Origin of the sequence: Desulfobacula sp., from assembly GCF_030145145.1 — a bacterium.
Taxonomy (GTDB): Bacteria; Desulfobacterota; Desulfobacteria; order Desulfobacterales; family Desulfobacteraceae; genus Desulfobacula.
Map to the genome: position 1 here is coordinate 1 of NZ_JAQYWD010000020.1, position 57,671 is coordinate 57,671.

Consider the following 57,671-nt stretch of genomic DNA (forward strand, 5'->3'; position numbering starts at 1 on the left):
GGCAGCTCAAAACGGCTGAACATTTCATCCGCACCGTACTGCCGGTAACTTCCGGCACGGTGGCCACCATTCTTGACACCTGCGGTGCGGCCGTCGAGATCTCGGATGCGTCTTTTGGTGGAAAGTAGACAGGCGTGAGATTGAACCTCGTTGAATCGAGCATCTAACACACCAAATCCTGCCATTTTATCAGGCATGAACAATCGGGTTGAATAAGGAATTTGAATTGATTTACAATAAATGGAATATTCTAAATTTATATATTAACTATTTTTATCAAAGGTTTCCCACATGGTAAACAAGAAACTAGATTGGGGTGGCTATAAAAGTGACTTGGAGGTTGACGAGAAATTGATGTTGTCTATTGTCAGGACTTCAGAACGTCTCAAAAAGATGATGGGTAGTATATTTAAAAACTATGGTTTAACATTTGCTCAATATAATCTTTTAAGAATATTGGATTCTTCACCAAACATGGAGAATACACTAACAGTTGTCAGCAGGATAATGTTAGTCTCAGGTGCCAACCTGACAGGGGTTGCTAAAAGGCTGGAAAAAAATGGATTTATTATCAAGCGGATCGATACCAATGATGACCGTAGAAAATTCCTGGAACTCACTACCAAAGGAAAGAACACGTTAAAAAATATATACCAGGAAAAAGAGGCGTGTATAAAAAAATACATGAGCACTGTTTCTGGTTATGAAAAAGAAGAGATGTTGACGAGGCTTAAACTGATAAGTGACAAAGTGAAATGATAAGGTTTTATTTTATTATACCGATATTCAAATTGTCACAGACCTTAAGACTGGTTGAGGGATCCGCCAAGCCACTACCCCATGTCTGATTTGATTGGAAAGGACTAAAATCTCTTTTTGCTAAATCTATGATCGGAAAAATTATCAAAGCATATAATGTCACTTTTAAGCTCTTTAGTGCCTTTAATGATTGTTTTCCGATCCCATCCCAGTTCTCGTTCAGCCTTAATTTGCCCGCCATATCCTAAAATGGAAACGACACGTGCCATAAATTGTCGCCGTTCATGGCCTTTTAATTTGTTTCTCGTCTCATTTAAAAAGGATTTGATTTCCGGAGTTAACCTTCCGATATCAGTTAGGTTATTTATATGATTTTCATTCTGGTCAGACATGGTCACCTCTTTTTTTATTTAACTTGCCATGTTGACCATAGACTATACTTGTGGGGTTGTCTATCGATTTATATTTTTCCGGATCAAATAATAAATTGTAATTCTGTGGCGGTCAGCGTTATAATTATAGCCTCGCCAAACATGAAATGCTTACCCTCGAAAATTTGTGGATATATTTTCTTCCAGTAACCTTACAATCAGAAAGAGCAGAACTCCGCTTCACCGTGATTGGTTTTAAGCGGAGTTCTATGATGTCTTATTTTTTTAAGAGCCAAATAATAGGTTCTCCCATTTCGGTAAGCAAGTAAAAACGTATCTTCATTAGGCGGTTTTTTATCCGCTTCCCTAAAATCATCGACAGAGTTTATTACGCGGTTTTTATCTCAATCTGTCTGGGTTTGGCTGCTTCGGACTTGGGCAGATGCAATCTTAACACACCGTTTTTAAGCTCTGCTTCAACTTTTTCAACATCAATGGCCTGGGGAACAGAGAAGCTCCTGACATATTCAACATTCGTAAACTCTTCATATGTTGCTGCCCCTTCTGTCTCAAGTTTCCTGACACCGGATATCGATAATGTGCCGTTATCAATATCAACTGAGATATCTTTTTTTACAACTCCCGGCATGTCTGCCTGGAGTAGTATTTCGTCTTCATTTTCATAAATATCAACGGCGGGTGTTGCTTCGTATACCCCACGTGTTTTCTCAATGCTTTTTTCGTCTTGTTTTGCGATTTCCTGGGCCTTGTCCATGGTAAACCTCCTTTTTCTGAAGTTATCTTGAAGTTTAACTGATGCTGATTTTCTTGGGTTTTGCCACCTCATGCTTGGGAAGAATGAGATAAAGCACACCGTCTTTCAATGTGGCCTCAACTTTTGTGGAGTCCACATCTGCAGGCAGGGTAAAGCTTCGAGAAAAAGAGCCAATCCCTCGCTCTGTTTTGTGGGTCTTATACCCTTCGGGGGCATCCGATTCTCTGGTGCCGCTGATTTCAAGATAGTTCCCTTGAATCTTTACATTAAGATCCTTCTTTTCAAGTCTGGGCACTTCAGCCCTGATTTCAAAACTATCGCCGTTTTCATAGAGGTTCGTTCGGGGAAAGGTTTGTTCTAATTCCCACCTGTAACCGGATGATCTTCCATAATCACTGTAGAGATTGTCCAGCTTTTTTTGGAGAAAATTCATGGTCCCGAACAATCTGTCTATGTCACTGATTCTTGTAAACATACGTCTTCCTCCTGTGATAGGGTGTTGTGAATTGTTGCAGGAACCTTTTAAGGAAATTAGAATCGACGTTTTCATGAAAGGGTTAAGGTGTCGTCTATTCTACCTGTAAGGCCTTTGCTCCCACAAATTCATCTGTATTTGAGCCTAAATTAATTCCGCTTTTTTCCATGTCAATACAGTTTTATTATTTTTTTTTAAATTTTTTTTCAGTAATGAATAATAGACTGCTTTCCATTTTGCTTTCCATTTGTCATCTCCTTTTTTTTGCTTAAGGTGGCTGCCATGAGACTGATTATTATTCCCGCAACCACCTTGCGATTAGAGATGGTGTCCTGACCGGAAATCCTATACCGCTTTTATCTCGATCATCTTGGGTTTGGCCACTTCAGATTTGGGAAGGTGCAGTTTGAGTACACCGTCTTTGAGTTCAGCTTCCACCCGTTCGACATCAATACTCTGGGGAACAGAAAAGCTTCTGACATATTCAACATCCGAAAACTCCTCCCATTTGGAAACCCCTTTATTGTCAAACCGCCGAACACCAGAAAGGGAAAGCGTTCCATTGTCGATATTCACAGAGATATCCTTTTTATTAACACCTGGCATGTCTGCATGCAGCAGGATTTCATTATCATTTTCGTAGATATCAACAGTGGGTATTGCTGATCTCAACTCTCTGGTTTTCTCGATAGATTTTTCTTCTTTTTTGGCAATGTCTTTTCTGTCGCTCATGATAACCTCCTAATCAATTTTATACTCTTACTTCATCGATTAATTGATAGTGATCTGTTTGGGCTTGGCAGTTTCTGATTTCGGCAGTTTAAGATACAGGATGCCGTCTTTCATCATTGCTTCAACCTTTTCCGCATCTACGTCAGCGGGCAGAGTGAAGCTGCGTGAAAATGTACTGCCGCCTCTTTCATTCCTATGGATTTTGTAGCCATCAGGGGTATCCACGATTCGTTTGCCACTGATTTCCAGGTAGTTGCCCTGGATTTTGATATTCAGGTCATGTTTTGAGATTCCAGGCACTTCAGCCTGTACTTCAAAGTTGTCACCATTTTCCAGAAAGTTGGTTCTGGGTGAATTGGACGTCAGCGTGAAAGCAGGAGCATAGAGAGAGGACCCGTCAAAATCATTGAAGAGTCTGTCCATTCTGTTTCGGAGCAGATCCATGGCCCCGAACATTCTGTCGATTTCACTGATTCCTGTAAACATAGTTCCGTCTCCTTTTCTGTTATTGTTTTGTGAGGCTTAGCTTTAAATTCGGCCTCATTTTGAATTTGACGCTAAAATAAACACAAAAAATTGGATGTCAATAAAATTTTCATTATTAATTACATTTTTATCGAAAAAGTAATATGTATAGATTATTTTTCCTTTTATGATATTATGCCAAAAAACTATTACCTTATTTTAGGGATTACTTCAGAGGCAACACTGGATGATATCAAAGACGCTTACCGAAGGCTTGCAAAAGAGTATCATCCAGATCACTACGGGGAAAATCATTCTCCGTTTCTTGCCATCCAGGAGGCCTATTCTATTCTGTCAGATCCGATTAAAAGACAGACCCATGACTTAGCCGTTCTGAATCAAAAAAAGGTGGCACCCCATTATGGGGAAAGCATAAGGCATAACCCAAGGAAGCATGTTGAACTGTTAATTCCAGAACAAGAAATTCCGATAGACCTGGGAACGGCAAATCTTGCAAGGTCTTTTCATTCATACAGACCGTCATTTGACGAATTATTCAACAAAAGATTCAGCAATTTTAACCAGAGGTCAAGACCTAAGAGCCAGCGACTAGAAAATCTCAATGTTGTAATAATATTAACCCCGGAACAGGCGTTTCGCGGTGGACAGGTTAAAGTAGCCCTGCCTGCAGAGCTGACATGTCCATCCTGTTCAGGCAGGGGTTGGGTAGGCGGTTACGAATGCTGGCGCTGCAATGGTGAAGGTATCCTTTCTGGAGAATACCCAGTAATGATCAGCTATCCGTCTGGCATAACAGATAATCATTTGGTTCGATTACCATTACATCACTATGGTATTAAAAAGTTGTATCTGACGGTGCATTTTCGTGTCTTTTATGACATTTGATAAGTTTCTTGAGCTCTCAAAGGCAACCTTGAGCTGCAGAAATATGTAAAAAGCCTGAATTACAAATTTAATCAATCCCTGGAAAACTGGACACCGAATGAAATATATTATAATAAACAGGAGCTGAAGTAAGCAGCATGAAAAATCTTCGGCTTCTGGCCTGGGGTTTTCCCACGCCCTTTGAGCGCGTAAACCGCCCAGGCCGGAAGTTACAGTGACAAGGTTAAACATATTAAGGTGAATATGAATGCAAGGAAAAACGGATTGGGAACCGATCCGCGAAAACAAATTCTAAAAGCCGCTCAAAAAGCCTTTTCGCAAAAAGGCTCAACAGATTCCAGCATATCGAAAATCGCCAGCAGGGCAGGGGTAACGGATTCAATTATTTATCATTATTTCAAAAACAAGGAAGATTTGTTGTTTTATGCGTTGGCGGACAAATTTACAGATTTTGAAAAAGACCTTAGACTTCACATGGAAGGGATAATTGATCCTGTTTCAAAATTAGGGAAGATGATATGGCATCATCTTTACGCCATTGATCTGGATCCCAGTGATTCACAAATTTTGACAAACCTGTTGATTGAATGCCGCTCCAATAAAAATTTTTATACGCATGAAGGATATGCAACACTCAAGAAATATAACAACCGCATGGGCCAGATTATTCAGCAGGGGATTGATGAACATTTATTCAGCCCGGACACTAACGTGAGCCTCACCCTGAATTTAATTTTTGGGTTATTAGATGAAGTCTCTCTGAGCTGTTTTGCTTCCAGGGAGATTGAAGCCACCCTGCCGGATTGGCCCGGCATCATGAATTTAGTGTTTGCCATTATTCCCGGGGACGCTGTTCAATTGCACAACACTACTGGCAACAAAGATAAACGGATACTCAAAGCGGCAGTGCGTGTGTTTGCCAAAAAGGGATACAATGCATCGACAATGAATGAAATTGCCAATGAAGCCAATGTTGGCGAGGGGACGCTCTATCTCTATTTTAAAAATAAAGAAGACATACTTTTCTCCATTCCAAAAAAACAGCTCAGGCGTTTGAAAAACAGTGGCGGGGCGCTCTTCAATATTCAACATCCGATTAAAAAATTGCGCCGGTTCATTCGATTGCTTTTCACGATCTTTATGGAGGACAGGGATTTTGCAAAGGTTTTTCTGCTGGACATCAAACTCAATAAAAAATTTTACAAATCGCCTCTTTATAAAGATTATATTGACTATATGTCAATTTTAGAAAGCATCTTGGAAGAGGGTCAGGAACAAGGCCTTTTCAAAGAGTCCATCGTTCCCCGCTTGTTTAGGAGTCTGGTGCTTGGCGCTTTCACCTATCTTGCCATACAATGGACCATAGTAGAAAAAGAAAAACCCATTGATATGCTGCAGGGGATAGAGGAAGCGGTGGCGATGCTCTGCCGATGCGTTGTAGTGGACGGCTCTATCGTAACGGAACTGGATTCCATATATAAATAAAATTTAAATCAGCTTTTTTTACGCATAAATGATATCAAAGGTTCAGCCAGGAACAATTTGACATAAGGGGGATAACTCAGCCAGGGCCGGGAAAAAAGGGACAGCGTTATTTTTTCATGTCAAGCTTTTTATATTTTTAAATCACTAATGGGGAGGAAAATCATATCACAAGCAAATTAACCTCAACAGGCTTTCAAACAGGGAAAGTCTACCCATGGCATCCCACCTTTTATAAAGATGTGTAAACCAAAGAATTTGAAACATCGTCGTTTCTTTGTTCGGCTATTTTTAACGCAGCCGTAATGGCATATAGACCCTTTTCATTTACCCCGACAGCTACTTGCCTTTTATCTTTAAAAATCATTAATAGATAAACCAGGGGAAGAACTGGAGAAATTTTTTCAGCAATAGTCGGTATTTCTTTCATTGATTCAAGCTGGTTTAAATTAAAACCAACCATTCTTTTTTCAATGAGTCTTTCTCTGAGGTTTGGCTTTACCCAGAACCTATTTTCAGCTTCATCAAAGGTTATCATTCGACACTGATTCTTTTTATTGACATAAACAATTTCCATTTTAAATCTCCTCTTTATTCGATAACCTATAGTGAATATGAAATCCATATACAAGGAGAAAGTGATCCTCTCCCGGGAAATCAAACAAAAGGTTTAACTGATTTTGAAGGAGTTCTTCACTTAAACTCATGTTCGACAGTTGTGGATATGCGAAAATGGAAACGTCATACCAAGCAAGGGATATAGATATACACCCCAAATGGCGTGGTGCATACAAAACAGGGGGTGGATTTGATGGATATTCTCTTTGTGAAAATATTTCAAAAATTAGAAATTTGAAAGATATCATGAGAATACACTACCAGCAATACCCACAAGAAGAGCGAATACCGACATTATGCAAACCCACGGCAGAAGGAATCGACGTTTGAACCGATTGCCTGGTGATTATAGCCTCCTTCAAGAATCGCATATCTTCTTCCACTGCATATTTTCTGTGAGTATTTCTTCATCAGCCGTCCAAGTTCAGTGTAATCTTCGGGATAAAGAAGGTGCCCCCAATCATTGATGCCCTGATCAAAGCCTGCGGATGCTGCAAAGATGTCAACATCGGTAAGGGTTTTCATATAACCTTCAACTTCCTGGATATAGCGCCCTCTTTCTGTTGACTCCGGATTGAGTATTGAAACAGTGATTTCATCATTTTGATCTTGTAAAATGTTGATATTCCCGTCTCCGGTATGAAGGTCAAAATCAAGGATAAATGCTTTTTTAATCTTCTTTTCTGAATATAGCTTCAGCAGGCTTATTGCCATATTGTTGAAATGACAAAAGCCCCAGCAAGATTCTGAAGAGGCATGATGTCCTGGTGGTCTTATCACCGCACGATGCTCTTGGTGATATTTTAGTGCTTGAAAACGTGTTTGAAAGATTATTTTCAGTGGCTATCTGGTAAAGACGACTTGGATGAGGATATGTGGTTTACGGTTGAACATTATTTGGGATAACCGATTCAGAATGTGGTATGATCCCTGTAAAGTTTGAATGTTCGGGATGTCTTAAAACAAAGCTTTATGCTGTTGAAATCTGTAAAAAATAGGAGGCGACAATGCCTGCAATAATAAGTTTTCTTCTTCTTTTAAGTGGTCTAATTGGTATATTCATTGGCCAAAGAATGGTTAAGAGCCGCTATGACTTTTTCTTTCGACAAGTTCAGCCAGAAGATGTTGTGGTTTGTAGAACGGTTTTTGTTTGTTTGGATGATGGTTCCTACCACAAAAAGGCCATTTCTAATATTTTGACCTTCGGCAATGATTGGAAAGCATTTGAAACTGATGATGGGTGTCAATATGTCCTGGGAGAATGCTTTGTAAAAGAAGATGGCCAAAGATCTTCGATTAGCAAGGAAACAAAGGAAAAATGGGTCAGCAGGGAAGAATTGAATCAATACGAAAAAAATTTTGGAAAGCCAATCAAACTATTGGAAAATAACACCAAGGAAGAATTATGAACGATGGAAATAAATCAATTCATGAATTTGATGTAGATTTAGTATATGGCATGTGCTGATGGACTCTGGGTATTGTATTTATTTATGCCGGCCTCACCAAATTGTTCACCCCAACGGTATTTGCTGTTCTCATCGATGCTTACGGCATTGTCCCGGATATCATGCTTATGCCGGTTGCTGTTTTTTTACCGACTCTGGAGGTAGCTGCAGGGATTGGTATTCTGTTCGATATCAAGGGCAGTCTGACAATAATCCTGGGGCTGGTAGTCCTGTTTTTGCTCATACTGGGATACGGCATTCATATGGGGCTGGACGTGGACTGCGGCTGTTTCGGTCCAGAAGACCCAGAGGTTAAAGCTTTTCACGGATTGAGGACCGCATTTAACAGGGATCTGATCATGCTGGCCGGTATCTGCTTTACCTTTGGCTGGCGAAAATTTCGGGGGATTTCCCCCAAAACATTTACCTATTATTTTAGCATATACAGAGTGGTTAAAAAGGAGAACATGACATGAAAAAAATTATTTGGATACTGAAGCTCGCACTGGTTGGAACTCTGATCATGGGATTTGTGTCACCAGCATTTGCATTCCTGGACAACAAATTTAAAAAGGAATTGGAAAAGGAAAATGCAGCGGTCAAGCTGGTACATGAGGTTCAGCGCGGTGGTTATGACGTGGTTAAGACGGATGAACTGAAAGCTTGGATAGATCAAGGCAAAGATATGGTTATTGTGGATACCATGCCCTATGAAGCCAGTTATAAGAAAAATCATGTCCCCGGTGCTGTCCAGTTTCTTTTTCCCATTCCGGATATGAACGAATGGGATACCAGGGAAACCGATGGTAAATCCCAGGCAGAGTTTGAAAAACTGCTGGGGCCGGATAAAAATAAAACCATTGTGGTGTATTGCAGATTTGTAAAATGCACCCGGAGTCACAATGGGGCGACCTGGGTGAAAAAAATGGGATATAAAAATATCTACCGGTACACAGGTGGCATTTTTGCATGGAAGGGCGCAGAATACCGTATTGAGAAAACGCAATAGGGCAGACGTTAGGAAAATTGATGTTTTATCCTGAGTTTAAAAATAAAACCGATTCGGAAACCGAAAATCTGGTCATCCGGTTGAAAGATCATGCCAGAAATCTGTATGAAACCCGGCAATTTCTCTGTACGGAAGCTGTTCTGGTCGCTCTTAACCAGGGGTTGGACGGCGGTCTGACTGAAGATCAGGCTGTTACCATGGGTGCACCCTTCTGTGTGGCTATGGGGGACAGCGGGTGTCTATGCGGAGCCCTGAGTGGAGCAGTGCTGGCTACAGGTCTGCTCATGGGTAAAAACCGGCCTTATACACACCGTAAAGAAATGAGAGAGAGTGGCATGATCCTGCACAACACGTTTAAGGCGGTTAATGGAGCTACTTGCTGCCGGGTGCTTTCAAAAAAGGTAAAACATGATAAGAAGGCCCATTTCAAACAATGCGCAAATCTCACGGCAGAGGCTGCGGAAATGGCCGTAAGATTAATCCTGGAAAAACGGCCGGATCTGATTCCGGTTGCCTGCTCTCGGCCCCGCCCCCGTCATCACTGCCAGTTAAGCGGCCTTGCGGTAAAACTTTTCAAGCGAATATTTTAAATCCTTTTCAGGTGGTCCCAATATAGCCAGGACCTGATCCTATGATAGCTTAATTTGCTCTCCTTTTTTTGAGAGAGGATGACATATTATTCCAATTGTTCCTCAATAGTTTGTAAAAGATAAATGCCTTCTATCAGACCAATTTTGCGATCATTATTGATGTCGGTGGCGGTACCCAATTTTTCCGGTGTGATCCCAACGACAACCTTAAGAGCATAAATAGCATCGGAAATATCCATTGATCCATATCGAAGGACAGCCAACATGGCATATGAATTATCATCTGATTGCCTACCCGCACTTACCAGGATTTTATTATCCCGCTGCAATACCACATTCGCGCTGTAGTCATATTGACTAAGATTTGCTGTTATCTTGCCATCCCCTGAATCAAATGTTGTATCCAGAGAACCGTCAGTATTGTAGCGGGCAATTTCTAAATCGTAGTTGTAATCAGAAGAGCGTCCACTACCGTAAGCAATAATTTTTCCGTCTATTTGCAGCGCAATTCCGCTTACACTTGATGTTAGACCTGCAAAAACAGTTGAAACACAACCATCAATATCAAATGTTGTGTCCAGAGAACCGTTACTATTGAAACGAATCAAAAGAAATTCTCTATCGTTAGGGCTTGTTGAAACGCCGGATGTCCAACCCCCAACTATAATTTTACCATTAGCATCAATGACTACATCACTTCCTCGACTGTGGTGGCCTGAAAGCATAACCAACTTACCGTCATTACTGAAAGTGGTATCCAGTGCTCCACTCGATGTAAGTCGAAGGATACTGATTTTATGCCTGCCATCAGCCCCCTGTCCATAGCCGGCAACAACAATATTTCCATCATCCTGGATAGCAACGGCACTTGCAGTTTCTAATGTGTTCTCTGTGAAATGTTCACGCACATATCCGCTGTTGCCAAATGTAGTATCCAGACGACCATCAACATTAAAACGCATGATAAGAAATCGATTGTTATATCCTACCATATAATATCCAGCAGCAATAATTTTACCATCCGGCTGCAAGACGATATCAAAAATACCATCAGCTGACCCTATGTTGGCGTTTATCTCGACCTTGCCATCTGTGCTAAAGCTTGTATCTAAAGAACCATCCTTGTTGTAGCGAACTAAAGCACAGTTCCACCAAGTCCAATCAAAACCGCTGTTATCTCTAACATTGGGGTCGGTTCGTGTTGTGCCGCCCACAATAATTTTCCCATCTGTCTGGATTGCTATGGCCCCGGCGGTTTCATCCGAGTACTGTGGTTCCGAAGAAAAAAAATCAGTGGTTACCTTACCATCACCATCAAAACTGGTATCTAAAACACCGGAACTGGTATAGCGAGCAATAATGATGTCACTTCCATAAGTAGTGGAACCAGATCTATTACTACCAACCTGAACGATTTTGCCATCATTTTGCAGGACAATTTTGCCGTTATTAAGTGATTTGGTTGGGGTCCAGATGGCTTCCGCGATGCCTTTAGTGCCGAAACTATTATCAGGTTCGTTGAGCTCGGCACCACATATACTGGTCATTAATAATAAAATAGCGATGGCAGACAGCGTTTGATTTTTCAAATTATTTATTCCCCTTAATCGATAGCCCGGATAGAATCTAAAGTGCCGTTAACGGTTGTATCGTAATGAAGACATGTCAGCTTTATAAGAACAATACTGTTGGAAGTCAAGGATTTGAATCCTTTATCTGAAAGGAACGCAGACTTACCGTATGATAAACAGCTGAAGTTTCGTATTGGGGTTAATATCGGCGATGCAGTGCAGAACGGTTACAGCCTGTAAGGTGAAGGGGTCAATATCGCTGCCCGTATCGAAGGCTTAGCTGATCCTGGAGGCGGGAAAAAGACTTTTTTGTCTTCGGTATCAGGATAGTCAGGGGTAGGATTTTTTTATTTAAAAATAGGGATTTTTAACTATTGACGGACCAAATTTAACTTGCTAAGCAATCCTAACCGATTGATAAAACATGATCATTCTAACTTGTTTAGAAACAGGGTACGAATTTCTTGTTTCTTTTTCTGAGACAAAAATGATCACAGTAAACGCTAATTTAATTACACCGTTTTTAACGGGCAAAAATTGAATACCAATTAGAGGGAGGGACTATCCCCATATTTCTATCAATCTTCTATGGAATCAGGGCTTCAAGATCCATAACCAAAAATTTATTATTAAGGAATTATTAATTATGGCGACCCAAATAGTGCAAAGGTATTTGCTGAATTTGTTTTTTTTCTCAGTCTTGTGCATTTTGATCTATGGCACAGCCCATGCATTTACCCTTGGAGATGTTGACAAAGATAGCAGTATACAGTTATCCGAGGCAGTTTATGCTTTACAAGTTACTTCGGGTGCAAGAACGATACTGTCCACAGGTATAATTGATGTTCCAGACAACTTTGCCACTATACAGGAAGCCATTGATGCAGCAGTTGAAGGTGACACCATTAAAGTGGCATCCGGGACTTACAATGAAAATATTTTCATTAGAAAAGATCATATCATCATAGAATGCTGATGAATTCAATTTGAAAATGACCACTGGAAAATGAAGTCAAGGGGGTATTTTAAAAGATTTTTTTTTGTCCCAGGACAAGAAAAACGTTTCTTTTAAAAAAAAGATCATTTTTTTTATAATGAAAGTAATTTTTGATTATATCGTCCTTTAGCCCTGTTTCTATTCGCTGTATGAGACGGACGGTATCTTTATCACTACGAACCGCATGGTTTAGATAATCGTTCAGGTTCAAATCAATCGCAACCTCCATAGTGGATAAAATTTCAACATCATGTTGTTGATACAGGTCAAGAATAAAGTCTCTGGAGCATGTGACCATGTGAGCGGCATCCACCAGCTGTTCAAAAGATTCAAAAAAATCGTTAACATACTTGTCATCATAGGCAACGATATCCTGGATTGAGATCCTTCCCTGTTGACGGCAACACCGCTTCATCTCCTTGAAGATTGAATCATGCTCCGAATAATGATGAAACGCAGATTTTGATATCACAATAGAAAATATCCCGGATTCATCTGGCAGACTTACTGCGTCGCCACATCGAAAGGTGGTGTTTGTGATCCCGAATGCCTGAGACTGCTGCTTTGCCAGGGCAATCATTTTATCAGACAAATCAACACCGGTTGCATGAGTGATATTTTGTGCACAAAAAAGGCAGAATTCGCCACTGCCGCATGAGACATCCAGGAGCCTGTCTTCATGCATCATTCTGCAGAAATCATAATAGTAACCCGCATAGTCCTCATTTTTTGTTACTGACCATCTGCTGAATTTTTCAGCCTGCCGGTCAAACTGGAGACGAACGACCTTTTTAGAATTGTTCTGTTTCATTAGAAGCGTCCTTTTCATACTCCTCAATCAAGCCATCCGACCAGTTGATCATGGTGGTGAACAACTGGTCATATTGTTCCATTATGGCCTTTCCTCCCATCGGGGGATCTTTGATGACTTCCTGATCTTTTTTCAGATTGGCATAACTGCTTTGGAAGTATTGCTTCAGGTTTTTGAGCATGGCAATACCCCTGTCTTTGTCAACCAAATCCAGGTTGATCAAAAATGCATTAAAATCAAAATAAATCGGACTTGGCGTTTTGGAAAACCTGCCCATCAGTTCATCAAAGTATTCATTGCCGGAAGCCGTAATGGTGTATATCACTTTTTCAGGCATGTTGCCGGTTTTAGCTTTTCCGGTAGAAAGATAGCCTTTTTCAGCCAACTTCTTCAAATTTTGATAGACCGTCGGAGCTCCGATTTTCATCCAGTTTTTGAGCCGGATATACGCAATGTGCTTATTCATTTCATATGCATTCATGCTTTGCTTTTTCAATATCCCAAGGATGACCAGATTGACAGCAGACATACAGACTCCTTTTGATCATAGGTTTAAATTATGCACAATGACTGGATTTTTGAGATGGTAATCCAGGGTTCTTAATAAATTGATCCGGACGGTTCATAAATGTTTTATAGATTTTGTAATACTCAGTGTCTTCATAGTTTATTGGTTCAATTACCGGATTATCAAAATTGTAGATACGAGAACTCGGACACGCCAGCAACAATGGAGAATGGGTCACAATAATGAACTGGGCATGACCCTGATGGCTTATTTTAATTAATAGATTTAAAAGTTCTATTAAAGACGATGGAGACAAAGCAGTTTCCGGTTCATCCAAAAAGTAGATTCCTTTGATGCTGTATCGAGATTGGAAATAAGACATAAGGGATTGGCCATGAGATTGGGTAACCAGTGATTTCCCTCCAAAATAATTTAGCATTTTGACATCATTAACCGCCCATTCTTCAAGGATTTTTGAAAAATGTGAAAAAATTTGGGATCCAAAAAAAGAACCCGGTACCGGGTCGTCTGCCCACTGAACGGTAATGGTTTTATATAAATCCTCTTCATAAGGGTTGGGTTCGTGTCTCAACCCAGTATCATCCTGCCAGATATGGATACCGCATCTAATAGCAATAGCTTTGAGCAAAGTGGATTTTCCTGTTCCATTCTCACCGCAGAAAAGTGTAATGGGCGTGTCAAACTGAATTTTATCCGTATTCTGAAATATTTTCAGGTCAAACGGGTAATAATCAAACACAGGAAATTTTTCTTGATGGATATTCACCTGTTTCAAATAAATCAATTTGATTCTCCTTTATATTTCTATTTTCCGGTTAAATCAAATCGGCCTGATGGTTGCAGCAGCCAATCAAAAAAAATAGTAGTATGTATCATACTACTATGTCAATAAAATTTATTTAAAACACTATGCAGTATGCCTCCTCGGACAAAGGGAAAGTCATTTGTTTTATTTTAAGTCCTTTGGAATTTTATAAAATTTTCAGAAAGGAGTGTACAAAAAATGCGTGTCATTATTGCCGATTTCCGGTTAAATTGCACCTAAATCTTTCCCCCAAAGGATACACCCTAAAAACGGGGATGAAGCGTTGTAAATACAGAGACATTTTAGAAAAAATAAACATAAAAAAAACAGATTTAACATATCCTTTGAAAAAGATTGAATATAAAAAATATTGATGAAGGATCTTGCTCAAAAAATACGTAACATGCTGGATGAAAAAGATTCGTGGATATATTAATATTCGGAAGTTAAAAAGCAAACCCGGATAAGGACTTGATCCGGGAGCGGTTTGTCCATCCGATGGCATGGTATCGGAAGAATTAAATATAGAAATAATAAGGGAAATTTAGTATATCATTTTCTGGGTTTGTGAAGTTGCTGTTTATAACTGCGCGATTAAGCAAGTGAAGGAAAAGGATAATGATAAATTCACAGAGACTGGCTCAAAGATTTAAAGCCCTTGTTGAAATTGATTCTCTTTCCCGCCAGGAGAGAGCGGTTGCGCTGGAACTTGAAAAAATACTGACCACAATGGGTGCAACGGTCTGTTATGACACTGCAAAAGAAGCGGTGGAGGGCAATTGCTCAAACCTTGTGGCCAAATTTAAAGGGACGGTTGATGCAGACCCTATCTTTTTATCCGGTCACATGGATACGGTTGGTCCTGGAAAAGGAATAAAAGTCCGGTATGAGGAGGGGATTTTTAAAAGCGACGGCACCACCATTTTAGGGGCAGATGACAAATCCGCCATTGCCATTATTCTGGAGGTCATGGACGTAATCCTGGAAAACAATATTGATCATTCACCTGTTGAAATTGTTTTTACGGTTTGTGAAGAAATCGGCCTGTTAGGGGCAAAAAATTTTGATTACGCTTTAATGGATTCAAAATTCGGGTACATACTGGATTCAACCGATACCGAAGGGATTGTCACAAAGGCGCCGGCGGCCAACAAGATTAACATTAAAATTCATGGCAAGGCCGCCCATGCCGGAGCAGAACCGGAAAATGGGATAAATGCGATTGCGGTTGCCTCAAAAGCCATTTCAGGACTTCAGTTGGGTCGCATTGATGAAGAGACCACCTGTAACCTTGGCATTATAATGGGGGGGGTTGCCACCAATATTGTCCCAGCGCTTGTTGAAATTCATGGGGAAGCCCGAAGCCATGATGTACAAAAATTAAAACAGGTGACAGACAGTATTGTGACCGCATTTTATACTGCGGCCGATAGGATCAGAAACGATTCAGATCTTCCCAGGATAGAGGCCCTTGTTGAAAATGATTTTCCCCCTACAGATATTCCCGAAGACCACAAGGCCATTCAACTTGCCAGGAAAGCGGCAGAGAATATCGGTATCACTCTGGCAAGCAGGACCATTGGTGGTGGGGCAGATGCAAATATTTTTTTTAGCAGGGGGATTGTTGCCGGTGTTCTGGGAACCGGTATGACCGACGTCCACACCTTGAATGAATCCATTGATATCAAGGATATGGAAAATTCAGCAAGGCTGGTATTAGAAATTTTAAAGGTCCATGCCGCAGGAGACCTGTCCTAAGTGATTGCGTATTTTGACATGTTTTCCGGTATCAGCGGGGATATGACCCTTGGGGCGCTGATGGATCTGGGTGTACCGGCGGACTGGTTAAGGGGAGAATTGTCCCGTGTTTTAACCGGTTTTCGATTAAAGACAAGCCAGGTGTATCAACACCATCTGAAAGCAACAGACGTTGTGGTTGATGGTGTTGAAGAAGACCCAGTATCAAGGAATTACAAAGAGATTAAAACCTTGATTGAAAACAGTTCCCTACCTGAAAAGGTCAAGGTAAACAGCCTTTCCGCCTTTAAAAAGATAGCAGAAGCAGAGTCGATCATTCATGGCAAAGACATTGAAACAATTCATTTCCATGAAATCGGTGGGATTGATTCCCTTGTGGATATTATCGGTTCTTTTCTGTGTGTGGGGTATCTGGGTATACATGAGACGTATGCCTCCTGTATTCCTTTGGGATCAGGGGTTGTTTCATGTGCCCACGGAACCATACCGGTTCCGGTTCCGGCAACGATGGCCATTTTAAAAGGGATTCCGGTAATATCGTCTGATGCAACGACAGAGATTGTTACGCCGACCGGGGCCGCCATTATTGCCACGCTTGCCACATCCTTCGGGAACATGCCGGAAATGATCCTGAAACAGGTGGGGTATGGTTCCGGTAAAAGAGAGACCGGTTCAAACCTGCCCAATTTACTGCGCATCGTACTGGGGGAGGCGACAAAAAATCAAAAAAAGCATGGCATTGCCGTTCAAAAAGAAACCATTTGTGTGGTAAAAACAAATGTGGATGACATGAACCCGGAGGTGTCAGGGTTCTTGATGGAAATCTTGTTTGAACATAAGGCATTGGATGTTTGTTATAGTCCGGTTCAGATGAAGAAAAACAGGCCCGGACTCCAGATCGAAGTGATGTGTCAAAAAGCGGATGTGGACAAGATAGTCCATATTATCCTCACCCAGACCCCGTCCATCGGGGTAAGATATCATGAATGTGAGCGGGCCTTTCTTTTAAGGGAAACGGTTGAGGTTGAAACGGTATTTGGAAAACTGCAGGTGAAAAAAATAACCAATCCGGACAATAGTATCCGCTTTGTTCCGGAGTATGAGGTGGCAAAAAAAGTGGCAAAGGAAAAAAAAATGCCATTAAAAGATGTGTATCAGCAAATTTCATGTGATGCCAATCTCCTTGACCCAATCTCCTTGACAGGGATTGATACAGAATATAGAACTGCACAATGACCTTGACTCATAAATTCATATTGTTTGTTGCCACTGGTTTTTTTTCCGGTAAAATACCTTTTGCACCCGGCACATTTGGAACCCTTGCTGCGATTCCTTTTGGGCTTGTGTTTTTAATTATTTCACCGCCATTTCATGGCGTTTATATTGTCAGTTTGATCCTGATTGCCACTTATATTGCAGATGAGGCTGAAAAAATTTTGGGCGAGAAAGATCCCGGCTGTATTGTGATAGATGAGATTGCAGGGTATGTAGTGACCCTGTCAATGGTTCCCGTTCAAATATCTACGCTGGCAGCCGGTTTTTTTATATTCCGGCTTTTTGATATTGTGAAACCCGGACCTGTGAAATATTTTGAAAATAATTTTTCAGGGGGAGCAGGGGTGGTGTTGGACGATGTTATGGCAGGCATGTTATCTGCAGTTTTACTAAGAATTCTATATATATCAGGCTTATTTTAGGAGAAAACGGGATGGAGAAAGATTTGGAAAGAGATAAAGCAGTCAATACGGCAATAAGCCAGATTGAACGGCAGTTTGGCAAAGGATCTATCATGAAACTGGGGGGCCGGGCAATTGAAGCCGTTCCGGTCATCCGAACCGGTTCCCTGGCACTGGATAAAGCGCTTGGGGTTGGCGGATATCCCCGGGGCAGGGTGATCGAGATCTATGGCCCTGAATCTTCGGGAAAGACAACCCTGGCACTTCATGCGGTGGCCCAGGCACAGAAAACAGGCGGGATTGCCGTGTTTATCGATGCTGAGCATGCCCTGGATGTGGCCTATGCCAAACGCCTGGGAGTAGACTGTGATGAACTGCTGGTATCTCAACCCGATACCGGGGAGCAGGCCCTTGAAATAGCCGACATGCTGGTGAGGAGCGGTGGTGTTGACATCATGGTCGTTGACTCTGTGGCTGCCCTTGTGCCCCGATCGGAAATTGAGGGGGACATGGGGGATTCCCACATGGGGCTTCAGGCCCGTCTCATGTCCCAGGCCTTAAGAAAGCTCACCGCCACCATTGGCAAAACCAATACCACCCTTATTTTTATCAACCAGATCAGGATGAAAATTGGTGTGGTCTATGGCAATCCCGAAACCACCACCGGTGGTAATGCTTTGAAGTTTTATGCCTCCATGCGGCTTGAAATTCGAAGGGCGGCGCCCATCAAAGAGGGCCAGGACATTATCGGCAACCGCACCAAGGTAAAGGTGGTGAAGAATAAACTGGCCCCTCCTTTTAAAGATATCGAGTTTGATCTCATGTATGGTGAGGGCATTTCAAAAACAGGGGACCTGCTGGATATGGGGGTTGACCTTCAGATTGTCGACAAGAGCGGATCATGGTATTCCTTTGAAGGCGAGCGAATTGGCCAGGGAAGGGAGAATGTTAAACTCTTTTTAGTGGACAACACGGACATATTTGAAAAGATTGAACAAAAGGTTCGTGAGCAGCTGGGCATTGCAACACCGGATAAAAATGATAAGAACGGTGACACCAAAACCAAAGCCAAAGCCAAAGCATAACAGACTAGTGAATTAGGAGTTGGAATATGACAGGCAATGATGCCAGAAAGATTTTTATAGACTATTTTAAACGACACAATCATCAACCGGTAAGATCTTCCTCTCTTATACCACAGGATGATCCAACGCTTTTGTTTGTGAACGCCGGAATGGTTCAGTTCAAACGGGTGTTCACAGGAGATGAAAAAAGAGATTATACGACTGCGGTAACCGCACAGAAATGTGTCCGGGCCGGTGGAAAACATAATGATCTTGAAAATGTCGGGTATACCGCAAGGCATCATACCTTTTTTGAAATGCTGGGTAATTTTTCCTTTGGTGATTATTTCAAAGAAAAAGCCATTGATTTTGGCTGGGACCTTTTGACCAATGGTTATGGGTTTGACAAGGAAAAACTATGGGTTTCCGTTTTTCATGAAGATGATGAAGCCTATAATATCTGGCGGGATCAGGTGGGGGTGCCGGAAGAAAGAATCGTCCGGCTGGGAGAGGAAGACAATTTCTGGGCCATGGGCGATACCGGGCCTTGCGGACCCTGCAGTGAAATCCACATTGACCGGGGTATAGAATTTGGCTGTGACAGCAAAGACTGCGCGGTGGGGTGTGACTGTGACCGGTGGCTGGAATTATGGAATCTTGTGTTCATGCAGTTTGAACGAGACGATCAAGGGAACCTGACACCCTTGCCAAAACCCAGTATCGATACCGGATTGGGCCTTGAACGGGTCATTTCCGTTCTCCAGGGTGTTCCCACAAATTATGACACAGACCTGTTTGTTCCCATTATGGAAAAGGTCGGGGAACTCTCCGGTAAGAAGCGGCATGAATCAGACCAGGTTGAAGTGGCCATGAAAGTCATTGCCGATCATTCCCGGGCGACTGCCTTTTTGATCAGTGACGGCGTGCTGCCTGCCAATGAAGGCCGCGGGTATGTGCTGCGCCGCATCATGCGGCGGGCCATCCGGTATGGCAGGAGTATCGGGCTGGTCAAGCCCTTTCTGCACGATACAGTACAGACGGTGTTTACGATCATGGATGAGGCCTATCCCGAGCTGAAAGATGCGTCGGCCTTTATTTTGAACGTGGTGAAAAATGAAGAAGAAAAGTTTCTTGAAACCCTGGATATTGGGATGAAACTCTTGGAAACGGTAATCCAAGATCTTCCGGACCGAGAGAGTACCGTCACTTTAGTGAAAGACGGTAAAGAATATCCCAGCAAAAGAGAAATCCCCGGAACGGTTATTTTTCAACTCTATGACACCTTTGGATTTCCCGTGGACATTATTATGGATCATGTCAAAGAGATGGACATCGATCTTGACATGGACGGGTTTGATCAGGCCATGGCAGAACAAAAGGCAAGGTCCCGGTCCACGAAAAAATTCACAGGTGTGGGAGACGCTTATAAGGCGTTGACCTCCCAGGGCGTGAAAACTTCCTTTGACGGCTATGACAGCATTGAAGCAAGATCCCAGACCCTTATCATTGTCAAAGCGGACAAAGAAATTCAGACGGCAAAGACAGGCGATGCCATAGAAATTGTCACCGCGTCCACTGTTTTTTATGCAGAATCAGGGGGTCAGGCCGGCGATTGCGGAACCTTTGAAAATGAAACCGGCATCATCACCATCACGGATACAGTGAAAGACCCCACCGGTATCGTCATCCATAAAGGGGTGGTGGAAAAAGGGGAGGTCAAAAAAGGAGATTTTTTCACCCTTAAAGTGGATGCTGAACAACGACAGAAGACCGCTGTGAACCATACCGCCACCCATATCCTGCACGCGGCGTTGAGAAAGGTCCTGGGCGACCATGTTAAACAATCGGGTTCCCTTGTGACCGCCACCCGGTTGCGGTTTGATTTTACCCATTTTTCATCTATTTCCACCCAAGACCTCCGGGCCATTGAAAATGAGGTCAATATGCGGATTCGTGAAAATCTTCCGGTGAAAACCCGAGAGATGGATATGGATGAGGCGGTTAAATCTGGTGCCACCGCGCTCTTTGAAGAAAAATACGGGGATGTGGTAAGGGTTGTGTCCCAGGGGGATTTTTCCCAGGAGCTTTGTGGGGGAACCCATACAAAACAGTCCGGTGATATCGGGTTGTTTAAAATTTTGTCAGAAGGCGGAATTGCATCGGGTGTTCGAAGAATTGAGGCGGCAACCGGTCAAACAGCCCTGGATTATATTCATCGGGAACAAGCCCTTGTCGAATCCGCTGCAACCCTGTTAAAAGGGGCCAAAGAAGATGTGGCAGTAAAGGTTGAAGCGTTGTTGACGGACAAGAAAAATCTTGAAAAAGAACTGGAGTCCCTGAAAGCAAAAATGGCGTCAAAGTCTGTTGAGAATATGGATGATACCATCAGGAAAATCAATGGTGTTCGAGTGATTTCCAAGCGGGTGGATATTGAAAATCCCTCCCAGTTAAGGGATCTGGCTGATAAATTCAAGAACAAAATTGGATCTGGGGTCATCCTTCTGGGTGCGGAATCCAATGGAAAAGCCTTGTTGATTTCCATTGTAACCAATGATTTGATTCAAAAATTTAAGGCCGGCGATATTGTAAAAGCAGCAGCTAAAATAGTGGGTGGCGGTGGCGGTGGCCGACCCGATATGGCCCAGGCCGGTGGTACAAAACCTGAAAACCTTGACCAGGCGCTTGAATCTGTTTATCAAACAATGTCATGACCGCTTATTTCATAAGACGATTGCTGTTGGTGATACCGACCTTCATCGGTATCACCATCATGGTTTTTGCCATCACTCGTTTTGTGCCAGGAGGCCCCATTGAACGGATTATTTCCGATACCCGGGCCCTGCAGACAGGCCATGCCTCCTCCAATACAACCGGTTCCGGCGGTGGACAGCCCCTGTCTGAAGAACAACTTCAAAAATTAAAAGCGTATTATGGATTTGATAAGCCCGTGCTGACCAGCTATCTGATCTGGCTGGGTAAAGTGTTAAAAGGGGACCTGGGCCAGTCTACACGATATTATGATCCGGTCTGGGACATGATAAGCGAACGAATCCCCATTTCCCTTTATTTCGGTATCTTAAGCCTGATCATGATTTACGGGGTCTGCATTCCCCTGGGCATGGCAAAGGCCGTCCGGCATAAAACAGGGTTTGATAATATCACCTCCATCATTATCTTTATGGGATATGCCATTCCAGGCTGGGTGGCAGGCGTTCTGATGCTGGTTCTGTTTGCATCGAAATATGATGTATTCCCTTTGGGCGGACTTGTATCTGAATTGTTTGAACAGATGAATCCGGTTGAAAAAATAATGGACATTGCCTGGCATACCCTTCTGCCCCTTTTTTCCTATGTGATTGGGTCTTTTACCGTGATGACGCTTTTGATGAAAAATACCCTCATGGACAGCCTGTCGTCTGATTATATCAGAACCGCCATTGCCAAAGGGCTTCCCTTTAAAAAAGCCATTTGGCATCATGCCATGCAAAACAGCCTGATTCCCATTGCCACCAGTTTCGGCAATAATATCTCCATCCTTTTAATGGGATCTTTTTTGATCGAAAAAGTATTTAATATCAATGGGATGGGACTTTTGGGGTATGAATCCATTCTTGACAGGGATTACCCGGTGGTCATGGGTATCCTGGTTATCTCCTCCCTGTTGTTCATGATCGGAAATATCCTGTCCGATGTCTGCGTTGCCATTGTGGACCCCCGGGTGAGGTTTAAATGATATCGTTGAATCCTGTCACCCAAAAAAAGATCAGGCGGTTTAGATCCATTCGAAGAGGGTTCTGGTCACTGGTCATTCTTCTGATCATGATGTTTATCTCTTTTTTTGCCGAGGTCTTTATCAACTCCAAGGCATTGCTGGTATATTATGACGGCAAATTTTATTTTCCAACGTATACCCAGATGATCCCGGGCGCTGAATTTAACATGGGCTATGCATATGAAACCAATTACCGGGAGTTGAAAAAAAGATGTCAGCAAGAGACGTCATCCAATTTTGTGATTCTGCCGCCGGTGCCCTATAATCCCTATGAAAATGATTTGAAGTTTACCGCTTATCCCCCGTTTCCCCCCTCCTTCGGGGAAAAGCATTTTCTGGGTACGGACAATGTGGGCCGGGATATCCTGGCAAGACTGGTATATGGGTTTCGCACCGCCATTGTATTCTCTTTTTTTCTCCTGATCCTGAATTATACCATCGGCATTACCATTGGCTGCTCCATGGGATATTTTGGTGGTAAATTTGATTTGATCGTCCAGCGGATCATTGAGATATGGAATAATGTTCCGTTTTTATATGTGATCATCATTATTGCATCCATTGTGATTCCCAGCTTCATGATTTTGATTTTGATCATGTCATTTTTTGGATGGATCGGTATCACCTGGGTCATGAGAACCATGACCTATAAAGAAAAAGAAAGAGAATATATTCTGGCCGTCCGCTCTCTTGGGGCATCCCACGCCAGAATTATATTTAAGCATATTATCCCCAATACCCTGTCCGTCATCGTGACCTATGCCCCGTTTGCCATTTCAGGGGGGATTGTCTCGTTAACCTCCCTGGACTATCTGGGATTCGGGTTGCCGGCCCCCACACCGTCCTGGGGGGAATTATTATCCCAGGGCTGGCAGAACATGGAAGCCTGGTGGATTGTCTCTTCTGTGGTGGCAGCCCTTGTAACAACCCTTATGACGGTGACCTTTATCGGTGAGGGTATCCGGGAAGCCTTTGACCCCAAGCTGCACACCACCTATGAATAAAATGTATCACTCCATTTTCGGTCTTCAGCATAACTGCCCAACCCCGAAAGTTGAGTTAATAAACCTTTCGTTTGGAAAACCCCTTTCCAAGCACATTAAAAGTGTTTTCCGTAATTAAGAAAGCATCCGGATCAATGGTAAATGCCACTTCTTCGATTCGTTTGATCTGGTAATTATTGACAACCGCCAGGATGATGTCTTTTTTATTACCGGTATAGGCCCCTTCCCCTTTAAGGAACGTTACCCCCCGATTCAGTTTTTTCAGGATCTCATCTGCAATTTTCCGGGGATTATTCGAGATGATAAAGATCATTTTTCTCTCGTTGAACAGGGTGATGAAATATTCAATCACCTGGGAGGAGATATAACTCATGGCCATGGAGTATAGAATTATATCGGTGTCGAGCAAACCGAAACTGAAAGCAAATAAGATAAAATTAAACGCAAAATTATAGGTCCCGATGCGGATGCCGAATTTCTGGTTTAAAATAACCGAGATGATATCATTGCCGCCGGAAGATCCCAGGGATCGAAAGACAATGCCGGCACCGGCACCGATGATGGTACCGCCAGCCAGGGATGCCAGCATCAGGTCTTTGAAAGGAATTTCAAACCGGATGAAATCAATGGCAAGGGTTAGAACAACGGCACCAATGAGACTGTACAATAAAAACCGTCGACTGATAAACATCCACCCGAGAATGAATACCGGAATGTTTAACACAAAGTACCAGATACCGGGCGTGAGAAACTGGGTGTAATAATAGATCAGGATGCTTGCACCGGAAAAACCGCCGGTAATTAATCCATTGGGAATCACAACGGCCTTGACACCGATGCCGAAAATGATACTTCCCAGGGTGATTAAAAATATATTCCAGGGAATGGAATAGGTTATATCGTTAAATTTCATGGTATCTTCCTCATACAGGGATAAAAAAAATGATCCTGATAATATAAAATCACCAATAAATCAAGCCCTTTTTAAAGGGATGCAGCAATTCTCATTATAAAACGCAATAGTCGTCGGACAATGGGTCAGGCTTGCGTTATTGACACTTTTGTTCTGCCCTTAATTTGTTCAGGCTTTGGTCAAAAGTACAATAACACAAGCCTGACCCGATTTAGGCATAGTCATAATGAGAACTGCTGAAGGGGATGCTTTCTTTGGACGTCGGTTTTGATGGACAGTGCGTTTGATATTTCTTGACAAAAATAGGGCACTTAGCCTATTATACAAATTTTGGGGCAAGTTATCCAATACTGCATCATCCGTTGACGAAAGTATAGGATTTGGTTGCTTTCAGGCAAAAAAAACTCTTGCATAAGTTTTTGAATTCGTATATTTAATTCCGTCCGCTCAGAAAAAATAATGTTTATCAGGCAACAATAACCGATCTGTGTGTAGCAAAAGCAAAGCAAGCCAATATTTAACGAAAACTGAAGTAGTGATGAACGTAAGATCTAACATGAAAGATAAAAAAAGGAGACATCACAGCCATGTCAAATAAATCGTACTGTATTTACAGTGGCGGACTTAAGGGTGCAGAAGCAGCGTTTGGTGAATGTGCGGAAAAATATGGAATCGATGAAATTAATTTTTCATTTGAAGGGCATACGCCTTCACGGGATAAAAACATTGTCGTGCTGGACGATGAAAAACTGAAAAAAGGCAATATCAGTATGGAAATTGTATCTGCACGAATGGGCAGAAGATATGCCCAGGCAGATAAGATCAGAAAAGTGTTCCAGGTTATTTTCCACATGGTCAATAAGGGGTATCAGGTGTTTGCCGTCGGTTGGATCCAGGCTGATAAAACGATAAAAGGCGGCACTGGCTGGGGTGTTGAGCTCGCCAAATTTTTCAACAGGCCTGTCAGTGTTTTTGATCAGGGTGACAATAAATGGTATGTCTGGAAAGAAAATGAATGGGTGGAAAATGAACCGGTTATTTCCCATGAAACCTTTTGTGGAACAGGTACCCGAAACCTTTCCGATGAGGGTAAAAAAGCAATTGAAGATCTTTTCAGCCGGTCATTTGCCATATAAACTGTGTTAGCTGGACACCCGGCTATTTTACCCGGATCAGCCGCAGGGCATCCATCCTGAGTCGGGCTGAAGACAGGTGGTCTAAAAGAGACCTCATCCGGGTGTGAGCCAGGGTGATTTCTTTTTCTTTGATATCTGGATTGATTTTTTTTAATTCTGTAAGACGGGTGATCTCTTGTCCAAGAACCTCTTTTATATGGGCTTTTCCTTTTTTCATCATCCGTTCAGAATGCGCCCCGGCGATGGACATGCTTTTTTCAATCATGGAAGGGATCAGATGTTTTCTCACCTGGTCCATATCTTTGAACCAGGCGTTTTGGTCCGGGGTCAACTTTTTTGACAGGGCTGTAACCGCAGATGTCCCGGTGATATCATTTTTGTTGTGATCCACAACGATGCGAATGGGCTCGGGCATTAAATATCTTTCGATATTCAAACGAGCCGGCGCCACGCATTCCAGTACGAAAACTGTTTCCAGCCAAATCCCCGGACATCTCTGCCCCTTTAAAAGAGCGGTGGCACACGATCCGGTACCCGTGGTGATAAAAAAGTCAAAGGTTTGTTGGACAAACGGGTGATCCCATGAAAAAAAATCGATGTCATCCCTGGCAATGGCCGTTTCCCTGTTAAAGGTCATGGTACCTGACAAGTGGGTCAGTGCTGGGAATTTTTCATCTGTCATCTCGCTCGAATTCAGCTTGAAAAGGGTTTGGTCAATAAAATCAGCCTCAATGCCATAATGATCCAGAACCCGTATCAACAAAAGGTCAATCTCCGCATTTTGTTCTGCCCGGCTGATACGGTCAATGAGCTGGTGGGCTATTTCCGGTTTAAAGGAATTCATTTCAAGCAGGATGTTTTTTCCCTGGGCCAGGGTGTTGTCCACCGTGATACAATAGGCGGCTGTTTCAGCAATCAAGTTCTCCAATAAGGGCGCTTCAATGGCCATCGCTTCTTTTGATTGCCTGAAAAGGTCCTGAAGGGTGTGTTCGAAATGCGTATAGATTAAATGGGCACCGTTAATGTTTTTCCTGAACAGGTTTAAACCATCCATGTACCACCGGGCCAGAATTTCATGAACACTTCCCCGGATAAACGGCACATGAATTTGAATGGTATGTTTTTGGCCGATCCTGTCAAGCCTTCCGATTCGCTGCTCTAATAGTTCCGGGTTCTGGGGCAGATCAAATAAAAACAGGTGATGAACAAACTGAAAATTCCTACCCTCACTGCCGATTTCAGAGCAGATAAGAAGCCTTGCACCATTCTTTCTGGAAAACCAGGCCGCATTTCTGTCCCGTTGCAGGAGGGTCATGGTTTCATCAAACTTGGCAACACCAAGGGACATGTGGGATGCAATGGCTTTATCAATCGCATCCACCTTGTTTTTTGAACTGCAAATCACCAATATTTTATGGGGCGTTTTTAACAAATCAATGAGACAGGATATTCTGGGGTCATGGGCCAAGGCATATCCCTTGGTTTCTTTTCGGCCAAAAAATTCCTGGTTTGCTGCCTTGACTTGATCGGCTGTTGCCCCAAGGGGATATAAATGGGCCACTCGTTTTGGAAATCCTTTGATTACCGTCCGTTTGTTCCTGAAAATTACCCGGCCGGGGCCGTAGGAATCAAGAATCTGATCGGTGTGGTTTCCTTTTTTTATCAATTTTTTGATCGTATAAAGGGTTTTTTTATACTGATTTGTTTCATCAAGGTAGGTGTTAAAATCAAAATAACGTTCCGGATCAAGCAACTGAAGATGATGGAAATGATTTTTTACGCCCATTTGTTCGGGTGTGGCTGTCAGCAACATCAAACCAAAGGTCTTTTGGGCAAGGGTTTTAATAAATCCATAGGTTGTTTTTTCGTCCGTAATATGGTGGGCCTCGTCAACAACCACCATATCCCATCCAGCGGCAATGATTTGGAGCTGTCGTTTTTTGGTTTTAAGAAAATCCATACTGACAATCCCCAGTTGATGTTCCAAAAATGGATTTATCTTTGATATTTTTTGTTCAAGGCTTGAACAATAGGCCTCATTTAAGATCATGAAGGAGAGATTGAATTTCCGGTATAATTCAATAAACCACTGGTGAACCAGGGATTCCGGGACAACAATCAACATCCGTTCCGCCCTGTGGGTGGCGAGCAGTTTGTGGAGAACCAGACAGGCTTCGATGGTTTTGCCCAAACCGGTTTCATCGGAGAGCAGAACCCTTGGGATATAGCGTTTTGTAACGGTGTCGGCAATAAAAAACTGGTGGGGGATCAGTTCCACTTGACCGCCGATAAACCCTTTTACAGGCGACGCGTCATATCCTGCCCTGGCAGTTAATACCTGATACCGCAAATCAAACAGTTTATTGGTATCTGTAATCCCGGCAAAAAGCCGGTCCTGGGGCATGGAAAAGGAAAGGGTGTCGGGCAGGTCTTTTTCACAAACAATTGTATTTTCCCCGGAATAATAAAGGAGTCCGTCTGATTCGGTCACGCTTTCAATTGTCAGGCGGGCATTGTTTTTTAGCTGAATCTCGTCTCCGGATTTGAAGATGACGCGCTTTAGCGGGGCAGATTGGCGGGTGTATTGCCGGACGCAGTCGCTGGAATCAAACCGGACGGATATCATTCGGTCATTAACGGCTATAAGCGTCCCTAACCCCAGTTCCGGCTCGGCTTCACTGAGCCATCTCTGCCCTGAAATTAATGGATGCATTGGATACTCTCTGGCATATGGGTAGTGCCGCACTCGCAGGGAATGAGGCCGGGAGGATGCACTTCAGGAAGGTCAAAGAAGGACTGTGTCCTTCCTGAAGTGGTTTGTTTTACTTTCCGTTCAGGATTGAACCAATCAGTTCGTAGGAAAAGGGTTGGGATATTTTTTTTGTGCCGGTTGAAAGGGGTTTCTTCTGGGGGCCATGACCCGCCCCGCTGAAAGCGATAACCTTCTGGTTGCTGAATTCAACTTGGTAGCTGGGCCGGATACCTTTGCCGGTGGTACCGAAACAGACCTTGGCATCTGTATCCTCTCCCATATTTATGTATACTTTTTTTAAAAAAGCAGGTGATAATTGTCCCACACGGTCTTCATCCCAGACAATAGCGATTTTTGCTTTCTTTCCGCCTGCTGCACCTGTTTTTTTTGCGGGCTTTAATTTATCGATATGGGTTGACAATGCCCCGATTTTTATACTTAAATTTTTTACAGACCGTTCCTGAATTTCACCTTCCGCCTGGGGCCTCAGCGTATCCAGCTGACTGTTTACCTCCTGGTAGCCGGCCTTTGAGGCTTCAAGTGCATTCTGTTCAATCAATACATTGACATCTTCGTATAACCGGTTTATTGCCAGTCTGGATTCTCGAAATTTGTTGGGGTCCATCTTTCCTCCTTGTCTTAAAATTGAAACATTCTTAAATCACTTAGCCGGTGAGAAATTTTTCCAGTTTCATAGAAAACAATAAAAGAAACGGATATGATCCCTTCAATGCTATACTGCAGTGATCAAAGATACTGATATATTAACAGGCCTGGTATTTTTTTAGGTAAGCTGCCCTTTATGCACGCCTACTGCCAAACCGTATCTATATAGAATACACTGTTTGAGGAAAGAATTCAAGGGCTTGTCAAAATGAAACCAGGGTTTCCTTAAAGAGAGAAGGTGGAATTATGGTTTGTTCAGGCACTTGATTTGCGGTCAGTTGTGAATGGTTTTGACCCGGCCCACAAGCCCGTTTTTCAAGCGAACCTTTATCCCGTGGGGATGTGTGGCAGATTTTGTCAGGATATCCCGGACAATTCCCTGGGTCAATTTTCCTGTTTTCTGGTCCTGTTTTAAAACAATGGAAACCTCCAGGCCGGATCGAATATCGGTTCTTTTTGTTCCGTTAGTCATTTTTATGGTTTTCCTCCAGTTTTATGGGTCATGATGACCTGTCAATGGCTATCGTATCTGGATGTCAGGCTTTTTTGCAAGCCAGATGGTGTGCCGGCCGCCTTTTCCGGATTTCCGGGCCCGTGTAGTGATGGGTTGAGTGGCAAATCCAGTCCGTTTCAGACGGCGGGTGAAGACATCGTTTGTTCCGGAAGACCAGATGGCCAGAATCCCTCCGGGACGAAGTGCAAAAAAGGACAGTTCCAGTCCGGGTCCAGCATAGAGGCGGTCATTGGCTCTCCGGGTAAGCCCTTCGGGTCCGTTGTCGACATCCAGCAGGATGGCATCCCAGGCCGCTTTTTCCTTTCGGATGGTTTTTGCTACATCTTCTTCCCGGACAGAGACCCGGGGGTCATCCAGCGGCATTCCGGCAAGATGTCCCAGGTAATCCCGATTCCATGCGACCACAGCCGGGAGCAGTTCAGATACGGTGATGCGGGTATCCGGGGTCGAGTGTTCCAGTGCTGCTGACAGGGTGTAGCCCATGCCGAGGCCGCCAATGAGAATCCTCAAACCGGGTGTGTGTTTGATGCGGCTGCAGGTGAGCTCAGCCAGGGCCTCTTCAGAACCGTGGCAGCGGCTGTTCATCAGCTCTGTTCCGGAGATCCGGATCGAGAATTCCGTGCCTCGCTTTGCCAGCGTAAGGATGTCTTCTTGTCCGGGTATCCTGGCGCGGTCGATTTCTTCCCAGGGAATCATGCGCTTCTTTCCTCTTATTTCGATGTCACTTTTTATCAATCCCGGCCAGGTTGATGGTATTGTCAGGAAAAATTTTCCCGACATTTAGCAGGCGGAGGGGTGATAATCGTTATTTGTTTTAATATTTTCCCCAACGACTTCGTATAGGGGAGAACGGTTGTGAAGTCAATCTTTAATAGTGATTTTTTTTGACATGGAAGTACGATGCCATTAACACCATAAAAAATAGCGCTCTATCTTGACATCAATAGCGGTTTATTATAGGGAATAAGAGACTAGGCTTAACCCAACTCCGAAAAGTTGAGATACTAAATGCTTCGATATGTTTGACCTTTATGTGGCGCTTTTTGGGTTGTGAACTCAGATCTATCCATAAGAGTTGTGTGTCGTACAATCGCCTGCTGATTTTTTTCTTTTAGTTTCGCTGATCTCCCATCCTGTTCAATGTTTATTCGGTTGATTTCCCAGGTTTGATTGCAAACCGGATTCAGTACTTTTCGATCACGCTTATAGCTAAAACTATTTTTAAAAACAAAATGATCGTATGGTAAAACCTTAGACAAGGAGGTGAAAATGGTTTTTTCGACACATGCGACCCCTTCATTTTTTCCCTTATCTTTGTTGCTTCTGATCAATATTCTATTGATGTGCCTGTCTGTCAGTCATGCAGAGGTAACCCTGGATGGAACACTTGGGCCTCAAATGGCAGTCAGTGGCCCTGATTATCAGATCAAGGCAGAGTATGGAAAATGCATCAATAACGATAACCTATTTCACAGTTTTGGAAAATTTAATATCGATGCGGGTCAGAGCGCGATTTTTACTGGACCCGATGCCATCAGAAATGTTATCGGCAGGGTAACAGGTGGGACGCTTTCAACTATTGACGGGCTTATCCGATCAGAATTTCCATCGGCTAATCTATATTTGCTAAACCCCAGCGGCTTTTTATTTAGCCCCAATGCCACATTGGATGTAAACGGATCGTTTCATGTGAGCACTGCAAATTATATCTCCCTGGGAAATGAAGGAATCTTCTATGCAGATTCGTCCCAAAAAAGTGTATTGACGGTTGATTCGCCATCTGCTTTTGGATTCCTCGATACCCCTCCAGGTGACATAAGCGTCCGGGAATCTAAACTTGAAGTTCCTCAAGGAAAAACCCTGTCCCTGATTGGAGGGGATATTGAGATTACGGGCATGGACAATTCCCACCAGGGAGAAGTATTTGCACCGGGTGGAAGAATTGATATTGCCAGCGTGGCATCGGGAGGCCGCATTATCCCCATCTGTTCCGATGAAGCCCCTGACCTTATGGCAGATTCCTTTGAAACGCTTGGAAATATCGACATGCACAACAGCTATCTTGATGCCGGCGGAAACGGCGGTGGAACCGTTTTTATCCGGGGTGGCAAGCTGACGGTTGACAGTTCCTATATCTATGCCAGTACAAAAGGAGCAAGTGAAACAGCACCGGGTACTGGCATTGATATCAAGGTTTCAGGGGACCTGCTGGTGGATAATCCCGCTGGAACGGGATCTGTAATCGGGACCAATATTTTTGATAATATCACTGCAGATTCAGGCGGAGTGAGGATCAGCGCCGATCAGCTGGAAATTAAAAATGGTGCCGGTATCAGGTCTGTTGCATTTGTGAACAGCGGCGGTCGGAGCGGGGATATAACCGTGGATACCAACCATCTCGTGATTCAGAATTCAGGAGCCATCCAGGCAGGCACGGGCGGGTCCGGGGAAAGCGGTGATATCCTTATCAATACCGGTAGCCTGGACATACGGGATAATGGATTTATCTGGACAAATGCATTTGGTGGCTCTGGAGATAGCGGCGATATCCGTGTGACGGCTGAAAATGTCTTTTTTTCAAATGAAAAATATCCGGGATATCCCACAGGCATTACTACCAGGAGCTATAATGCCGGTATTGGGAATGCCGGTGACATCTATCTTCATACAAAAAATCTGCAGATGCTGGCGGGAACTGAAATATCTTCGCCCACCTGGACCCCGGGGCAGGCGGGAGACATCTGTGTGACCATCGATGAAAAAGGGTCCCTTACCGGCAGGGAAGGGATATTAACCGGCATATTTGCCAATACCTTCTGGATGGGCAATGGTGGAGAGATTGAAATCAATGCCGGCCGTCTTGAAATGAATACAAATGCAAGCCTGCAGACTAAAGCACTTTCATCAGGGAATGGTGGCAATGTAAATCTGAACGTGACTGCCCTTGAGATAAAAGACAGGGCATACATAAGCACGTCAGGCGTGTCAGAAGGAAATGCAGGCAATGTTGCCCTGAATGTGGAGACCCTTGATATGAGAGAAGGGGCATACATTACCACTTCAAGTGCAATGGGAGATGGTGCCGCCAGTGGGAATGTGGATATTGTTGCAAAAAACATATTGATTTCAGGTTTTGAGAGTTCAACAGATCCCTATACATTGGATTTCACCGGTATAAATTCAAAATCGGGCCAGAATGGCGGAAAAGGCGGTGATGTCAATATTCAATCGACATATTTTGAAATGACCAACAGAAGTCTGCTGACCACCCAGTCAGTGGGTCCGGATCAAGGAGGCGGCATTCACCTTGAGGCCAAAAATATAGTGGTACTGAATGGTGCCGTTATTAATGCCAGTGCTTTTGGATCAGGCGACGGGGGGATGGTGGCGGTTACAGCGGATAAGATACGGGTGTCCGGTGTCCACCCGGAGCTGTATATGGATCAGATCACGAATGAAGAAATGATTGCCCCATCGGCAATAGGGTCCCAGGCAGGCCTCAATGGTGGAAACGGTGGAAATCTGAACATCACGGCCGGCACCCTTGAAATACTGGATGGGGGGAGTCTGGTCACCGATACGTTTGGAAAGGGGAATGCCGGAAATATGAATATAGTTTCAGAACATTTGTTGGTTTCCGGTGAAAATGCTGATTTGAAGAACTTTTACATCAATTCCGGTGCCGATCCTAAAAACGCGGTTTCGAAAATTACTGCCAGCACCAATGCAACATTTCTGGGGGACCTGGCCACCGGCGATGGTGGAAATATTGCCATCCATACGACAGATCTGGTCATCAAGGAGAGCGGCCGCATCAGTTCTGAAACAACGACGCCGGGAAAAGGGGGGAATATTGACATTAGTGCCCATGGCGCGACACTTTTGTCCGGCGCATCCATATCTGCCATGAGTGAGCTCTCTGATCTGGCTGGAACAGCCGGTAGTATTCAGGTGTTAACCAGTGGGCAGTTTAACGCGGACAACGCTTCTCTTCTGACCTCTTCAGAGCAGTCCACGGGAGGGGACATCCGTGTCCAGGCGGATAACGTGAAACTGGTCAACAATACCCATATTTCGGCTAAAAGCAGTGGTCAAGGGAATGCCGGCAGTATTTATCTTACGGGACAACAGTCTTTAGTTATGGATACCAGTAGAATCACGACTGAGGCCAGACAGGCCGATGGCGGCAATATAAAAGTAGCGGCAGATGATATGATTCACCTGGTTGACAGTGAAATAACCGCGAGTGTCGGTGGCGGAGATCAGACAACCGGAGGAAATATCAGCATTGATCCTCAATATGTTATCCTAAAAAACAGCCGGATCACAGCAAATGCCTTTGAAGGAAAAGGGGGAAACATCGATATTGTTTCCGATGTGTTCCTGGCTGATCCGGGCAGTATGATTGATGCGTCTTCCTCTCTTGGAATTGATGGACAAGTGGACATCCGCGCACCGATAACCCATGTCAGCAGTCTGGTATCGCCATTGTCAAAGGATTTTAGAAATGTGGTCGCCCTCCTTCGAAAACCCTGCATGGCAAGGGTGCATAAGGGAGAATACAGTAGCTTCATGATAAAGGGGCGGGACAGCCTGCCGGTGGAACCCGGACAATTTTTATCAAGCCCCCTGTCCATCGAGTAAATTGTTTGCAAGTCCATGGAAAAAAAGTTTCAAGGTGTGTGCGAAATGAAACAGTTAGGGACATTAAAACAAGACAGTCATCACCCGGGAAGTGATAAATCCGTTCACTTTTTCTTCCTGCCAATTTTATTGTTAATCGTATCGGTTGTCAGTTCCCAGGCCCAGGAGTTCCTTTTGCTTGATCCGACAGGTTATCCCGGGGAGAAAAGGTTGCCCCTGATGGAACCCCGGCCTTCTGATAACCCCCCAGGATTGATTTTGCCTGTCCAGCCGGCTGTCAAAAATAAAACCGACCCGGTGCCCATACCCGAAATCATGGTCCGGGAGATTGTGGTAACTGGCAATACCGTCTTTTCTGATCTGGAATTGGGCCAAATTACAGCCCCATACCTGAACCGGTTACTGACCAATGAGATGCTTGATGAGATTCGTCATACCCTGACCCTTCACTATATAAACAATGGGTATGTAAATTCAGGTGCCATCATTCCCGATCAGGCAGTTGTTGATGGAAAACTTATTTTTAACATTATCGAGGGGAGGATCTCCCAAATAGTGGTGAAAGGCAATAAATGGTTTCGTAAGGAATATATAGCCGACCGCATTTGTCTTGATGCAGGCCCTGCCCTGAATATAGGTACCCTGCAAAAACGATTGCAGCAGTTGCAGCAGGATCAGCGCATTGATCATGTTCAGGCGGAACTTAAACCCGGGGTAACCCTTGGAGAGAGCCTGATGAAGGTGGAAGTGGAAGAAAAAAATCCCTATCAAATTCTATTTGGATATGACAATTACCAGGCGCCAACCATTGGGGCAGAAAGAGGGCTTGCAACCCTAATTCACCAGAACCTCACAGGCCACGGGGATATCCTGAATCTGACCGGGGTGGCATCTGAGGATAATGATCCCCAAATGGATTTCTGGTATACACTTCCCATCACTTCTCAGGATACCACTTTGACCGTGAGTTACAGAAAGAACGATCTTGATATCAGGGAGGAACCCTTTGAAACTCTTGATATAGTAAGTGAATCCGAGGTGTTTCAGATCACTTTGAGGCATCCTTTTTACCGGACTCTTACCCAGGAATTTGCCATGGCATTTTCCGGGGAAAACAACAAAAACAAGGCTTTTCTCCTCGGAGAGCCCTTCTCTTTTTCCCCGGGTGCTGTTGATGGAGAATCCATCAATACGGTGTTGCGGTTCGCTCAAGAGTGGACACATCGCACCCGGAAACAGGTGGTTGCCGCACGTTCCAAATTCAGCTTTGGCATCAATGAGATGAATGCCACCATCCATGACAACGATCTTCCTGATGGCCGGTTTTTCGCCTGGCTGGGCCAGATCCAGTGGGCCGGGAGACTGGATGCCCTGGACACCCAGTTGATATTTCGAACAGACCTTCAGCTTTCCAATGATTCTTTGCTGGGGCTCGAACAAATTGCTGTTGGGGGCCGTTACAGCGTGAGGGGGTATCGTGAGAACCAGATGGTCCGGGACCAGGCCCTGATTACGTCCGTCGAAGCCCGGGTTCCGCTGATTCGGGAGAGAGGCTGGACAGAATATCTTCAGCTGGCAGCTTTCTTTGATTTCGGTGCAGCATGGAATAAATTTTTAACGACACCCTCGCCGAATAATATTTCAAGTATCGGTCTGGGGTTGAGGTGGGCCGGCATCTTAATGAAATCTCCTTTTGAAATAAGACCAAAATTTGAAATTTACTGGGGCTGTCCCCTCAGGGATGTTGATACACCTGGCGGAAATCTCCAGGATCATGGGATACACTTTCAATTTGTCGTAAAAAATTTTTAACTGCAGGATGAAAAGGGATACAGATATGAATCGGAATTTTCTAAAAACGATACAGGATCGATATCTTAAGATTTCTTTTGTATTGGCGATGATGGTTGTCCTGATGCTTTCCATGGTTTCTCCTGGGTGCACACCGCAAATACCGTCTGAAAAACCAGTGGGGGAACATCCTGTTTTACCGTTGGAACCCTTGTCACCAGAAGCATACAATGAAAAAGGAAAGATGGATTTCAAGAAAGGTGCGTTTGAATCGGCAATTAAACATTGGATGCGTTCAGAAGAATTGTTCAAGGCGGAAAAAAAAATTGAACCGCAATGCAGGGTTCTGGTTGAGCTTTCCCGTGCCTATCAAACCATCGGGCAGAACGATAAAGCGTTGGAAGTGTTGGAGAATGCGCTTATCCTGGCAGAGACATCCGGTAACCCATACCACCGGGCCATCGTAATGGCCCATCTGGGAAACATGAACACCCTGTTGGGAAACACGGGTCAGGCCGAGCACTATTTACAGCGCAGTCGTTTTATTTCCAAAAGTATAGAAAATTCGGAACTTGAGGCATCCATTCTGAATAGCCAGGGGAACCTTGATGTGTTCAAAACAAAATATGGTGATGCTGTTCAGGCCTATACCAAAAGCATCGCTGCTGCAAAGTCTGCCAACAACCCATTGATGGTCATTACAGCCCTGGTAAATGGTGCCCGGGCATGTTTGAAAATCCATCGGTTTGAAATGGCCAGGGAATTGTTGGACGAGGCTTTGGAAAATTTGAATTTTCTTGAGGCTTCCCATTTCAAGGCCTATGGGCTTATCAATACCGGATTGGCATATAAAGAGAGTGAAACACAGAAGGGAAAACCTGAAAAGGATGTGGTGCTTCTGTGTTATGCCATTTTTAAACAGGCCCGGGAAGTTGCTGAACAACTCAATGATCATCGCGCCATGTCCTATGCCCTCGGATATATGGGTAATTTATACGAAGATGAACACCAGTATGAAGCGGCACTGGAACTGACCCAAAGGGCTGCTTTTGCTGCACAGCAGGTGTATGCGCCGGAATCCCTTTATAAATGGCAGTGGCAGGCAGGGCGCCTCCTCAAACAGATGAACCAGATAACAGATGCCATTGCCGCCTACAGGAGAACAGTGTTTACGCTTCAGTCCATTCGCCATGAAGTGGACAATTGCTTTGATATCCAGCAGGCCTCGTTCAGAAAGATTGCCGGGTCTGTCTGTTTTGAAATGGTGGACTTGATTCTTCAGCAGACCAAAACAATGAAACCGTCAGAAGAAAAGGAAGTCCTGTTGCTTGAGGCAAGAGATATGGTTGAATTGCTCAGAGTGTATGAATTGAGAAATTATTTTAAAGATGATTGCGTGGATGCCGGAGGATTCGATACCGTAAGCCTTGATACCATTTCAAAAACAGCGGTTGTCGTCTATCCGGTGCTGCTGGAGGATCGCACGGAATTGTTGGTGAGCCTGCCTGCCGGGTTGAAACAATTCTCAATTCCTGTGGATCGGGCGACCATAACCCGGGAGATCAGACACTTTCGTGGAAAACTCGAAAAACGAACCACATGGGAATTTTTGCCCCACGCCCGGATCCTGTATGATTATCTGATACGTCCGGTTGAGCCGGATCTTTCCGTTATCGGTGCCGATACCCTGGTGTTTGTACCCTCAGGCCCTCTTCGAACCGTGCCCATGGCTGCCCTTCAGGATGGCAATGAATTTTTAATTCATAAATATGCAACCGTTATTACACCGGGGCTGAACCTGATTGATCCCTTGCCGATAAACAGAACAGATCTTAAAATCCTTGCTGCCGGGGTTACCCAGGCAGCACAGGGATTCCCCCCCCTGCCGGAGGTCGCCTCGGAACTCCAGAATATCAGCAGGCTCTTTCCATGCAAACTGCTTTTGAACCAGGCATTTTCGATTTCAAATATGGAAAGGGAACTGAAAAAAGACACGTTTAACATCCTGCACATTGCCTCCCACGGACAATTCAAGAAAGATGTCGACCATACCTTTGTTCTGGCTTTCGAAGAAAAGCTGACCATGGCCACTCTGGATAAATATGCCGGATTTCTTCAATTTCGTAAAACCCCCCTGGATCTATTGGCATTGAGTGCGTGCGAAAGTGCTGCCGGAGATGATCTTGCCGCTTTGGGCATGGCAGGTGTGGCGGTCAAGTCAGGGGCTCGAAGTGCCCTGGCCTCCCTGTGGTTTATCAATGACATGGCTTCCGCCATTTTAATCAAACAATTCTATGTTCAGATCAAAAATCCATCGGTTTCAAGGGCAATGGCCCTCCAGCGGGCACAATTAAGCCTGATGGCAGACCCGCGGTATGAACATCCCGGTTACTGGTCTGCCTTTTTACTCATCAACAATTGGCTCTAGGTATGGGTTTCTGTTATGGGTTCATTTCAAAAAATCATCCGGTTTCCGCCTGTCCCCGTATGCTTTATATCGGGACTATGTTTTTTCGTTGTTTTGGTTATACAAAGTTTGGGGTTTCTTGAAAACATTGAACTCACAGCCTATGACATGTTCACAAGATCAAGACCGAAACCGGTGGACATTACGCCCCGGATCCTTATTGTCAAAATATCTGAAACGGATATCCTTACCCAGGGCAGGTGGCCCCTGACCGATGCCACACTCGCACACGCCTTGAAAAATCTTTTACAACATAATCCCCGGGCCGTTGGACTGGACATTTTCCGGGATGTATCAATTCCCCCCGGATCCAGTGAACTGGAAGCGGTATTGATCAGCAATCCCCATATTATCTGTGTGACGAAATTCGGCAGTGGCGGAGTTCCCCCCCCAAAAATACTTGAGGGAACCGGCCAGGTAGGGTTTAACGACATGTTGGTTGACCCGGGGGGGATTATCAGGAGGGGGTTACTGTTCCTTGATAATGGGAAACAGGTAGTGTCTGCGTTTAACCTGCTCCTTGCACTTCATTTTTTACAAAAGGAGGGTATTATCGCCCGGCCTGATGAGCTGAATCCGGATTATTTAAAACTGGGCCGGACCACCATCACGCCCCTGGAAAAGAATGACGGTGGATATGTCAATGCCGATGCCAGGGGATATCAATACTTCATTGATTTTAAGGATGCCACTGGTTTTTATCGATCCTATTCCTTGACCCGTTTGTTATCAGGCGAGCTTGATCCCGGGGATATCCAAGACAAAATTGTATTGATCGGTGTCGTGGCCCAGAGTGTAAAAGATCATTTTTACACCCCATTCAGCCGTGGGTTTCAGGCGGATCAGCAAATGCCGGGTGTGGTTCTGCATGCCCATCTTGCAAGCCAACTGATCCGGTTTGGATTGCATGAAAGCCGGCCCATAAAGACGGTCAAAGAAAAACAGGAAATGCTTTTTATGCTGTTAGGCGGTCTAATGGGCGGTAGTGTCGGGTTTCTTATACGATCCCCGTGGCGGTTTTCCATGGCAATGGCAGGGGGGCTTTTTTTTCTTTGGCTTTTTTCATATGTTGTGTTTTTAAACAGGTGGTGGATACCCGTGGTTCCGCCTTCCCTGACCTGGATCTTATCCGCTGGTGTAATCACTGCTTATATTTCCAGCCGAGAAAAAAAGCAGAGAGCTGTTTTGATGCGGTTATTTTCAAAACATGTTTCCCGGGAGATCGCGGATGCCGTATGGGCCCAGCGGGACCAGTTTTTATACCGGGGGAGGCCCCGGCCCCGTAAAATGCCCGTGACGGTATTATTTTCAGATATCCGAGGATTTACAACCATTTCCGAAACTCTTGATCCCCACGTACTGATTGAATGGCTGAACACTTATATGGACTCCATGGCCAAAACCGTTATGGCACATGGCGGCGTGGTGGACGATTATGCCGGAGACGGCATTAAAGCAAATTTTGGGATACCCTTTCCCAGAAAAACGGAAGCGGAAATAGGAAAGGATGCCATCAATGCGGTGAACTGTGCCATTTCCATGGGAACAGAAATGGAAAAATTGAATACCCTGTGGTTGAGCCAGGGACTTCCCCAGGCGGGGATCCGCATTGGTATTTTTACCGGGTGGGTTGTGGCAGGTGCCCTGGGCAGTTCAGAGAGAATGAAATATACCACAGTTGGAGATGTCGTAAATATTGCTGCCCGGCTTGAAAGTTATGATAAGGACTTTTCTGGTAAAAATCCCTGGCGAATTCTCATTGGTGAAACCACACTGAATTACCTTAATGGGACATTCACTATTCAGAGGATCGGAGAAACAGGTTTAAAAGGAAAAAAGGAAAAAGTAAATATTTACTGGGTGTTAGGGGCTCGGAAATAAATAATTACACAAAATATGGCCTAGGATTTCAGCTCGTGTTCAAGGCGCATCAAAGGGAGCATATAGAAATATGGGCTCTTTGATGCAATGCAGAAGACGAGCTGAAAGACAAGCAAGATGGCGTAATTATTTATTTCCGAGTCCCTTATTTAAAAAAAGAAAGATAAAGCAGAGGATCAGGGAGGAATGATGATGAAATTTTTATTGTTTTCGGTCTGCAGCACAATTATCGGCTTAAGCCTTATTTCACCGATTTCAATTGCTGCTTCAGATCAAAAAAGTAACAACAAGAGTGACAGTGCCCAGATCATGGTCAAAGAAGAGGCCAAAAAAGGGGGACAGCCAAAAGAAATAATCAGGAGAACGGATCAGCCCCTGAAACAACGATCCCGGGCGACCAATCATATGTTGATATACAAGCCGCCCCTGCGGGGGGCCCCGGCCGGCCGAGTGGCCGGGGGAACCAGGGGCGCAGACCAGGGGTTTCCATACCTGTGTTTGATTGTGCCGGAACATGTCGGTTTGACCCTGTCCAGCCAACCGGTATTTTATTTTTATCAATCCAGCATATCGCCATACCCCATTGAATTCACATTGATCAAAAAACAGGGGATTACTCCCCTTGTGGAAACCCGGATCGCACCGCCAGACAAGCCGGGAATCCAGTCTGTCCGCCTGGCGGATCACGGGGTTCACCTGAAACCAGGCATACACTATAAATGGTTTATTGCCCTTGTCCCGGATTTACACCATCGTTCAAAGGATATTCTGGCTGCCGGGGGCATAGAACTTATCGAACCACCGGAAAAGATGAAAGATGAACTCGCAGCGGCGAATATATCCCAGGTAACGCATATCTATGCCGAGGCCGGAATATGGTATGATGCGTTTTCCAGCCTTTCCGCCCGAATTGAAAAATCGCCGGCTGATCGCGATTTGAGAAAACAGCGGGCCGCCCTGCTCGAACAGATCGGTTTGCACCAGGTGGCCCGTCATGTTATTGATGAATAAAAGAAGAAATGAGAAGTGCTGATCCTTATTACAGATGATTGTAAAATTCTTTTTCAAGCGCCTTTACTTTTTTTTTCCTTTCGGGGGACAGAAAAATCTGGTAAAGCGGGTCATCCATGGGAAGTTCTTTTTGGAGGATATCCCGTTCAAGAATCGAGAGAACTTCAACAGATATGTCACAGGAGGGGTATCCTTTGTCATCGATATGGATACTGTCGTCCAGTTTGATTTCAACGATATTGTTGATGTCCACCAGTTTTAGATCCCCTTCCCGGGTGATGATCAGATTTCCGATGCCGGCAAGATCGGGTATATATCCTGTGTCGGTGATCATATTCCGGGTCCGTTTGACGAATTTTGCTATATTCTTCCGGGCTTTTCGAACCAATGTCTGATGCCGGAATTCTGTATTGTGAGGGGATTTGAACAGGTCGTTCAAGTAGTCTTTTCCAAAGAGCCGCCAGGGATCGAGTATTTCACCGTTAATATATTCCTGAAGTCCACACAGGACAATCTGGCTGGTTCCTGTCCCTGTATAATCAACAATAAACTCCTCAGATTCTGCAATCAGGGCAGACCCCAGGAACGTGAGCATCAGGTTGTATTTTTCGATTTCGCCAAAGACGGCAGATATGCTTTCAAACCTGTTGCGGAGTATCCTGAACATTTTTTGGGGCCTGGCCCTGGGAAACAGTCGTATGCCATCCGTGATAACGCCCTTTGTTTCCTTGAGAACATCTTCGGCCAGCAACACTTCAAAAATGTGAGACCTTAAGCCGGATCGGTAAAATTTTCGGAAGATATAACGGTCGGAATCCTTAACAAAATTTAGTGTATGAACTTCATCTCCTGACAGGTAGGCCTGATCTCTTATGTCCTTTTTCTGATTCATTATAGATTTTTACAAATTATTTGATGAATTTACAAGCTTCCTTGGAATAATTATTCGTCGGACATTAACGGAGAAAACTCATATAAAAATAGCGGCTTGAAAGTTTGACATTCTTCTGGCACTATTTTATGGTTTAAACGGGAAGACAGTTCCCGGCCAGGTTAATAAAAGAGAACAGACTGTCGTAAAGGAAAAGAAAATGAAAATTTTAGTCATTGATGATGAAAAACCGACCCTTTCCATGTTCAAGCTTTTCCTGACTGCCTATGGGTATGATGTATATACGGCAGAGGACGGGGAAAAAGGACTGGCACTGTTCACCCGGATTTCTCCTGACATCGTGTTTACCGACATAAAAATGCCGGGAATAGACGGGATAGAAGTGCTGCGCAGGATCAGAAAAACCGGGGTCCCATCGGAAGTCATTATTATTACCGGTCATGGGGACCTTGAAAAGGTGGTGGAGGCCCTTGACCTGGATGCATCGGATTTTATCCATAAGCCGGTTGAACGACAGGCCTTAAATTCCGCCCTGGCCCGGGCTGAGAAAAGAAAACAACGGCCTTTCCATCAACCGGTTGAATTTTTGAAAATAAGAGAGGAAAGCAAGGTTATTGTTTTTATAAAAGGAAAGCTTGATGCCTCTGCAAAAGAAGCGCTTCCCGCATTGTTTACCCCCACATCCCTGAAGGGTGTCAAAGAGGTTTGTATGATATTGAATGACAGTTTTTCCATTGATCGTTCAGGCATATCCCTTTTAACGGAAGTGATACAGCAGTTAAAACACCACCAGATCTCCATTGTATTGGAAAATTTGTCCTACAATTATGCAAGGGTATTCCAGATGGCCGGCATTGACAAGCTGGCTAAGCTTAAAGACGCTGTGATGGACGAATAGGATCAACGGACTGTCATGATAACCCGATACAATCCACCCCATATTTCAGATGCGGTCAACCGACAGAGATTGTTTCTTCGCCTGGATGAAAATTTTCACAACCAGAATTTTTTGATTACAGGGCAGGCCGCCCAAGGCAAATCAACCCTTGTGGCCTCCTATCTTAAACAGTCTTACCGTTCTGCGCTGTGGTTTCATCTTTCAGGGGATGACCGGGATCATACCAAATTGTTTGACAAACTTGTCAGGGGAATCCATGCCCTGTCCGGGCAGGCAAAAGGGCCGTCCGATATTTCCATCCCCAACAGTATCCTTGGCATGGAAAAGAGCGTATTAAGGTATGTCGAAGGCTTGTCCATTCTCCTCAAAGAACTTTTGTCTACCGTTATAATGGTTTTGGATGATTTTGAATCCATAGATGAGACCTCTTCCGGTTTCCAGTTGATAAAGGGTATCCTGAACACGCGATTTGAAAATGTAAAATTTGTTATTTTGTCAAGAAGTATTCCGTCTTTCAATATTCCCCGGCTCAAGATGGAACATCATATTTTTGTGCTCAACAATGATGACCTGGCCTTTACCCTTGCCGAAACCCGATTGTTTTTTGCAGGGAAAACCCAGGCCAATGACATTGATATTGAAAGGATACACAAAATTACGGATGGCTGGGCTGGTGGTCTTACGCTGGTATCAGAATCCCTGGGGCAGTTTAAAGGACGGAAACCGCTTCCGGATCGGTTATCATCGGAAGTGTTTCATTTTTTTTCCCAGGAGATTTACAATACCCTTCCCGATTCAATCCGTAATTTTTTAATGGAAACCTCCGTTCTGGAAATTATTGATACTGAGATGGTTTCCCATATTTTTAAGTCCAGTGATGCCCTGGAAATTTTAACCGAATTTGAAAAAAGAAACCTGTTCATCCAGCGCATTGAATCAGACAGCGGCTGGCCGACATTTAAATATCATAACCTGTTCAAGGATTTCTTGCTGCAGGATCTGTTAAAGACAAAGGGCCGTCAAGTCTACCGGGCGCTAAATCAAAAAGTCGGGCAGTTTTTCTGGGAAAGAAAAGATCATGAGCAGGCAATGAATTGTTTTATAGCCGCTGAAGCGATTTCAGATATGGTTCGTATTATCAAAATCAAGGGAACAGACTATATTATTAATGGAAAAATGTCAGGACTTGAAAAATGGCTCCATTGCCTGCCGGATGACATTATTCAAAAGGATCCCTGGTTGATATTTTTCTTTACCATGATCCGGCGTATCAAGGGGGGAAAGAAGAATGTCAGGGATTTTCAGAACGCGATGGTACTGTTCGAACAGATCCATGATATTCGCGGCATGCTGTTGTCTGTCGCCTATCTTATTGAGGCCGCAGTATTCGTTCGTCAACCATCCGGGATGATTCTGAAATGGATTAAAAAAGGGGAAAATTATCTGTTGCAGATTCGGCAAAAAGACCGTTACACCTGGGCCAGAGCCCTGTTGTGGCAACAGATCGGTCTCGGGTATATCGCGGGTGACGGGAATATTCCCAAAGGTGTGTCTGCCTGCCGGAATGCCATCCTTCTGGGGCGGCAGATCTGTAATCCGGATCTGATACTCAATGCATCCATTGCCATGACATTCGGATATGTCCAGGCCGGGGATTTTGCAAATGCACGACAGATGCTGTCAAAAATAAAAATGATGACCAAGGAAAGCCACCATCCGGAATACAGAGCCTTGAAAAGCATTGTGGATATTTATTTTGCCTTGAAAAACGGTCGGTTTGATGCAGCCAGAGAATTGCTGACCCGGTCTGAAAAAGATATAGAGAAATTTGGTTTAATTTTCTTGTATCCGGGATTTGTTGAAGCCAAAGCCCTTCACCTGGTCTATACAAAGCAGTTTGATGATGCCCGGCAGATGGCGGATCATCTGGCTGATTTTTCAATTCTGGAGGGAAATGATTTTTATAAAGGTATTTCCCACCGCATCAAGGCCCTGAGTTTTTTGCGGGAAGAAAACTTTATTGAAGCGGAACGGGAAATTTTAAACGCATTAAAAGAACTGGACCCGGTTAAAAAAGGGGATATCCATCATTTTTTAATGCAACAACTGGCCGGCATGATCCTTTTCCGGAAAGGAGACTTAATCGCCGCCAGAAACCGGCTGGTCCCCGCCCTTGAGTATTTTGAGAGTATTTCATCTGCCCTGAGTTGTTCGGAAACCTTTTTTGCTTTAGGCTTGATATCCTGGGAATTGAATGAGCCCCAGGCCGCTTTCAGGTATTTACATCATGGCCTCAAAAAAGCCTTTTCAGAAGGGTATGTGTTTTTCCCTTTAATGGGTGAACGGGTATTGATCAAAGCCCTTCTTTTAATGACGGCATATGATAAAATTAAATCTGTTGAGTCGTATATATTGTTTCTGATTCTGCGATGTGATCCTGTCCTGGTCTTTGAGCGAATGGACAGGGTATTGGCTTCCGGTAATCCAGAGCAGAAATCCACTCTTATCGAAAATTTACGGCCCATATATAAAACACTTTTGCCCGAAATACGGATAGAAACCCTTGGTCAGTTTAATGTTTTCAGCGGCAATAAACTGCTGGACCATAAGGTGTTTGAAGGGGCAAGGCCCATCCTGCTGCTTAAATCGATTATTCTTCACGGATCCACAGATATCCCCAAGGAGATCCTGATTGATGACCTGTGGCCCCAGGCCACGGCAAAAGCCGGGGATAAAAATTTTAAAATCAACCTGCATCGCCTGCGAAAGGCCATCGAACCCAATCCTAAAAAAGAATTTGGATACTCTTATATTATTCAAAAGGCCGGGTTGGTATCCCTTGATCTTGAACTGATCACCCTGGATGCGGATGAGTTTGTGGTCCTGGTCGACCGGGCGGTTGAAAATGAAAGAAACAACCAGTTGGATATTGCGCTTGAACTGTATGAAAAAGCAGTAAAAATTTATAAAGGCCCTTTTTTTGTGGAAGAGCCCTATCTGGAATGGATATCGGTGAAAAGGGAATCCTTTAAAACACGATACAGCGACCTGCTGCAAAAAAAAGCCATGCTTCATGAAGAACTGGACCAGATTGACAAAGCAGTGGAATCCTGGTCGCTCATCCTTGAGGCAGATCCTTATTTTGAAGCCGCATACCAGAACCTGATGATTCTTTATGCAGATTCCGGTCAGAAAAATAAGGCGCTGGATGTGTTTCAGGAGTGCCAGTCATTATTAAAAAAAGACCTGGGAACTGAACCGGATGAGCAGACCGTCACCATCTACCGGAAAATAAAATCCAGGTAAAAATCTCTTTACGGATGATCTCTTATTCATTAGGATATCTAATCAGGTGCAATAATTAAAGGGTATTGATGAACATATGCTGTCCCAGAAAACATGGTATTCCATTCAAGTAATTGTAATCTTAACCGTATTTTTTCTTGTTTTATTCAGCCTGGTATTCAAATTGATCGTTGAACAACGATCGGTATCCTTACAGAAAAGAGCTGAGCAGATGGAAACGGAACGGATAAAAAAGGCATTTATTGACAATATTGATGACCAATACAATCAGCTGCTTAAACTGTATGCAGCAAAAGAATATGAAAAGGCCATTGAGATCATAAAGGTGTTTAATAAATATGAAAAATCAGATTATGAAAATCTGCCGGAAATCAAAAAAACCATCCGGTTATTTTATTTGAAGAAAAAACTGGCGTTTGTTCCAGAGATTCATTTGAATGACTATATAAAAGTATCCAAAGATATTGATATTGAAGAAGATGAGTCAACCGAGGTGTTTATCCGGACACCTCGGTACGGGCAGTATTTTTATATATCGGATTTTCCCATTGTGCTTGAAGGCATTGCCTTGTCGGTTGCCGGTGACTTTTCTGACGGGATTGTCTGGACCAGTAATCGGGACGGTGAACTGGGAAAAGGAACGAAAATAAGGGTTCGCCTTTCCCTGGGGGAACATCAAATCACTGCCACGGGTACCAACGGCATTCAAACCGGTAGCATGACAACGCAGATTTTCATTGAAAAAGACCCGGATTTTTTAAAAGCATATCCCAAAAAGTAAGGTCTAAACCGTTGTCACAATTCAGGTATGAATGACAAGAGGGACAAGCGGGACCGGATAAATTCTTATTGCCAAAATTGTTAATTTTTGTTTCAGTATGATATACTGAGTAAGCCATAAAGGGCAGGGGGTTAATCCTTTGAAAAAGAAACAGGCTATACCATATATTTGTATTGTTTTTATCCTCTCTATTTTTTTTTATTCGTGTGAGGATAGCACTGATACCCGGATAACAAATTCCAGAACATTGGGGATCTCCAGCGATATGATCCTCATTGGATCATCACTGGCCCTGGGCGGGCATGCTGGATACCTTGGCACACAAACCCTTCATGGGGCTCTTGCTTATTTAAACTATGTGAATGATACCGGGGGAATTCATGGCCGCAAAATAAGGCTTGTGGCCTATGATGACGGGTACGATCCCCCCCGGTGCGTTGCCAACACCCAACGTCTCATTGTTCAAGACAAGGTTTTCTGCCTGTTCGGCTATGTGGGTACCCCCACCACTGTTAAGATTATACCCCTGGTGGAGGACGCCAAGATCCCTATCCTGGGGATGTTTACCGGTGCGAATGCCTTAAGGGAACCGCTCAAACGGTATATGATCAATGTCCGGGCATCGTATTATCAGGAGACCGGTGCTGCAGTGAAACATCTGGTGGAAGAGATTAAATTGTCTAAAATCGCAGTATTCTACCAGTATGATGTGTATGGGTTTGATGGGTTAAAGGGAACTGAAATTGCCTTGAAACCCTATGGCCTGGTTCCCGTGGCCACCAGCTCGTATATCCGCGGTACGCTGGATGTAGAGGAGGGCCTGGAGAAAATTATGACCAAAGGCGCCCAGGCTGTTGTGATGATCGGTACCTACGAACCCTGTGCCAAATTTATCCGGCTGGCCAGATTAAAGGGATTTTCTTCGGTGTTTTATAATGTTTCTTTTGTGGGGGCGGATGAACTTGCAAGGATTCTGGGGCAAATCGATGAACAGATCATTGTTACCCAGGTGGTGCCACCGCCTGAAGCCTCGAATATCGACAAAGATCTCTGGGGTGCCAGGGAATATATTGACCTGCTCAAGAAATATTATCCCGGGGATGATCCCAATTTTGTCAGCCTGGAAGGCTATATTAATGCCAAGGTATTTGTGGAAGGCCTGAAACGGGCCGGAAGGGATCTGGATCGCGAAAAGTTTATCGATGCCATCGAAACCATCCGGCAGCTGGATCTGGGCATTGCCAATCCCCTGTCTTTTAATTCCCGGGATCATCAGGGATTGGAACGGGTATATTTTACGTATTTAAAAAACGGAAAATTCGTATGGTTAGACGATTGATCATTCGTGTGAAAAACACAAGCCTGAAGAACAAGATTTTTTTTTCCACTACAGCTGTTATTTTGCTTATCAGTGTCCTGATTGCCCTGTTTACCCGCTGGGTACTTATTTCCAGTCTGACGTCCGAGCTCAAGGAGCGGGGCCTGGGGATTGGTCACAGTGTCGCTGAAAGCTGCAGGGGGTATATCCTCACCGAGGATATACCCGAATTGGTCAGCCTGATATTTGATGCCCGGCTGGGGGTGCGAAAGCATCTTACGGGTTATCTTTATGTTACAGACAAACAAGACAAGATCCTGGCCCATACGTTTACCACTGATTTCCCCGGGGAATTGCTCAATGTCAACCTGATTGAGTCGGGAAAGAACTATTCGGTGGAGTTATTGCGGTTGAAGGGAAAATATTTTTATGATGTGGCAGTGCCGGTCACCGAAGGGATCTACCGCATTGGATCGGTGCATGTCGGATTGAAGAAACAACACATAGACCAGCTCATCGGAAAGCTGCGGACCACGTTTCTGGGGTTTGTTTCAGCCGTGACGGTCCTGTTTTTCATTATCAGCCATCACCTGTCCAAGTATATCACCCGTCCCATTACGGAACTGATCAAGGTGTCGGATGAGATCAGCCGCGGCAACTTCAATATCACGCATACCCTGAACAGTATCGACTCCACGGGTATTAAAGATGAGGTCCGGCAGCTGAGCAATTCATTCATGAACATGACCCACCGCATTATGGATTCCCAGGCAAAACTCAAGGAGTCGGATAACAAGTATCGATCCCTTTTTGCCGGTGGCCCCAATCCTATTTTTGTGGTGGATCGTGAAACTTTAGGTATTCTCAGTGCCAATCCCAGTGCCGAAGAGACGTATGGTTACACCAAGGAAGACCTGATCGGAAAACCCTTTACCAACCTGGGCTCCTTTGAGTTGGAGACGGTTCAGCAGGCTGATTTTCACGCAGAGCATGCCGGAAAAATCATAACTGTCGGTTCCAAAGTCCAATGTAACAAAAAAGGGGGGGGGCTTCTCTATGTGAATGTCCATGCCTGTCCGGTCCGATATCAGGACAGGGATGCGGTAATCCTGGCGACCACAGACATCACGGAGATGGTGGAAAAAGAGAATCAACTCATTCAGGCCAGTAAAATGACCACCCTAGGCGAGATGTCTGCAGGGATTGCCCACGAACTGAATCAGCCGTTGAATGCCATCAAAATGGGCAATGAATTTATTGATATGATGATTGAAAAGAAAGAGAAGATTCCGGATAAGGATCTGTTGCAGATCGTCAAAGAGGTCAGCAGCCAGGTGGATCGAGCCGTGGATATCATCCGGCGGCTGAGAGACTTCGGTCGAAAGGCGGATTTTACAAAGGAAACGGTTAACATTAACAGGCCGGTTCAAGACGTGCTGGACATTATCGGCCGGCAGCTTCGGCTGCAAAATATTGATATTCAACTGAAAATAGACCATGATATTCCTCCCATACTGGCCCACCGCAACCGTATTGAGCAGGTCATTTTTAACCTGATAACCAATGCCCGGGATGCCATTAACCAGAAACTGGAGGCGGGAGGCCCCGCCACGGGCAATTGCATTGTGATAGAAACCTATGCCCGGGATGACCAGGTAATGGTGGCTGTTTCAGATACCGGCATCGGTATTGATGCTGTTGTAAAAGAACGGATTTTTGAGGCTTTTTTTACCACTAAAAAGATGGGGGAGGGCATGGGGCTGGGACTTTCCATCTCCAGTGGTATTGTTGAAGATTACGGTGGCAAAATAACGATTGAAAGCCCGGAAGGACAAGGCACTACCTTTCGGTTGAGTTTTCCGGCAGCCACATAAGGATGCATAAATGACAAAACGTAAAGTACTGGTGATTGACGATGACAAACCCACGCTCAGCATGTTTGAATTATTCCTGAAGGTTTATGGACATGCCGTGCTGCTGGCGGAAAATGGCACTGAGGGCATGGCATTGTTTGAGGCTGAAAAACCGGCCATTGTATTTACCGATATCAAGATGCCCGGGATCGACGGGTTTGCGGTTCTGGATGGCATTAAAAGTCAGGCCCCTGAAACCGAGGTGATCATCATGACCGGTCATGGCGATATGGACCTGGCCGTGGAGGCCCTGAACCACGAAGCCACCGATTTTATCAACAAGCCGATCAGTCGGACGGCCCTGGACGCGGCCCTGCATCGGGCACAAGAGCGGCTCAACATTACCAGATCCCTTGTCTCAGTTGCCCAATATGAGCAGGAGGACACGCTTCAGATTATCAAGATTCTGGGAAACATAAATGCCGGGGCAGAAGCCTCTTTGATGGCAGCATACGGCAAGGCGTGTGCCGGAAATTCGACCCGTCTTCTGTTAAGTTTTGATGAAAACACCTCCATCAATGGTGCCGGCATTGCTGTCCTGATCCAACTGCTGTCGGCGAGCAAAAAACAACAGCACAAGGTGGCGATTTCCGGTATCTCTGAAAATTTTCAGGAAATTTTTAAAATGGTGGGGATCACTCGGTTTGCATCGGTTTTTATTGATAAAGCAGATGCAGAAGCCTATTTGAAAGATACCGCGTGATATTGTTGAATTAACGCCCTTTATGATGGAGGCAGTCATGTCCATGATGTGTATAAAAAATCAATTAATCGGCTTTTGGATCATTGTTTTTCTTTTTAACGTTCCACTGCAGAATGGTGTGTGCGGCACCCCCCCGAAACGGGGTGACATGTTGCCGGAAATTATCCTGGACGCTCCTGTCTCGAAAAAGGATAGTGTCTACCTTGGCATTGGTGAAAAGACCCGGTTTTCAATGAAGGATGTTGCGGCAGATCTTATTGTGCTTGAAATTCTGGGGGTCTATTGCCCCCAGTGCCATCGACAACGACCGCACATCAATCGGTTGTTTCATCGGCTCAATAAGAATGCCGGTCTGTCTAAAAAAGTAAAATTCCTGGGCATTTCAGCCGGGGCCACTCCCATGGAAATGGCCTATTATGTGAAACAATCCCGGGTCCCATATCCTGTCCTGCCGGATGAAAAATTTCTTGTTCATAAACAACTGAACCAGCCGCTCACCCCCTATAATATGGTCATCACTAAAGAGGGACAGATCCTTTATGCCCATCTGGGCGTGATTGAGGACATGGACGCGTTGTTTACCACGCTTAAACAGCTGGCTGGCAAGACGTCGTCCATCAGCAAATGAACGAAAAAACGATATCCGGCATGACCGGACCGCTGTTCAGCGGTCGTCGGTATTTTTATCGTAGATCGATTTGTGATGCACGACTGGAGTTCAGCCAGATAGACTCCCGGGAAAAAATAATTGAGGCCTGCCTGTTAACGGCCATTGGAACCCTGGGGATTACCTGTGGGTTTTCCGGTATCACCCATCCGGATCGCAACACCGTTCAACTGGTCAGCCGGGGCTTAGAGGCCGGGGGGCTTGCGGTTATCAAAAAAAAGTTTCAAGCCCTTATCCAACGATACTTTCCCGCACTGATAACAACGCCTTATGCCTTTCATGCGGAACTTCGCATCATTGAAGCAGCGGATAATAGTCTGGTTCAATTGATGGATACCGGTATCCGGATATGCATCGGATGGCGGATGGGTAAAGATATCTCCGGTATGATCGGGCTGGGGCCTAAAATTATCAGTGATACCTATGGGGATGATGAGATTAATTTTCTTTTGAACCTGACCGACAACATGATTTTTTACTTGCAGTCCCTTGCCACCCGGCGCAGGATGCAAGACCTGAAGCAAGAACTGAACACGGAAATTTTCCGATCTGCCGACCTGTCCCTGGCCATGGACGTTGCCAGAAAAAATCTGGATCACACACTTTTCCGGCTTTCCGGGTTTAATGATATTTTTAATGAACTGAGCGCTCTCAAAGAGAGCACCAGCGTGGTCGACGCTTTCCTGTTGGTGCTGCTGGGTATTTTTGGTGCCGCTGGCGGATATATTTTTTATGTTGATCCGGCCATGCAAACGACCCATATGACCTGTCGTAACCTTGACATGGTAGAGGGAAAGGGCCGATCACCGGAGCAGATACAGAAGGGCATTGCCCAGGCGGTTGAAGCTAACCGGGTGTTACAGATCAATCCCATGCAGGCCATTATTTTATCCGTACAGCAAATGGATTGCTTTAAGCCTTTTTTACCCAAAACAGCTATTGGGATTATCTTTCGTCTGGATGAAACCGCCATGGGGATTGTGGGTCTGGATGAACGGCTTATCCAGACCCCTTATGGTGAAAAAGAGCGCACATTGTTTCTGGCGTTCATAAAGAATTTCCTGGTGTTTCTCAAAAACAGCAAGTCCTTTGAAACCATACAAATTCTTCATCAGGATCAGGAACGGAAAAATATCGAGTTGGAAAAAACCATCCAGGCCCTCTCGGACAGCAGTCGCACCATCGTCCGTCTGGAAAAAGCCGGCGAGCGCATCAAGGCAGCCATCACAAAGGCAATGGTCACTTCCAGAAAGGTCTCCGTCATGGACATGTCATTGATCCTCATTGCCGGAATCGTTCTGGGCCTGGTGTATAATTTTGCCAGCCCGGGCGGTATCAAAGTCATTCCCGGGGAATGGCTTCGGCCGCCAATGGTCCATGTGGAGGTTCAGCAGGCCCGGCAGCTGCTCGAAATACGGCAGGCCCTGTTTGTGGATGCCCGACCGGCAGAATTTTTTAATCAGCGTCATATTGCCGGTGCCAGAAACCTGCCGCTGTCCTTGTTTGATTTTGTTTATATGATGCAGTTCAACCAGGAGGACGTTGCCCGGCCCATTGTGGTGTATGGCCGGAATATCAGTCGAAGGTACGATGAAGAGATCGCCTTCCGGCTTTTGGAAAGGGGGCATGAACAGGTCGTGGTTTTTCCAGGGGGGATCAAGGCCTGGGAGGAATCCGGGATGGGGGTGGAACCATGAAAATACTGGCCGTTGCTAAACTCCTGGTCACCCATCGTTACCTGGCCCTGGCGCTGAGACTCTATATTGCCGGGCTGTTTATCTATGCGGGCATGTATAAAATTAATTATACGGCTGAATTTTCCGAGACCATAGCCAGTTATCGAATGGTACCCTACTGGGCCGTAAATTTTATGGCCGTTGTCATGCCGTGGATTGAACTGATTTGCGGCATTCTGCTGGTGTGCGGCATCCGGGTCCGGTCTGCCATTGTGATTGTTGGATTTTTTCTTGTCCTCTTTACGGTGGGTATTGCGATCAATTTGTTGTGGAACGCTCCCATCAGTTGTGGCTGCTTCCACACCCTGGGTGATGCCATCAGCTGGAGAACCCTGGTGAGGGACCTCATATGGGTGGCCATGGCCCTGCAAGTCTATTTTTATGATTCGATTTTTCACATGGAAAAAAAATTTGATACATTCATCAAGGAGATCTAACGATGCTGGCGGATGTTACAAGATCCTATATCCGGTTAATGATGATGCCATTGATCTTTTTCCTGGTTTTTGGATGCAGCAGTGAGCGGGAAAATTTGGTGGGCAATTACACTGCAGTGGACCAGGCATCAGCAGACCCGGTTACGGCTGATCTGGAACTTTTGCCGGACGGCAAGGGGTTCTGGTCCATAGAGACAGACAATGCGGCATTTCGCTGGGACCTGCACCGTGGAAAGATCCGGTTGCATACGAAATCCGGCGGTGTCATTGAGGGAATCCTTGATCATGATACCATCCAATTGACTTTGCCCGGCATGGGCTTGATTCGTTTCCAACGTCTCCCCTGAATATTGGAAAGCGCATATGAGAGATTTTTTGTCCGACATCCACATTAAGCAAGGGAATGGTTTTTTGATTTAACCCTTGCTGTGGATGGAAAAATAGTGGCTTTTATTTTGAATTTATGGTTATCTGCGAGGTTTGTGGCCTAGGTATCGATGGGTGCTGAATAGAAAAAATAGGTCTGGTCACAAGGCAAGCCCCCTTGAAAGCGGGTTGCGAACGGGTTACGGGTTTCACAAATCAAGGAGACGGTTGCATTATTTAACCATGAAAAACGAATTTGAACTATTGGCCCCTGGTGGAGATATTGATTCTATAAAGGCTGCCATTGTGGCAGGAGCGGATGCTGTCTATTGTGGATTGAATAAATTTAATGCCAGGAACCGGGCAACAAATATAAATTTTGATGATTTAAATGGGCTGTTAAGACTTGCCCATAAGCATAATTGCAAAATTTTTCTAACCCTGAATATCATTATCCTTGATTGTGAAATCCCGTCTCTCATAGGCCTGCTGAATAAAGTTGTAAATTCAAGGATTGATGGAATAATTGTTCAGGACTTGGGATTGTTTTATTTGTTGTCTAAATATTTTAAAGACCTTGAAATACATTCATCTACACAATGCACCACCCATAACAACGGTCAGATACACTTTTTAAAGAAACTTGCTGTCACCAGAGTTAATCTGTCAAGAGAGTTGAATATTGATGAGATAAAAGCGTTGATTCCCATTATTCATGAAAATAATATCTTAGCGGAAGTATTTGTCCATGGGTCCTATTGTATCGCTTTCTCAGGGCTTTGTTATTTCAGTTCCATCCTTGGCGGTAATTCTGGAAATCGAGGCAGATGCAGTCAACCCTGCAGAGATCAATACTTAACCACGCCTGTTGGTAAAAAGTATCCCCTTAATCTCAAAGATAACTCAGCCTATTTTGATCTAAAAGCACTATGTGATGCGGGAGTTGACTCCCTGAAGATTGAAGGACGAATAAAAAAGTTTCATTACGTATATACCGTAGTGAGTTGCTGGAAAAAACAACTCTCGGGTTTTTATAATCGTGACGGACGGCTGAATAGAGATAATAGAGATCTATATACGGTTTTTAACCGGGATTTTTCAAATGCTTATTTAAAGGGAGATATTAATAAAAATATGTTTATTGATAATCCCCGGGATAATTCAGCCAAGCACCTTTTTGAGATAAACGGCCACTGTGCTGCTGCGAATATGCAAGAAGTTAAAGGCCGGCTTTATGATGAAAAAACAGAAATTATAACGCGTGTTAAAAACAAAATTAAAGATTTGAGTATAGCAAAAATCTCTTTGAAAATAGGTGTCTCTGGAAAAATCAACACCCCTTTGAAAGTGTCTGTAAAAACGCCGGATGCTTCCTTTGTTGTATTTTCGGAAAGTCATCTTACAACTGCCGACAAATACACCCTTGACTATCGCAGCATAGAAAATAGGTTTAAGTGCTTGAATAATACAGACTATTACATTGAACAGATAACATTAGAAAATCTTCAAAAAGATCTTTTTATTCCTTTTCAAGCGCTCACTTCAATAAAAAAAAGAATTTCATTCCTCTTAAATGGGTCTAAAAACAGGGTTGCCCCAATTGAAGTCCCTATTTTAAAAAAACAAATTAGATTGAAAACCAAACCCGCTCTTTCGGTATTGATATCCTCCCAAAAGGATTTGTACCTGTGTCATACAACTTCAGCAGATATCTATTATAAGCTTCCCGATTGCCTTGAAAATGAAAATTCTGAGCTTATCGACCTTTTCCTGGAAAATAAGAAATTGATTCCCTGGTTCTCGCCTGTTTTAATAGGAAAGAACTATACCGCGGCAGTGGAATTCCTTAAACAGGTGCAACCGGAACTTATTGTAACCAACAATACCGGCATCGCATACAGAGCCTATAAAGACGGAACCTCCTGGATAGCAGGACCGTATCTTAATAATACAAATTCCTTTAGTCTTTTATGTATGAAAGAAAAGTTTAACTGTTGCGGCTCATTTATTTCAAATGAAATCAATAAAAATCAAATTAAACGGATCATTGGTCCTGATGATTTCAAGCTCTACTATAGTATCTATCATCCGATTTCGCTTCTAACCAGCAGGCAATGCTTATTCCATCAGATTATAGGGTGCGAAAAAAACAACGTTGATGATGATTGTATCCAAGCGTGTCATCAATCTGCTTTGATTACAAATTTAAAAGAGGGTTCCTTTTTAATTGATAAAGAAAAAGGGAACTATCATTGTATGTATAATACTATTAATTTCCTGAATACAGATATCATCACTGATTTACCCAATGTGTTTTCCGGTTTTTTCATTGATTTAAGGGATATAAGAACCAAAACGAAAATTGATACGGACAAATCCAGAACGGTACAACTTTTTGAAAATCTTCTGAATGGAAATCCCGATTCAAAAAAGGAACTTAAACAAAATATTTATCCCTCAACGAACAGTCAATATAAAAAAGGACTCTAAAAATTCAGGGGAGGATGGTTTTTTGCTTCTCAATATCTCATGAAAAAAACCGAACCCAATAATCGGTGTCACCCGCTTTATCTGGCCGATTGAAATTTGTTTCGAATCCGCTCAATTCGTTTTCGGTTGGCGCCAAGGTCGGAATATCCGACACGGGAAGCGGATCGAATATGAATGACCGTCTCGCCGGCTTGCTCGTCCGGGAAATAAAACTCCACGTCATCAACAAATCGAAAAAAAGCTGACTTGAACGCTGCTCTAATATAATTTTCCTGGGCCGTCAGGATTTTTGTTCGATTTTCGGACTCAAGTACCTGCAAAAGAAGAGATCGCGCCTCCTGTTGTGTCCCTGTGTAGTGGATAGATTGAATATACTGTTTTTCACCAACCGCCTGACTGTTCACACAGTTTGGTGTTTTCGGGCATGGTGTCAGTTTGCCGTTATGTATACCCAGATCAGGCATAGTCCCTGCGCACCCCATTAACAGTATTAAGCTTAAGATACCAACTATACATTTTTTTTTCATTGCGCTTTCGTCCATTGTTTATAACTAAAATAGTTTATTCTTTTTTACATAATCAGTAAACTCTTTTGATCAAGGTAAATCAATTGTCATTTCTTGGGGATCATTGAGTCGTAGTTGGCAGTATTCAAAATTAACGGGTTGTTTATTTGATTTGGATAACAACGGTGTGTTTACGACACCATTAATTGAAGGTGTTGTATCTGAAAAAACAATTTCCAGCATTTTTTAACAATTGCCCAGATATT

Annotated in this window: 50 protein-coding genes; 32 read left to right on the forward strand and 18 right to left on the reverse strand. The window is 44.1% G+C overall.

Going from position 1 to position 57,671, the window contains the following annotated elements; genetic code table 11:
• Window positions 1–291: 291 nt before the first annotated feature.
• A complete protein-coding gene (locus Q1Q15_RS12595; protein ID WP_300460349.1) occupies window positions 292–759 on the forward strand; it encodes a MarR family transcriptional regulator in 468 nt (155 codons plus the stop codon).
• A gap of 104 nt (window positions 760–863) precedes the next feature.
• Here Q1Q15_RS12595 and Q1Q15_RS12600 read toward each other — a convergent pair whose 3' ends face one another.
• The 5 genes from Q1Q15_RS12600 to Q1Q15_RS12620 form a co-directional block, all read right to left on the reverse strand.
• Window positions 864–1,151: a hypothetical protein gene (locus Q1Q15_RS12600; RefSeq protein ID WP_300460352.1), complete on the reverse strand. Its 288-nt coding sequence runs from the start codon at window positions 1,149–1,151 to the stop codon at window positions 864–866.
• 367 nt (window positions 1,152–1,518) lie between these two features.
• On the reverse strand, window positions 1,519–1,905 hold the full coding sequence (locus Q1Q15_RS12605) for an Hsp20/alpha crystallin family protein (RefSeq protein ID WP_300460355.1): 387 nt from the start codon (window positions 1,903–1,905) through the stop codon (window positions 1,519–1,521).
• A gap of 34 nt (window positions 1,906–1,939) precedes the next feature.
• Window positions 1,940–2,380 (reverse strand): Hsp20/alpha crystallin family protein, encoded by a 441-nt coding sequence (locus tag Q1Q15_RS12610; RefSeq protein WP_300460358.1) that lies wholly within the window; start codon window positions 2,378–2,380, stop codon window positions 1,940–1,942.
• Window positions 2,381–2,725: 345 nt separating this feature from the next.
• Window positions 2,726–3,112, reverse strand: a complete 387-nt coding sequence (locus Q1Q15_RS12615) for an Hsp20/alpha crystallin family protein (RefSeq protein ID WP_300460361.1) — start codon at window positions 3,110–3,112, stop codon at window positions 2,726–2,728.
• 39 nt (window positions 3,113–3,151) lie between these two features.
• Window positions 3,152–3,598, reverse strand: coding sequence for an Hsp20/alpha crystallin family protein (locus Q1Q15_RS12620; RefSeq protein WP_300460364.1), 447 nt, complete (start codon window positions 3,596–3,598; stop codon window positions 3,152–3,154).
• Between the two features lie 90 nt (window positions 3,599–3,688).
• On the opposite strand from Q1Q15_RS12620, the gene Q1Q15_RS12625 reads away from it, so the two are divergent.
• Complete coding sequence (locus tag Q1Q15_RS12625; protein WP_300460366.1) at window positions 3,689–4,483, forward strand: DnaJ domain-containing protein; 795 nt, start codon at window positions 3,689–3,691, stop codon at window positions 4,481–4,483.
• A gap of 243 nt (window positions 4,484–4,726) precedes the next feature.
• Window positions 4,727–5,968: a TetR family transcriptional regulator gene (locus Q1Q15_RS12630; RefSeq protein WP_300460369.1), complete on the forward strand. Its 1,242-nt coding sequence runs from the start codon at window positions 4,727–4,729 to the stop codon at window positions 5,966–5,968.
• A gap of 229 nt (window positions 5,969–6,197) precedes the next feature.
• Here the strand turns inward: Q1Q15_RS12630 and Q1Q15_RS12635 are convergent, their stop codons facing one another.
• Together Q1Q15_RS12635 and Q1Q15_RS12640 are read right to left on the reverse strand one after the other, a co-directional pair.
• Complete coding sequence (locus Q1Q15_RS12635) at window positions 6,198–6,542, reverse strand: hypothetical protein (RefSeq protein ID WP_300460371.1); 345 nt, start codon at window positions 6,540–6,542, stop codon at window positions 6,198–6,200.
• Between the two features lie 335 nt (window positions 6,543–6,877).
• Window positions 6,878–7,423 (reverse strand): hypothetical protein, encoded by a 546-nt coding sequence (locus Q1Q15_RS12640; protein WP_363320963.1) that lies wholly within the window; start codon window positions 7,421–7,423, stop codon window positions 6,878–6,880.
• 167 nt (window positions 7,424–7,590) lie between these two features.
• Here Q1Q15_RS12640 and Q1Q15_RS12645 point away from each other — a divergent pair, with 167 nt between their 5' ends.
• The 4 genes from Q1Q15_RS12645 (at window position 7,591) to Q1Q15_RS12660 (ending at window position 9,630) form a co-directional block, all read left to right on the forward strand.
• Entirely contained in the window at window positions 7,591–7,992 is a 402-nt protein-coding gene (locus Q1Q15_RS12645) for a hypothetical protein (RefSeq protein ID WP_300460373.1), read from the forward strand.
• 71 nt (window positions 7,993–8,063) lie between these two features.
• Complete coding sequence (locus tag Q1Q15_RS12650) at window positions 8,064–8,507, forward strand: MauE/DoxX family redox-associated membrane protein (RefSeq protein ID WP_300460568.1); 444 nt, start codon at window positions 8,064–8,066, stop codon at window positions 8,505–8,507.
• Window positions 8,504–9,040 carry a rhodanese-like domain-containing protein gene (locus Q1Q15_RS12655; RefSeq protein ID WP_300460375.1) on the forward strand — a complete coding sequence of 179 codons (537 nt, stop codon included), beginning with the start codon at window positions 8,504–8,506 and terminating at the stop codon, window positions 9,038–9,040. The genes Q1Q15_RS12650 and Q1Q15_RS12655 overlap by 4 nt, the downstream gene beginning before the upstream one ends.
• Window positions 9,041–9,060: 20 nt before the next feature.
• Window positions 9,061–9,630 carry a C-GCAxxG-C-C family protein gene (locus tag Q1Q15_RS12660; RefSeq protein ID WP_300460377.1) on the forward strand — a complete coding sequence of 190 codons (570 nt, stop codon included), beginning with the start codon at window positions 9,061–9,063 and terminating at the stop codon, window positions 9,628–9,630.
• 86 nt (window positions 9,631–9,716) lie between these two features.
• Here the strand turns inward: Q1Q15_RS12660 and Q1Q15_RS12665 are convergent, their stop codons facing one another.
• Window positions 9,717–11,219 carry a hypothetical protein gene (locus tag Q1Q15_RS12665; RefSeq protein ID WP_300460379.1) on the reverse strand — a complete coding sequence of 501 codons (1,503 nt, stop codon included), beginning with the start codon at window positions 11,217–11,219 and terminating at the stop codon, window positions 9,717–9,719.
• 628 nt (window positions 11,220–11,847) lie between these two features.
• Between Q1Q15_RS12665 and Q1Q15_RS12670 the strand changes: the two genes are divergently transcribed.
• Entirely contained in the window at window positions 11,848–12,177 is a 330-nt protein-coding gene (locus tag Q1Q15_RS12670) for a hypothetical protein (protein ID WP_300460381.1), read from the forward strand.
• Window positions 12,178–12,226: 49 nt separating this feature from the next.
• Here Q1Q15_RS12670 and Q1Q15_RS12675 read toward each other — a convergent pair whose 3' ends face one another.
• Genes Q1Q15_RS12675 through Q1Q15_RS12685 form a run of 3 tightly spaced genes read right to left on the reverse strand, consistent with a single transcriptional unit; the run spans window position 12,227 to window position 14,304 of the window.
• Window positions 12,227–13,009, reverse strand: a complete 783-nt coding sequence (locus Q1Q15_RS12675; protein ID WP_300460383.1) for a class I SAM-dependent methyltransferase — start codon at window positions 13,007–13,009, stop codon at window positions 12,227–12,229.
• On the reverse strand, window positions 12,990–13,538 hold the full coding sequence (locus tag Q1Q15_RS12680) for a PadR family transcriptional regulator (RefSeq protein ID WP_300460386.1): 549 nt from the start codon (window positions 13,536–13,538) through the stop codon (window positions 12,990–12,992). The genes Q1Q15_RS12675 and Q1Q15_RS12680 overlap by 20 nt, the downstream gene beginning before the upstream one ends.
• Window positions 13,539–13,566: 28 nt before the next feature.
• The gene (locus Q1Q15_RS12685; protein WP_363320964.1) at window positions 13,567–14,304 is read right to left on the reverse strand and encodes an AAA family ATPase; all 738 of its coding nucleotides are present in this window, start codon (window positions 14,302–14,304) and stop codon (window positions 13,567–13,569) included.
• 657 nt (window positions 14,305–14,961) lie between these two features.
• Between Q1Q15_RS12685 and Q1Q15_RS12690 the strand changes: the two genes are divergently transcribed.
• From Q1Q15_RS12690 to Q1Q15_RS12720, 7 genes are read left to right on the forward strand one after another with little or no spacing between them, the layout of a single operon-like run.
• Window positions 14,962–16,101, forward strand: coding sequence for a M20/M25/M40 family metallo-hydrolase (locus Q1Q15_RS12690; RefSeq protein ID WP_300460389.1), 1,140 nt, complete (start codon window positions 14,962–14,964; stop codon window positions 16,099–16,101).
• Window positions 16,102–17,337 carry a nickel pincer cofactor biosynthesis protein LarC gene (gene larC / locus Q1Q15_RS12695; RefSeq protein ID WP_300460390.1) on the forward strand — a complete coding sequence of 412 codons (1,236 nt, stop codon included), beginning with the start codon at window positions 16,102–16,104 and terminating at the stop codon, window positions 17,335–17,337.
• Window positions 17,334–17,798, forward strand: coding sequence for a phosphatidylglycerophosphatase A (locus Q1Q15_RS12700; protein WP_300460393.1), 465 nt, complete (start codon window positions 17,334–17,336; stop codon window positions 17,796–17,798). Before larC ends, Q1Q15_RS12700 begins: the two co-directional genes overlap by 4 nt.
• A gap of 11 nt (window positions 17,799–17,809) precedes the next feature.
• On the forward strand, window positions 17,810–18,862 hold the full coding sequence (recA, locus tag Q1Q15_RS12705; RefSeq protein WP_300460396.1) for a recombinase RecA: 1,053 nt from the start codon (window positions 17,810–17,812) through the stop codon (window positions 18,860–18,862).
• A 26-nt stretch (window positions 18,863–18,888) separates the two neighbouring features.
• Window positions 18,889–21,552 (forward strand): alanine--tRNA ligase, encoded by a 2,664-nt coding sequence (gene alaS, locus Q1Q15_RS12710; protein ID WP_300460399.1) that lies wholly within the window; start codon window positions 18,889–18,891, stop codon window positions 21,550–21,552.
• Window positions 21,549–22,574, forward strand: coding sequence for an ABC transporter permease subunit (locus Q1Q15_RS12715; protein ID WP_300460402.1), 1,026 nt, complete (start codon window positions 21,549–21,551; stop codon window positions 22,572–22,574). Before alaS ends, Q1Q15_RS12715 begins: the two co-directional genes overlap by 4 nt.
• A complete protein-coding gene (locus tag Q1Q15_RS12720) occupies window positions 22,571–23,617 on the forward strand; it encodes an ABC transporter permease subunit (protein WP_300460404.1) in 1,047 nt (348 codons plus the stop codon). The genes Q1Q15_RS12715 and Q1Q15_RS12720 overlap by 4 nt, the downstream gene beginning before the upstream one ends.
• Window positions 23,618–23,672: 55 nt before the next feature.
• On the opposite strand, the gene Q1Q15_RS12725 is transcribed toward Q1Q15_RS12720, so the two are convergent.
• Window positions 23,673–24,530: a YitT family protein gene (locus Q1Q15_RS12725; protein WP_300460406.1), complete on the reverse strand. Its 858-nt coding sequence runs from the start codon at window positions 24,528–24,530 to the stop codon at window positions 23,673–23,675.
• Window positions 24,531–25,117: 587 nt separating this feature from the next.
• Here Q1Q15_RS12725 and Q1Q15_RS12730 point away from each other — a divergent pair.
• On the forward strand, window positions 25,118–25,666 hold the full coding sequence (locus tag Q1Q15_RS12730; RefSeq protein WP_300460408.1) for a hypothetical protein: 549 nt from the start codon (window positions 25,118–25,120) through the stop codon (window positions 25,664–25,666).
• Window positions 25,667–25,688: 22 nt separating this feature from the next.
• Here Q1Q15_RS12730 and Q1Q15_RS12735 read toward each other — a convergent pair whose 3' ends face one another.
• From Q1Q15_RS12735 to Q1Q15_RS12750, 4 genes are all read right to left on the reverse strand, one after another.
• Complete coding sequence (locus Q1Q15_RS12735) at window positions 25,689–28,379, reverse strand: SNF2-related protein (RefSeq protein WP_300460410.1); 2,691 nt, start codon at window positions 28,377–28,379, stop codon at window positions 25,689–25,691.
• A 109-nt stretch (window positions 28,380–28,488) separates the two neighbouring features.
• The gene (locus Q1Q15_RS12740) at window positions 28,489–29,043 is read right to left on the reverse strand and encodes a hypothetical protein (protein ID WP_300460412.1); all 555 of its coding nucleotides are present in this window, start codon (window positions 29,041–29,043) and stop codon (window positions 28,489–28,491) included.
• Window positions 29,044–29,358: 315 nt separating this feature from the next.
• A complete protein-coding gene (locus tag Q1Q15_RS12745) occupies window positions 29,359–29,556 on the reverse strand; it encodes a YwbE family protein (protein ID WP_300460415.1) in 198 nt (65 codons plus the stop codon).
• Between the two features lie 48 nt (window positions 29,557–29,604).
• A complete protein-coding gene (locus tag Q1Q15_RS12750; RefSeq protein WP_300460416.1) occupies window positions 29,605–30,294 on the reverse strand; it encodes a hypothetical protein in 690 nt (229 codons plus the stop codon).
• Window positions 30,295–30,867: 573 nt separating this feature from the next.
• On the opposite strand from Q1Q15_RS12750, the gene Q1Q15_RS12755 reads away from it, so the two are divergent.
• The 5 genes from Q1Q15_RS12755 (at window position 30,868) to Q1Q15_RS12775 (ending at window position 41,392) form a co-directional block, all read left to right on the forward strand.
• Window positions 30,868–34,242: a filamentous hemagglutinin N-terminal domain-containing protein gene (locus tag Q1Q15_RS12755; RefSeq protein WP_300460419.1), complete on the forward strand. Its 3,375-nt coding sequence runs from the start codon at window positions 30,868–30,870 to the stop codon at window positions 34,240–34,242.
• A 45-nt stretch (window positions 34,243–34,287) separates the two neighbouring features.
• Window positions 34,288–36,054: a ShlB/FhaC/HecB family hemolysin secretion/activation protein gene (locus tag Q1Q15_RS12760; protein ID WP_300460421.1), complete on the forward strand. Its 1,767-nt coding sequence runs from the start codon at window positions 34,288–34,290 to the stop codon at window positions 36,052–36,054.
• 25 nt (window positions 36,055–36,079) lie between these two features.
• On the forward strand, window positions 36,080–38,461 hold the full coding sequence (locus Q1Q15_RS12765; RefSeq protein ID WP_300460423.1) for a CHAT domain-containing protein: 2,382 nt from the start codon (window positions 36,080–36,082) through the stop codon (window positions 38,459–38,461).
• A gap of 15 nt (window positions 38,462–38,476) precedes the next feature.
• Complete coding sequence (locus Q1Q15_RS12770) at window positions 38,477–40,381, forward strand: adenylate/guanylate cyclase domain-containing protein (RefSeq protein WP_300460426.1); 1,905 nt, start codon at window positions 38,477–38,479, stop codon at window positions 40,379–40,381.
• A gap of 186 nt (window positions 40,382–40,567) precedes the next feature.
• Window positions 40,568–41,392: a DUF928 domain-containing protein gene (locus tag Q1Q15_RS12775; RefSeq protein ID WP_300460428.1), complete on the forward strand. Its 825-nt coding sequence runs from the start codon at window positions 40,568–40,570 to the stop codon at window positions 41,390–41,392.
• Window positions 41,393–41,420: 28 nt separating this feature from the next.
• Here Q1Q15_RS12775 and Q1Q15_RS12780 read toward each other — a convergent pair whose 3' ends face one another.
• Window positions 41,421–42,284 (reverse strand): hypothetical protein, encoded by an 864-nt coding sequence (locus Q1Q15_RS12780; protein WP_300460430.1) that lies wholly within the window; start codon window positions 42,282–42,284, stop codon window positions 41,421–41,423.
• Window positions 42,285–42,483: 199 nt separating this feature from the next.
• On the opposite strand from Q1Q15_RS12780, the gene Q1Q15_RS12785 reads away from it, so the two are divergent.
• From Q1Q15_RS12785 to Q1Q15_RS12835, 11 genes are all read left to right on the forward strand, one after another.
• Window positions 42,484–43,182, forward strand: coding sequence for a response regulator (locus Q1Q15_RS12785; protein WP_300460433.1), 699 nt, complete (start codon window positions 42,484–42,486; stop codon window positions 43,180–43,182).
• Window positions 43,183–43,197: 15 nt separating this feature from the next.
• On the forward strand, window positions 43,198–46,488 hold the full coding sequence (locus Q1Q15_RS12790) for a BTAD domain-containing putative transcriptional regulator (protein ID WP_300460436.1): 3,291 nt from the start codon (window positions 43,198–43,200) through the stop codon (window positions 46,486–46,488).
• A 76-nt stretch (window positions 46,489–46,564) separates the two neighbouring features.
• Window positions 46,565–47,269: a hypothetical protein gene (locus tag Q1Q15_RS12795; protein ID WP_300460437.1), complete on the forward strand. Its 705-nt coding sequence runs from the start codon at window positions 46,565–46,567 to the stop codon at window positions 47,267–47,269.
• 139 nt (window positions 47,270–47,408) lie between these two features.
• Window positions 47,409–48,608 (forward strand): ABC transporter substrate-binding protein, encoded by a 1,200-nt coding sequence (locus Q1Q15_RS12800; protein WP_300460440.1) that lies wholly within the window; start codon window positions 47,409–47,411, stop codon window positions 48,606–48,608.
• Window positions 48,593–50,461, forward strand: a complete 1,869-nt coding sequence (locus tag Q1Q15_RS12805) for an ATP-binding protein (protein ID WP_300460442.1) — start codon at window positions 48,593–48,595, stop codon at window positions 50,459–50,461. The genes Q1Q15_RS12800 and Q1Q15_RS12805 overlap by 16 nt, the downstream gene beginning before the upstream one ends.
• A gap of 10 nt (window positions 50,462–50,471) precedes the next feature.
• Entirely contained in the window at window positions 50,472–51,203 is a 732-nt protein-coding gene (locus Q1Q15_RS12810; protein ID WP_300460444.1) for a response regulator, read from the forward strand.
• A gap of 37 nt (window positions 51,204–51,240) precedes the next feature.
• A complete protein-coding gene (locus tag Q1Q15_RS12815) occupies window positions 51,241–51,831 on the forward strand; it encodes a thioredoxin-like domain-containing protein (protein WP_300460446.1) in 591 nt (196 codons plus the stop codon).
• Window positions 51,828–53,567 (forward strand): rhodanese-like domain-containing protein, encoded by a 1,740-nt coding sequence (locus Q1Q15_RS12820; RefSeq protein ID WP_300460449.1) that lies wholly within the window; start codon window positions 51,828–51,830, stop codon window positions 53,565–53,567. Before Q1Q15_RS12815 ends, Q1Q15_RS12820 begins: the two co-directional genes overlap by 4 nt.
• Window positions 53,564–54,043 (forward strand): MauE/DoxX family redox-associated membrane protein, encoded by a 480-nt coding sequence (locus Q1Q15_RS12825; RefSeq protein ID WP_300460452.1) that lies wholly within the window; start codon window positions 53,564–53,566, stop codon window positions 54,041–54,043. Before Q1Q15_RS12820 ends, Q1Q15_RS12825 begins: the two co-directional genes overlap by 4 nt.
• 2 nt (window positions 54,044–54,045) lie before the next feature.
• A complete protein-coding gene (locus Q1Q15_RS12830) occupies window positions 54,046–54,390 on the forward strand; it encodes a hypothetical protein (protein ID WP_300460455.1) in 345 nt (114 codons plus the stop codon).
• Between the two features lie 247 nt (window positions 54,391–54,637).
• Window positions 54,638–56,899 carry a peptidase U32 family protein gene (locus tag Q1Q15_RS12835; RefSeq protein WP_300460457.1) on the forward strand — a complete coding sequence of 754 codons (2,262 nt, stop codon included), beginning with the start codon at window positions 54,638–54,640 and terminating at the stop codon, window positions 56,897–56,899.
• A 77-nt stretch (window positions 56,900–56,976) separates the two neighbouring features.
• Here Q1Q15_RS12835 and Q1Q15_RS12840 read toward each other — a convergent pair whose 3' ends face one another.
• On the reverse strand, window positions 56,977–57,426 hold the full coding sequence (locus Q1Q15_RS12840; protein ID WP_300460460.1) for a DUF1499 domain-containing protein: 450 nt from the start codon (window positions 57,424–57,426) through the stop codon (window positions 56,977–56,979).
• Between the last annotated feature and the right edge of the window lie 245 nt (window positions 57,427–57,671).

Coding starts and splice junctions, on each gene's coding strand:
- Q1Q15_RS12595 (WP_300460349.1), top strand. CDS start 292: ATGGTAAACAAGAAACTAGATTGGGGTGGCTATAAAAGTGACTTGGAG.
- Q1Q15_RS12600 (WP_300460352.1), bottom strand. CDS start 1,151: ATGTCTGACCAGAATGAAAATCATATAAATAACCTAACTGATATCGGA.
- Q1Q15_RS12605 (WP_300460355.1), bottom strand. CDS start 1,905: ATGGACAAGGCCCAGGAAATCGCAAAACAAGACGAAAAAAGCATTGAG.
- Q1Q15_RS12610 (WP_300460358.1), bottom strand. CDS start 2,380: ATGTTTACAAGAATCAGTGACATAGACAGATTGTTCGGGACCATGAAT.
- Q1Q15_RS12615 (WP_300460361.1), bottom strand. CDS start 3,112: ATGAGCGACAGAAAAGACATTGCCAAAAAAGAAGAAAAATCTATCGAG.
- Q1Q15_RS12620 (WP_300460364.1), bottom strand. CDS start 3,598: ATGTTTACAGGAATCAGTGAAATCGACAGAATGTTCGGGGCCATGGAT.
- Q1Q15_RS12630 (WP_300460369.1), top strand. CDS start 4,727: ATGAATGCAAGGAAAAACGGATTGGGAACCGATCCGCGAAAACAAATT.
- Q1Q15_RS12635 (WP_300460371.1), bottom strand. CDS start 6,542: ATGGAAATTGTTTATGTCAATAAAAAGAATCAGTGTCGAATGATAACC.
- Q1Q15_RS12645 (WP_300460373.1), top strand. CDS start 7,591: ATGCCTGCAATAATAAGTTTTCTTCTTCTTTTAAGTGGTCTAATTGGT.
- Q1Q15_RS12655 (WP_300460375.1), top strand. CDS start 8,504: ATGAAAAAAATTATTTGGATACTGAAGCTCGCACTGGTTGGAACTCTG.
- Q1Q15_RS12660 (WP_300460377.1), top strand. CDS start 9,061: ATGTTTTATCCTGAGTTTAAAAATAAAACCGATTCGGAAACCGAAAAT.
- Q1Q15_RS12670 (WP_300460381.1), top strand. CDS start 11,848: ATGGCGACCCAAATAGTGCAAAGGTATTTGCTGAATTTGTTTTTTTTC.
- Q1Q15_RS12675 (WP_300460383.1), bottom strand. CDS start 13,009: ATGAAACAGAACAATTCTAAAAAGGTCGTTCGTCTCCAGTTTGACCGG.
- Q1Q15_RS12680 (WP_300460386.1), bottom strand. CDS start 13,538: ATGTCTGCTGTCAATCTGGTCATCCTTGGGATATTGAAAAAGCAAAGC.
- Q1Q15_RS12690 (WP_300460389.1), top strand. CDS start 14,962: ATGATAAATTCACAGAGACTGGCTCAAAGATTTAAAGCCCTTGTTGAA.
- Q1Q15_RS12700 (WP_300460393.1), top strand. CDS start 17,334: ATGACCTTGACTCATAAATTCATATTGTTTGTTGCCACTGGTTTTTTT.
- recA (WP_300460396.1), top strand. CDS start 17,810: ATGGAGAAAGATTTGGAAAGAGATAAAGCAGTCAATACGGCAATAAGC.
- alaS (WP_300460399.1), top strand. CDS start 18,889: ATGACAGGCAATGATGCCAGAAAGATTTTTATAGACTATTTTAAACGA.
- Q1Q15_RS12715 (WP_300460402.1), top strand. CDS start 21,549: ATGACCGCTTATTTCATAAGACGATTGCTGTTGGTGATACCGACCTTC.
- Q1Q15_RS12720 (WP_300460404.1), top strand. CDS start 22,571: ATGATATCGTTGAATCCTGTCACCCAAAAAAAGATCAGGCGGTTTAGA.
- Q1Q15_RS12725 (WP_300460406.1), bottom strand. CDS start 24,530: ATGAAATTTAACGATATAACCTATTCCATTCCCTGGAATATATTTTTA.
- Q1Q15_RS12730 (WP_300460408.1), top strand. CDS start 25,118: ATGTCAAATAAATCGTACTGTATTTACAGTGGCGGACTTAAGGGTGCA.
- Q1Q15_RS12735 (WP_300460410.1), bottom strand. CDS start 28,379: ATGCATCCATTAATTTCAGGGCAGAGATGGCTCAGTGAAGCCGAGCCG.
- Q1Q15_RS12740 (WP_300460412.1), bottom strand. CDS start 29,043: ATGGACCCCAACAAATTTCGAGAATCCAGACTGGCAATAAACCGGTTA.
- Q1Q15_RS12745 (WP_300460415.1), bottom strand. CDS start 29,556: ATGACTAACGGAACAAAAAGAACCGATATTCGATCCGGCCTGGAGGTT.
- Q1Q15_RS12750 (WP_300460416.1), bottom strand. CDS start 30,294: ATGATTCCCTGGGAAGAAATCGACCGCGCCAGGATACCCGGACAAGAA.
- Q1Q15_RS12755 (WP_300460419.1), top strand. CDS start 30,868: ATGGTTTTTTCGACACATGCGACCCCTTCATTTTTTCCCTTATCTTTG.
- Q1Q15_RS12760 (WP_300460421.1), top strand. CDS start 34,288: ATGAAACAGTTAGGGACATTAAAACAAGACAGTCATCACCCGGGAAGT.
- Q1Q15_RS12765 (WP_300460423.1), top strand. CDS start 36,080: ATGAATCGGAATTTTCTAAAAACGATACAGGATCGATATCTTAAGATT.
- Q1Q15_RS12770 (WP_300460426.1), top strand. CDS start 38,477: ATGGGTTCATTTCAAAAAATCATCCGGTTTCCGCCTGTCCCCGTATGC.
- Q1Q15_RS12775 (WP_300460428.1), top strand. CDS start 40,568: ATGATGATGAAATTTTTATTGTTTTCGGTCTGCAGCACAATTATCGGC.
- Q1Q15_RS12780 (WP_300460430.1), bottom strand. CDS start 42,284: ATGAATCAGAAAAAGGACATAAGAGATCAGGCCTACCTGTCAGGAGAT.
- Q1Q15_RS12785 (WP_300460433.1), top strand. CDS start 42,484: ATGAAAATTTTAGTCATTGATGATGAAAAACCGACCCTTTCCATGTTC.
- Q1Q15_RS12790 (WP_300460436.1), top strand. CDS start 43,198: ATGATAACCCGATACAATCCACCCCATATTTCAGATGCGGTCAACCGA.
- Q1Q15_RS12795 (WP_300460437.1), top strand. CDS start 46,565: ATGCTGTCCCAGAAAACATGGTATTCCATTCAAGTAATTGTAATCTTA.
- Q1Q15_RS12805 (WP_300460442.1), top strand. CDS start 48,593: ATGGTTAGACGATTGATCATTCGTGTGAAAAACACAAGCCTGAAGAAC.
- Q1Q15_RS12810 (WP_300460444.1), top strand. CDS start 50,472: ATGACAAAACGTAAAGTACTGGTGATTGACGATGACAAACCCACGCTC.
- Q1Q15_RS12815 (WP_300460446.1), top strand. CDS start 51,241: ATGTCCATGATGTGTATAAAAAATCAATTAATCGGCTTTTGGATCATT.
- Q1Q15_RS12820 (WP_300460449.1), top strand. CDS start 51,828: ATGAACGAAAAAACGATATCCGGCATGACCGGACCGCTGTTCAGCGGT.
- Q1Q15_RS12825 (WP_300460452.1), top strand. CDS start 53,564: ATGAAAATACTGGCCGTTGCTAAACTCCTGGTCACCCATCGTTACCTG.
- Q1Q15_RS12830 (WP_300460455.1), top strand. CDS start 54,046: ATGCTGGCGGATGTTACAAGATCCTATATCCGGTTAATGATGATGCCA.
- Q1Q15_RS12840 (WP_300460460.1), bottom strand. CDS start 57,426: ATGAAAAAAAAATGTATAGTTGGTATCTTAAGCTTAATACTGTTAATG.